The sequence below is a fragment of the Bacteroides propionicigenes genome (assembly GCF_018390535.1).
GTDB classification, from domain to species: Bacteria; Bacteroidota; Bacteroidia; order Bacteroidales; family Bacteroidaceae; genus Bacteroides; species Bacteroides propionicigenes.
Genome location: NZ_JAHBBW010000014.1, coordinates 57,672 through 114,675, shown reverse-complemented (window position 1 = coordinate 114,675; position 57,004 = coordinate 57,672). Strand labels below are relative to the sequence as shown.

The window sequence follows — 57,004 nt, the reverse complement described above, 5'->3', positions numbered from 1 at the left end:
TGATTATTTTTTTGCAACACTAAGTTAAGTGAATCCTCTGACATGGCAAAATCCTGAGCAACTTTTTGTTGCTCAGGTACTTAAAAAAAATATTTTATAATAGTGTTGCGGAATTAAGGATAATCAAAACACACGTAGTGCTTCACGTTGATAATTTAATATGATGATATACTTAAATATTAATCTTAGTTTATATTTGTTGTAATTCATTGTTCATATACAAAATGCATTTTGCTATAATATGAAAAACAAAGTTTTACTATTTTTGCATTTAATTATTTGTGACTAATATCTAAAAGTGTAAGTATTTTATTTAAAAATATAACATGAAAATTAAAATATTGTAGTCCTTTGCAATAAAATATATTTTTTATTAATTATCGAATTTGTTAAACTGTAAAAAAATGCCTATGGAAAAATATTAAACACACAAAAAAACATATAAGATTTACGTACTATAATCTATTAGACGTAGATTGTTTGATGATACTATTGAAAATATATTTTTATTAAAATTGTTAATGTTATACTTATGAAAAACAAAGTTTTACTATTTTTTGTATTGGTGGTACTGTGCTATTCTTCAGCATGGGCTCAGATCCAAATTAAAGGGACCGTCGTCTCGGAAAACGATTCCGAACCGATGATTGGAGTTGCGATTCTAGAGGTAGGAACTTCGAACGGAGTCATTACAGATTTGGATGGAAATTTCAATATTCAGGTAAAGAACGCCAACAGCCAACTGGAAGTGTCGTTTGTGGGATATAAAAAGCAAATTATCAAACTGCAGGGGCGCACTAACTTAAACGTGCGACTGGTTGAAGACACGAAGGTGTTGGATGAAGTGGTCGTTGTGGGTTATGGTGTCCAGAAGAAAAGCGATTTGACAGGGTCGGTGGCGTCTGTAAAGGCTGATGAACTGAAAGGTTTGTCAACTACCGATGCTGCTGCCGCTTTGCAAGGTAAGGCAGCAGGTGTACAGATTTTGAATGGTTCTGGTAAACCAGGTCAAGGCGCATCAATCCGCGTTCGTGGTTATTCTTCAAACTCCAACAACATCGGTCCTTTGTTGATTGTTGATGGTTTGCAAGTTAGCTCTATCCAATACCTCGACCCTTCTATGATTGAATCAATGGAAGTATTGAAGGATGCTGCTTCGGCGGCTATCTATGGTGCTGAAGCGGGTAATGGTGTTGTTCTTATCACTACTAAATCAGGTGCGAAAGGACGAGGTTCTATTACTTATAGTGGTAAGTGGACTAACCAATCACTCGGAAGCGTGCCCAATTTGCTTAACGGTGCTCAATTCAAGGACTGGATGACTATGCAGCTTGGTGCTGAATCTGTGAATGGTACTTTGGCTGATGCTCAGACTCAATACGGATGGGATCCTAATACCAATACAGACTGGTTGGATGCTTATTTCGAAGATACTTGGGCTCAACAGCACACCCTTACTCTCCAAGGTGGTAACGACCGCGGTTCATACTTCCTGAGTGTGAACTATGTGAACCAAGACGGTATCGTTAAGGGTAGCAAAGATAAGTACGAACGTCTTACCGCTCAACTCAATGCCGATTATATGATTAAAGATTGGTTGAAAGTAGGTACCAACACCTCTATTGAAAAATGGAGATCTCGCGGCATATCAGAACAAGGTTATGGCTCTTCATTCGAGATGCTTCTTTTGATTGACCCGTTAACTCCGCTCTATTGGACAAAACGAGAACAGATGTTGGGTGAATATCGTAACTATTACGACCAAATTCAAGCAGGTAACTCTAACTACACTCTCTTTGGTGATGAAAATGGTTACTATGCCACTTCCTACTTTAACCAACGTCTTTCCGGTGGTAACCCCTTCTCACAACGCGACCGTTCAGAATCGCGCAACAGTGGTGTGAACGTTAATGGTACTGCTTACATGAACGTTACTCCTGTCAAGCAAGTGACTTTCACTTCCCGTTTGGGTTATCGTATCTCCTTCAACAACGAATCTGACTGGCAATACCCCTACTACCTCAATGCTCAAACCAAAGGTGACAACTACACTATCTCAGGCGCCAGTAGAAACTCTACTTGGTATCAATGGGAAAACTTCGTCAACTATAACGATATCTTCGCCGGTAAACACGTTGTAGGTGCCATGGCCGGTATGTCATACCGCCAAAGCGATTCAAATTATGTCAGTGCCAATGCTTCGGGTCCGGATATCCTTAAAGCTTATTCAGCTAACTTCATCTACCTTAATAGCGTAAATGCTAATGATAAAACGGTGAAGAACATCGGCGGCATACCGGGTACTTCTCGCGCCCTCTCTTACTTCGGTCGTGTAACTTATAGCTACGACAACCGCTATAGCGTTCAGGCTAACTTTCGTGCCGATGCTTTCGACGCTTCTAAGCTTTCGAAAGACAACCGTTGGGGTCAGTTCTTCTCCGCATCTGCAGGCTGGACATTCTCAAACGAAAGCTTCTTCAAAGACAGAGTCAACCCAAGCATCATGTCATACGGTAAGATACGTGCATCTTGGGGACAGAATGGTAACGTGAATGTATTGAATAACTATGCATATACAGCTGGTATTAATACAAATGGACAATTCTATAACTATGGTTCAACAAATGCCGTTACTTTAGGTTCAATGCCTAATGGCATTGCCAACCCTAACTTGACTTGGGAAACTTCAGAACAAATCGACTTGGGTGCTGACTTCCGTTTCTTAAACGATAGATTGACCGTTGGTTTCGACTGGTACAAGAAAAAGACTAAGGACTTGCTTGTAAATGCTCCCACTATGCCTGAATCAGGTGTTTCTTCTATGACTGTAAACGCTGGTGAAATTGAAAACAGCGGTTTCGAAGTGGAACTTAGTTGGAAAGACCATATCGGTGATTTCAAATATGGAATATCTGCTAACATGGCAACACTTCACAATGAAGTGACTTACCTCGAGCCATCTATCGAACGTATCGCTGGCGCAACTGTTGAAGGTGCATCTCCTGAAGTTGTTCGTTGCTACTTCGAAGAAGGCGAACCCGTATGGTACATGCGCGGTTATAAGTATGCAGGCGTTGCTGCTGACGGTACTGCACAATATTACACCAAAGATGGTGAATTGACCAAGGACCCACAAACTGAGGACATGACTAACATAGGTTCTGGTCTTCCTACTTTGACTTATGGCATTACCTTGAATGCTGAATACAAGGGATTCGACTTCACTTTGTTTGGTACTGGTGCTGCTGGTAACGATATCTACTACGGTCTCTATCGTACAGGCTACAACAACATATCAGAAGATGTTTATAAAGAATTCAAGTCTGGCAAACTTCCTAACGCAGCTTCTGTAGCAGGTAGCGGTACATTCTGGCGTTCATCTGCCATGGTTTACAATGGCTCGTTCTTCAAGATCAAGCAAATTCAACTTGGTTACACATTGCCTAAGAAACTCACCAGTAAAGCATTCATCGAAAACGCACGTGTTTATGTATCATTGGACGACTTCTTCACATTCACCAAGTATCCGGGTCTCGACCCTGAAACTTGTACAAATGAATACAACTGTCCGGGTCTCGACAAGGGTGCATATCCTAACATGAGCAAGATGGTACTTGGCGTAAGTGTTACATTTTAATTTTAATTAATCGAAAGAGATATGAGAAAAATATTTTTATCAATCATTTTGCTTTCAAGTATGATGTTCACTGCGTGTGAAGACAGGCTTGATGTTGAACAGAAAGCAACCAGCAGTACAGATAACTTCTACAAAACAGATGCGGATGCCGAATCTGCGTTGACAGCCATGTACGCTACTTATATCAATGAAATCGGTGGTAATGAAGGAATTTGGAATGCATATATCATGGGTCTTAACTACTCTGCCGACGACGTGTTTGCAGCCGGTGGTGACATTAACGACCACGCAGATTTCCGTATCCTTAATGAGTTCCGTTATGATGCCAGCTCTCTCCCTATCAGTACGCTTTATAATCACATTTATAAGTCAATCTATTCTGCCAACTTGATAATTCACTATTTTGGTGAAACAGCCGATACTCCTATTAAGAAACGAGTTGTTGCCGAAGCTAAGGTTATGCGTGCATGGGCACACATGTTGGCTGCACAGGTTTATTATCAACCTCCTTTGATTGACCACCTCATCACCAATGAAAAACCGGTTAATGCTGAGTCACAAAAGGCTATCTTTGACTGGTGCGTGAAAGAATGTGAAGACGCTCTTCCTGACTTGCCCGATCGTAATGGTAAGAATGATAAAGAAGGTGCTTGGGTTGTAACTAAAGGTTTCGCTCAATTCGTAGCCGGCAAGTCAGCTCTTTTTGCAGGCGACAATGCTAAGGTGATTAGCGTAATGAAGCCCCTTGTAGAGTCTGAAAACTACGATCTCGTTCCGGGTGAACGTTTCCGCGACTTGTTCCACGTAGAAGGTGATGGTTGTGAAGAAAAGATCTTCGAATTCAACTATATTACTAATACAGCGGCTGCAGGTGGTGTAGATCCTTGGAGAGTTGGTAATAATCGTGGTCGTTGGATGGTAGCTAACGTACTCAACTGGCGTGGTGATGATATTAAAGGTGGTGGTAAGAGTCCATCCATTTGCTCAACTGCTGGTTGGGGTGGTGGCTCTATCAATCATGAGTTTGCTCATAAAATGTTAGCAAACGATGGTGACAGCTATCGTCGTAAAGCTACTTTCTTGACTTCTGACGAATTCTTCTACGATGAAGAACTCTGCGGTTGGAAAAGCGATGCTACTTGCACGACTCGCCAAGAAAAAGAAATGGACCCGGAACGTGGTATCACCAAGACTAATGGTTCTTTCGCTCGTAGTGACGTGATGGAAGTGAAGATGATGATGCATCCTAATGACGCTGACTTATCTGTAGGTGACAACTGTAACAATACGAACCTCTGTATTGCCCGTTTGGGTGAAGCTTATCTGATTTATGCAGAAGCTTGTATTGCATCAAATCAGCTTGATGAAGCTAAGAAGTATATCAACAAGATTCAAACTCGTGCAGGCTCAAATACTGTATCTGAAACTGTTGACCTCAAAGTGCTTCAAGACGAAAAGCAATATGAACTTTGGTTCGAAGGCTGCCGTTGGTTCGATATCGTTCGTTGGGGTATTGCTAAGCAGTGCTACGACAAGGTGCTTGATAATATCCCTTATCAAACTGACGAATTTTGGACTTCCCCTGAAAATGCCAGAAAACCTCACAAGCTTGTGTATACCGTACATCACCCATTTGCCGAGGCTGGTATTACACTTAAATTCGTTGAGGGTAAGAACGAATATTGGCCACTTCCACAAAATATAATCGAAATCAACGACCAAATACATCAAGTGCGCGGTTGGGCAAAATAGTAAAAACTATATTCATAATTTAATCAGAACGATGAAGAGGTTGTGTCATTGACACAGCCTCTTCTATTTTAAATATAGGTGGAATCAAGGTATCTTGCATTAGGGCGAATTTTTTTTACTTTTATTGAAGCCATCTATTTCTTCTTTACCGTTTTGGCAATGCTGTCCAGCCGTGCTGCCTCACGTTCCTTACGTTTGGCTTGTTCGCTGATAACTGCTTGTTTTCTGACCGTTTCCTCGTATTCCTCCACGTCCTCTTTCATCTGACGGATTCTCTTATCGTCCCGGTTTACCTCAAACATATCCTCCAGTTCATTGATACGGTTAGCATTTTCGCTGCCAAGCAAAATAGTGCATTGTTGTTCATTTCAAACGAGTTATGTTTTATTCTCTATCGGTTACTTATCGTTGCTGATGGTGTACATTGCCATTGGGCAGGCACAAACGTGCCATCGAGTAGGCACAATTGTGCCAATAGGCTGGCATAAATGGCACAGTTAAGCGGCTCTATTCCTCTTGCGCCAATAGCTTCACTTCGTTGCTTTCTTTCTCAAACCGATAGTTGCCGCCTTTTTCGCTCAGTTCGAACAGGGACAGTTTATCGGTGGCCTTGTCCACTATCATCAGCGCACTTTGCTCGGCAAACCGTTTTACTTCAAAGTTAAAAGGTTCTTTGTCAATGCGTTGGTCTATCAGGATGCTGTCGTTGAGAAGAATGGAGATGGAATCTCCGGTGAATCCTTTCACTAAAGTGATGTTGTAGGTTTCGGCGAAATACCGTTCGCCTTCCTTCTGGCGCTGCAAGCGCATACTCATATAGACAAAAATAACGACAACGAATATTACGGCAAAGGCAAGGATGCCGTTACCTATCATAAACTGTTTATTGGTATTCAGGTGATGTGCCATGATGATTAAGTTTAAAGAACCATGCAAATGTAGTGATTAATTTTGAATGAGGGATAATTTCCGGCAGGAGTGCTAAATATTCTTTTTTTCTCCTATTATTTTGTAGTCGAACAGATTATTTATATCTTTGCACCCGAAACGGATGAAAGGTGGAGGGGCGATTAAGCTCCTCTTTTTCGTTCTTAAAGGTTAATCTATGATAGAAAAGAAAACAGTTTGTCAGATTGTAGACGAGTGGCTGGAGGATAAGGATTACTTCCTCGTGGAAGTCATAATCAGCCCTGATGACAAGATTGTGGTGGAAATAGACCACAAAGAAGGTGTTTGGATTGAGGATTGTGTAGAGCTGAGCCGCTACATAGAGTCCCGACTGAATCGAGAGGATGAGGATTACGAGCTGGAAGTCGGTTCTGCCGGCATCGGACAACCGTTTAAAGTATTGCAGCAATACACCAACCACATTGGCAAGGAGGTGGAAGTGCTGGCAAAGGACGGTCGTAAGCATTGCGGAATATTGAAGGATGCCGATGAACGGCAATTCACCGTTACCGTCCGGAAGAAAGTGAAAGAGGAGGGAGCCAAGCGTCCTAAAATGGTGGATGAAGATATAACCTTTACATACGAAGAGATAAAATATACTAAATACTTAATTAGTTTTAAATAAGACTATGGCCAAGAAAGAAGAAACTATCAGCTTGATAGATACCTTTTCGGAATTTAAAGAACTGAAGAATATTGATAGAACCACCATGGTGAGCGTACTCGAAGAGTCGTTCCGCAGTGTGATTGCAAAGATGTTCGGTACTGATGAGAATTACGACGTGATTGTGAACCCGGATAAGGGTGACTTCGAAATATGGCGTAATCGTGAAGTTGTGGCAGATGAAGATCTTGAGAATCCGAACTTACAGATTTCTTTGAGCGAAGCCCAAAAGATTGACGCTTCGTATGAAGTGGGAGAGGAAGTGACGGATGAAGTGAACTTTGCGAAGTTTGGCCGCCGTGCTATCCTGAACTTGCGCCAGACATTGGCTTCCAAGATTTTGGAACTGGAAAAAGACAGTATTTACAATAAATACATTGATAAGGTAGGTACTATTATCAATGCAGAAGTTTATCAGATTTGGAAAAAGGAAATGTTGCTGCTCGATGACGAAGGCAATGAACTGCTGTTGCCCAAGACCGAACAGATTCCGAGTGACTTCTACCGCAAGGGTGAGACTGCCCGTGCCGTGGTGGCGCGCGTTGACAACAAGAACAATAATCCGAAGATTATCTTGAGCCGTACATCGCCCGTTTTCCTGCAACGTCTGTTTGAAATGGAAGTACCTGAAATCAATGACGGACTGATTACCATCAAGAAGATTGCCCGCATCCCCGGTGAGCGTGCCAAGATTGCCGTAGAGTCATACGATGACCGTATTGACCCGGTAGGCGCTTGCGTCGGTGTAAAAGGTAGCCGTATTCATGGCATTGTCCGCGAGCTTCGCAACGAGAATATCGACGTTATCAACTATACGTCGAATATCCAGTTGTTTATACAGCGTGCCCTTAGCCCTGCCAAAATATCTTCTATCCGTCTGAACGAAGAAGAGCACAAGGCAGAAGTCTTCCTGAAACCGGAAGAGGTATCGCTGGCTATCGGTAAAGGTGGTTTGAATATCAAACTGGCCAGTATGTTGACTGAGTACACCATTGACGTATTCCGCGAATTGGATGAAGCGGTAGAGGATGAAGATATCTACTTGGATGAATTCCGCGACGAGATTGACGGTTGGGTAATTGATGCCATCAAAGCTATCGGCATTGATACCGCCAAGGCTGTATTGAATGCCCCGCGCGAGATGTTGATTGAGAAGACAGATTTGGAAGAGGAAACGGTGGACGAAGTATTACGCATTTTGAAATCGGAGTTTGAGGAAGAGAATAATTGAGCACTAAATTCCGCTTCTTTCTCCATTATTCATTAAATTAAAGTATGACGATAAGGTTAAATAAAGTAACAAGAGATTTAAATGTAGGAATCACGACGGTAGTTGAGTTCTTGCAAAAGAAGGGGTATGCGATTGAAACAAACCCCAATACGAAGATTACCGACGAGCAGTATGACTTGCTCGTGAAAGAGTTTAGTACAGATAAGGATCTTAAATTGAAAACGGAACGTTTCATTCAGGAACGTCAGAGTAAGGACCGTAACAAGGCATCAGTGTCTATTGACGGTTATGACAAGGAAACACAAGAGAAACCCAAAGCTGAGGAGGTTGTAAAGACTGTGGTTCCCGAAGATGTACGTCCGAAGTTTAAGCCTGTCGGTAAAATTGATTTGGATAAACTGAATCGTAAACATACTGTGGAAAAAGAGAAAGAAGCAGAACCGGAAAAACCGGTAGTTGAAGAGGTGAAGGCAGAAGAGCTTGCACCTGTTGTTGAGGCTCCGAAACCGGAACCCGTTCCCGAACCTCAGCCCGAGCCGACACCGGAACCGGTTGTTGAGCCGGCTCCCGTTGTAGAGGAAGAACCTGTGCCTGTGGTGGCCGAACCTGTATCAGCACCTAAGGAAGAACCGGCTCCCGTTGTAACCGAAGAGATGGTTTCAGAAGATAAAGAAGAGATATTTAAAATACATCAGCCGGAGTTTGTATCGAAGATTAACGTCATCGGACAAATAGACCTTGCTGCGCTGAATCAGTCTACACGCCCGAAGAAGAAATCGAAAGAGGAAAAACGTAAGGAGCGCGAAGAAAAAGAGAAGCAGCGTCAGGATCAGAAGAAGCTGATGAAAGAAGCTATTATCAAGGAAATCCGTCGTGATGACAATAAGACGAAGGATTCGAAAGATAGCAACGATCCCAATGCCAAGAAGAAACGCGTCCGTATCAACAAGGAAAAAGTGGATATCAACAACGCGTCCAACTTCCAGCGTGGCGGAAACGATCGTCCGAAAGGTGGCAACCAACAAGGCGGCAATAACCAGCAGGCCGGTAAGAACAAGAACAAAGACCGCTTCAAGAAGCCTGTAATCAAGCAGGAAGTAAGTGAAGAGGATGTAGCAAAGCAGGTAAAGGAGACGTTGGCACGTCTGACCTCTAAAGGCAAGAATAAGGGCGCGAAATATCGTAAGGAAAAACGTGATATGGCATCCAACCGTATGCAGGAGTTGGAAGACCAGGAAATGGCGGAAAGCAAGGTATTGAAGCTGACCGAATTCGTGACTGCCAATGAGTTGGCAAGCATGATGGATGTTTCCGTTACGCAGGTTATCGCTACTTGTATGAGCATCGGCATGATGGTTTCCATTAACCAGCGTCTGGATGCCGAAACAATCAATCTGGTGGCGGAAGAATTCGGCTTCAAGACTGAATATGTAAGTGCGGAAGTAGCCCAGGCTATCGTTGAGGAAGAAGATGCCGAAGAAGATTTAGAGCATCGCGCTCCGATTGTAACGGTGATGGGTCACGTAGACCACGGTAAGACTTCATTGCTCGACTATATCCGTAAGGCGAATGTTATTGCCGGTGAGGCGGGTGGTATTACACAGCACATCGGCGCTTATCACGTGACGTTGGAAGACGGACGTAAGATTACGTTCCTCGATACTCCGGGTCATGAGGCGTTTACCGCTATGCGTGCCCGCGGTGCCAAGGCAACGGATATTGCCATCATCATCGTAGCTGCCGATGACAACGTGATGCCGCAGACCAAAGAAGCCATCAACCATGCTATGGCTGCCGGTGTGCCTATCGTGTTCGCCATCAACAAGATTGACAAGCCTACCGCCAATCCCGATAAGATTAAAGAAGAACTGGCTGCCATGAACTTCCTTGTAGAGGAATGGGGCGGCAAGTACCAGTCTCAAGATATTTCCGCCAAGAAAGGTCTTGGTGTAAGCGATTTGATGGAGAAAGTATTGCTGGAAGCTGAAATGCTGGATTTGAAGGCAAACCCGAACCGTCGTGCTACCGGTTCCATCATTGAGTCCTCATTGGATAAGGGTCGTGGCTATGTAGCTACGGTGCTGGTGTCCAACGGTACTTTGAAGATGGGCGACATTGTGCTCGCAGGTACAAGCTATGGTAAGGTGAAAGCCATGTTCAACGAGCGTAACCAGCGTCTGAAAGAGGCAGGTCCTTCGGAACCGGCTTTGATTCTGGGCTTGAACGGTGCGCCGGCTGCAGGTGATACATTCCACGTAATCGAAACAGAACAGGAAGCGCGTGAAATTGCCAACAAACGTGAACAGTTGCAACGTGAACAAGGCTTGCGTACACAGAAGATGTTGACATTGGATGAAGTAGGCCGCCGTTTGGCATTGGGAGACTTCCACGAACTGAACATCATCGTGAAGGGTGACGTAGACGGCTCTGTTGAAGCGTTGAGCGACTCGTTGATTAAACTGTCTACCGAACAGGTACAGGTGAACGTTATCCATAAGGGTGTCGGCGCTATCTCCGAATCGGATGTATCTTTGGCTGCCGCTTCGGATGCGATTATTGTCGGATTCCAAGTTCGTCCTTCGGGCGCTGCCGCTAAGCTGGCGGAACAGGAAGGTGTGGATATCCGCAAGTACTCTGTCATCTACGATGCCATTGAAGAGGTGAAGGCTGCCATGGAAGGTATGCTGGCGCCTACTTTGAAGGAACAGGTTACGGCAACTATCGAGGTTCGCGAAGTGTTCAACATTACCAAAGTGGGTCTCGTGGCAGGTGCTATGGTGAAGACCGGAAAGGTGAAACGCAGCGACAAGGCTCGTCTTATTCGCGACGGTATTGTTATCTTCACAGGAAACATCAATGCTTTGAAGCGCTTCAAGGATGATGTGAAAGAAGTAGGTACCAACTTTGAATGCGGTATCAGCCTGACAAACTGTAATGACATCAAGGTGGGAGATATTATAGAATCTTACGAAGAAGTGGAGGTAAAACAGACTTTGTAAGAAAAAAATAAATTTTTAGGCGCGGATTACACGAATTTCACGGATTGGTTAAAAGAAAAACCGTGCTTATCCGTGTAATCCGTGCCTTTTTAATATCATATATGGCTGTTATAGACATCGTAATATTGGTAATTGTCGGTGCGGGAGCGGTTGTCGGCTTCATGAAAGGATTTGTGAAGCAACTGGCCACTCTGCTGGGGCTGATTGTCGGCTTGCTGGCGGCAAAGACTTTGTATGCTTCCGTGGCCGAAAATGTATTTTCTAAGGTTACCGATTCGATGACGGTGGCGCAAGTGCTGGCATTCATCGCTATTTGGATAGCCGTGCCGCTGGCTTTTGCACTGGTAGCCGCACTGCTGACAAAAGCAATGGAAGCGGTTTCGCTTGGCTGGCTGAATCGTTGGCTGGGTTCCGGGCTGGGGGCGTTGAAGTCTTTGTTGCTGGTGAGCCTGCTGGTTGGTGTCATTGAGTTTATGGATGCAGACAATACGCTGCTCAGCCAAACAAAAAAGGAGGAATCGGTGTTATATTATCCTATGAAGTCGTTTGCCGGGATATTCTTTCCCGCGGCTAAACATGTTACAGAACAATATATATTGAATGAATAATGCAACAAGAAGAACCCAATAAATATGTAAAGGAACTCACTCAGGAGAAGTACAAGTACGGTTTTACGACCGACGTGCACACAGATATCATCGAGCGTGGCTTGAATGAGGATGTGGTGCGGTTGATTTCTGAGAAAAAAGAAGAACCCGAGTGGTTGCTGGAGTTCCGTCTGAAAGCGTACCGTCACTGGCTGACGCTGGAGATGCCTGCATGGGCGCATCTCCGTATTCCTGAGATAGATTATCAGGCCATTTCATACTATGCCGACCCTACCAAGAAGAAGGACGGGCCTAAAAGTATGGACGAGGTGGATCCTGAGTTGGTCAAGACCTTTAATAAGCTGGGTATTCCTTTAGAGGAACAAATGGCGCTGAGCGGTATGGCGGTGGATGCCGTAATGGACTCTGTGTCTGTAAAGACAACTTTCAAGGAGACGCTTATGGAAAAGGGGATTATTTTCTGTTCGTTCAGCGAGGCTGTACGCGAGCATCCCGATTTGGTGCAGAAATATCTGGGCTCGGTAGTGGGGTATCGTGATAATTTCTTTGCGGCGCTGAATTCTGCGGTGTTCTCCGACGGTTCTTTCGTCTATATACCGAAGGGGGTACGCTGCCCGATGGAATTGTCCACTTACTTCCGTATCAATGCCCGCAATACCGGGCAGTTTGAGAGAACGCTGATTGTAGCCGATGATGATTCGTACGTTTCTTATTTGGAAGGATGTACGGCGCCGATGCGTGATGAAAACCAATTGCACGCCGCTATTGTGGAGATTGTGGTACACGACCGTGCCGAAGTGAAATACAGTACCGTTCAAAACTGGTATCCGGGAGATGCCGAAGGCAAGGGTGGTGTCTATAACTTTGTAACGAAGCGCGGGCACTGCAAGGGCATAAACAGCAAACTGTCTTGGACACAGGTGGAGACCGGTTCGGCCATTACATGGAAATATCCCTCTTGCATCCTTTCAGGTGACAACTCTACGGCGGAATTTTACAGTGTAGCGGTCACCAATAACTATCAACAGGCAGATACCGGTACAAAGATGATTCATCTCGGAAAGAATACCCGCAGCACTATTGTCAGCAAAGGTATTTCTGCCGGACGGAGCGAGAATTCTTATCGCGGTCTGGTGCGTGTTGCCCAAAAGGCGGACAATGCCCGCAACTATAGCCAGTGCGACTCACTGCTGCTGGGTGATAAATGCGGTGCGCATACTTTCCCTTACATGGATATCCATAATGAGACGGCTATTGTAGAACACGAGGCAACCACCAGCAAGATTAGCGAGGACCAGATATTCTATTGCAATCAGCGAGGCATTTCCACGGAAGATGCGGTGGGGCTGATTGTAAACGGTTATGCAAAGGAAGTACTCAACAAGCTGCCTATGGAGTTTGCCGTAGAAGCTCAGAAATTGTTGGCTATTTCATTGGAAGGAAGCGTAGGATAAATGAGGAATTAAGAATGAAGAATGAAGAATTAAAATAGACAATGGAGAATTAAGGATGATGAAATGGACCACGCATTGTTATGCCGCATGGTCATTCTTCATTCTTAATTCTTCATTCTTAATTTAAAAGTATAATGTTAGAGATAAAAGACCTGCATGCCAGCATCAATGGCAAAGAAATATTGAAAGGTATCAACCTTACAATTCGTGACGGTGAAGTACACGCCCTGATGGGACAAAATGGAGCCGGAAAAAGTACCTTGAGTAATGTGCTGGTGGGACATCCTGCATACGAGGTTACACGCGGTACTGTAACTTTCAACGGTAAAGACCTTTTGGCTATGAGTCCCGAAGACCGTGCCCATGAAGGTATTTTCCTTTCATTCCAGATGCCGGTGGAGATACCGGGCGTTTCTATGGTGAATTTTATGCGTGCAGCTGTTAACGAACAGCGCAAATACCGTCATTTGCCCGCCTTGTCTGCCAGTGAATTTTTGAAACTGATGCGTGAGAAGCGTGCTATTGTCGAGTTGGATAACAAACTTGCCAACCGTAGTGTGAACGAAGGCTTCAGCGGTGGTGAGAAGAAGCGTAACGAAATCTTCCAAATGGCTATGCTGGAACCTACCTTCGCTATTCTCGACGAGACGGATTCCGGTCTTGATGTAGACGCTTTGCGTATTGTAGCCGATGGCTTCAATAAGCTGAAGACTCCCCGGACCAGTGCAATGGTTATTACTCACTATCAACGTCTGCTGGACTATCTGAAACCGGATACCGTCCATGTATTGCTTGGCGGGCGCATCGTAAAGACAGGCGGTCCTGAATTGGCGAAGGAGATTGAAGCACGTGGCTTCGATTGGATAAAGAAAGAAGCAAGTGAATTGTAAATTATGAATGATGAACTCATAATTAGATAACATGAGTGTAGAGCAACAATATATAGACCTTTTCTCCCAAACGGAAGCGATGATATGCCGCCACAGCACCGAGGTGCTGAACGCTCCGCGTGCTGCCGCGTTTGCCGACTTCGAGCGGCTGGGGTTTCCCACCCGTAAGACGGAGAAATATAAATATACCGATGTCAGCAAGTTCTTTGAACCCGACTACGGTTTGAACCTGAACCGTTTGGAGATTCCTGTCAATCCCTACGAAGTATTCAAGTGCGATGTGCCGAATATGAGCACTTCCCTTTACTTTGTTGTGAACGATGCTTTTTATAGCAAGGCTTTGCCCAAGTCGCATTTGCCCGAAGGTGTTATTTTCGGCAGTCTGAAGGATATGGCGGAACATCATCCGGAGTTGGTGAAGAAATACTACGGCAAGCTGGCGGATACTTCCAAAGATGGAGTGACGGCGTTTAATACAGTCTTTGCGCAAGACGGTGTATTGCTGTATGTTCCTAAGAATGTGGTAGTGGAAAAGCCTATTCAGTTAGTGAATATCCTGCGCGGTGATGTCAACTTTATGGTGAACCGCCGGGTGCTCATTATTTTGGAAGAAGGTGCACAAGCCCGTCTTCTGGCATGCGACCATGCAATGGACGGCGTAAATTTCCTTGCAACGCAAGTGGTAGAGGCGTTCATCGGTGAGAATGCCACTTTCGATTTCTATGAATTGGAAGAGACGCACACCAGTACGGTACGTATCAGCAGCTTATATGTCAGGCAAGAAGCTAACAGCAACGTTTTGCTGAATGGAATGACTTTGCACAACGGTACTACCCGTAATACAACCGAAGTTACGCTTGCCGGCGAGGGTGCTGAACTGAATCTTTGCGGCATGGCTATTGCGGATAAGAACCAGCATGTGGACAATAATACCACCATAGATCATGCAGTGCCCAACTGCACCAGCAATGAACTCTTTAAGTATGTGCTCGACGACCAGTCTGTCGGCGCTTTTGCCGGTCTGGTGCTGGTACGTCCCGATGCACAGCATACCAGTTCCCAGCAAACGAACCGTAATCTTTGCGCCACTCGTGAAGCGCATATGTACACTCAGCCGCAGCTGGAGATTTATGCCGATGATGTAAAGTGCAGTCATGGCGCTACGGTAGGCCAGCTTGATGAAAGCGCCCTGTTCTATATGCAGCAACGCGGCATCTCCATGCATGAAGCCCGTTTGTTGTTGATGTTTGCCTTCGTAAATGAGGTGATTGATACAATCCGTCTGGATGCCTTGAAAGACCGCCTGCATCTGCTGGTAGAGAAACGTTTCCGCGGTGAACTGAACAAGTGTCAGGGGTGCGCGATATGTAAATAATGAAGAATCCTCCATTCATCATTCATAATTTAAAAGATATGGACCTTCAAAAGATAAGAGCTGATTTTCCGATACTTTCCCGCGAGGTATATGGTAAGCCGTTGGTTTACTTTGATAACGGCGCGACTACACAGAAGCCCCGTCAGGTGGTGGATGCCATTACGGATGAGTACTATTCGGTCAACGCCAATGTGCATCGTGGTGTGCATTTTCTTTCGCAGCAAGCTACGGAGCTGCACGAAGCGTCTCGTGAGACGGTGCGGAAGTTCATCAATGCCGGCAGTACGAATGAAATCGTCTTTACCCGCGGTACAACGGAAAGCATCAATCTGTTTGTGTCCAGCTTCGGCGAAGAGTTTATGCAGGAGGGCGATGAGGTGATTCTCTCCGTTATGGAGCATCACAGCAATATCGTTCCCTGGCAGTTGCTGGCAGCCAAGAGGGGGATTGCCATTAAAGTTATTCCGATGAATGACAGAGGAGAACTTCTGTTGGACGAGTACAAACAGCTGTTTTCCGAGCGTACAAAGATTGTCAGCGTGGCGCATGTATCCAATGTGCTGGGTACTGTAAATCCTGTCAGGGAAATGGTAGGCTATGCCCACGAACAGGGCGTTCCCGTGCTTGTAGACGGCGCTCAGTCCATTCCGCATATGCCGGTGGATGTGCGGGACCTGGATGCGGATTTCTACGTTTTTTCCGGTCATAAGGTGTACGGCCCTACCGGTGTGGGCGTGCTTTACGGTAAAGAAGAATGGCTCGACAAGATGCCTCCTTATCAGGGTGGCGGAGAGATGATACAACACGTATCGTTTGAACGGACTACCTTCAACGAACTTCCTTTCAAGTTCGAGGCTGGGACACCCGATTATATCGGTACGACCGGGCTTGCCAAAGCATTGGATTACGTTTCTGCCATCGGTATGGAGAAAATCGCCGCCCATGAGCACGAACTGACTGCGTATGCTATGGCCCGCCTGAAAGAGATTCCCGGTATGCGCATCTTCGGTGAGGCCAAAGAGAAGGGCAGTGTTATCTCTTTCCTTGTAGGCGATATCCACCATTTCGATATGGGTACTTTGCTCGACCGTCTCGGCATTGCCGTACGTACGGGACATCACTGTGCACAGCCGCTGATGCAACGTCTTGGCATTGAAGGAACGGTACGCGCTTCGTTCGGCTTGTATAATACGAAAGAGGAGATAGATATATTGGTGGCGGGCATAGAGCGTGTCAGCAAAATGTTTTGATGTTTTGCAACTTTTCTGAGGTTTCGTGCGTCTAATGTATTAAGAACTTAAAATACAGAATTATGTTAGTAACAACAACTCACACTATTGAGGGTGGCCGTATCACCCGTTATTTTGGTATCGTCAGTGGTGAGACGATTATCGGAGCCAATGTTTTTCGTGATTTCTTTGCCAGTATCCGCGATGTGGTAGGCGGGCGCAGCGGTTCGTACGAGGAAGTACTTCGCGAGGCTAAAGACACGGCACTTCGCGAGATGCAGGAACAAGCCCGTCTGATGGGTGCTAACGCTGTGATTGGCGTTGACCTTGATTACGAAACAGTAGGCGGTAGCGGCAGTATGTTGATGGTAACTGCCTGCGGTACGGCGGTAACGATAGAATAAAGGGAGCATTTTGACATACTCCCGTGTTTTTTGTTCCTTAGCATAAATTCGGTTAATCGTTTGCTTATTTCATTTCAAATCAATATTTTTAGGCTTTCGTTCAACCTTTTAATACGATTTATGCTATGGACCAATTGCTTTTCTGGCTGGTTCCAGCCGCTTCCGTTCTGGCACTTTGCTTTGCCTGGTATTTCCACCGTCAGATGATGAAAGAGAGTGAGGGAACTCCTCAAATGGTTAAGATTGCCGCTGCGGTGCGCAAGGGAGCCATGTCCTATCTCCGCCAGCAATATAAGATTGTGGGCTGGGTGTTTTTGGGGCTGGTGATTCTTTTCTCGATTATGGCCTACGGCTTCGGAGTGCAGAACTCTTGGGTTCCGATAGCTTTCCTCACAGGCGGATTCTTCTCCGGTCTTTCCGGATTTCTCGGTATGAAGACGGCTACGTATGCCTCGGCACGTACGGCAAATGCTGCACGCAACTCATTGAATGCGGGTTTGCGTGTCGCTTTTCGCAGTGGTGCGGTAATGGGGCTGGTTGTAGTGGGGCTTGGCCTGCTCGATATTTCCTTCTGGTATCTGCTGCTCAACGCAGTTATCCCTGTGGATGTGATGACACCTACCCATAAACTTTGCATCATCACCACTACGATGCTGACGTTCGGTATGGGAGCTTCTACACAAGCCCTGTTTGCACGTGTGGGCGGCGGTATCTATACGAAAGCTGCCGACGTAGGCGCCGACCTTGTAGGTAAAGTGGAAGCCGGTATCCCCGAGGACGACCCGCGCAATCCCGCAACCATTGCCGACAATGTAGGCGATAATGTAGGCGATGTTGCCGGTATGGGCGCCGACCTTTACGAGAGCTATTGCGGTTCTATCCTTGCTACGGCCGCTCTTGGCGCTGCGGCTTTTATCCATTCGGGAGATACGCTGATGCAGTTTAAAGCCGTTATCGCTCCGATGCTGATTGCGGCTGTAGGAATTATCCTTTCTATCATAGGCATTTTCTCTGTACGCACTAAAGAGAATGCCAAGATGAAAGATTTGCTGAATTCCCTTGCTTTCGGTACGAACTTGAGCTCGGTATTGATAGTCGTTGCCACTTTCCTTATCCTTTGGCTGCTGAAGCTGGATAACTGGATGTGGATTTCCTGTTCGGTAGTTGTAGGTCTGGTGGTAGGTATCGTTATCGGACGTTCTACGGAATACTATACTTCCCAATCCTATCGTCCCACCCGGAAGTTGAGTGAGAGCGGCAAGACGGGACCGGCTACTGTCATTATCTCCGGCATCGGTTTAGGCATGCTTTCTACCGCTATTCCGGTGATTGCCGTAGTGGTGGGCATCATTGCTTCTTATCTTTTTGCTTCCGGATTCGACTTTGCCAATGTAGGCTTGGGACTTTACGGTATCGGTATCGCTGCCGTAGGTATGCTTTCCACTTTGGGCATTACATTGGCTACGGATGCTTACGGACCTATTGCCGACAATGCCGGTGGTAATGCGGAAATGTCCGGTCTGGGCGAGGAAGTGCGCAAGCGTACCGATGCGCTCGACTCTTTAGGAAATACAACAGCCGCCACGGGTAAAGGTTTCGCTATCGGTTCGGCTGCGTTGACAGGGCTTGCCTTGCTTGCATCTTATATTGAGGAAATTCGTATCGGACTGACCCGTTTGGGTACTACCGACATCTTTGTGGGTGGTGAAGCGGTGTCTGTGCACGATGCTACTTTCTTTGACTTCATGCACCATTACGATGTTACGTTGATGAATCCTAAAGTCCTTTCGGGTATGTTCCTCGGCAGTATGATGGCTTTCTTGTTCTGTGGATTGACGATGAATGCCGTAGGTCGTGCTGCCGCTCATATGGTAGACGAAGTGCGCCGTCAGTTCCGTGAGATAAAAGGTATTCTGACCGGTGAGGCGGAACCCGATTATGAACGTTGCGTGGCCATCTCTACGAAAGGTGCGCAGCGCGAAATGGTAGTTCCCTCACTGATAGCAATTGTAGCTCCTATTCTGACCGGACTTATTTTTGGTGTTCCCGGTGTGCTGGGACTGCTTATCGGCGGGCTTAGCAGCGGATTCGTACTTGCTATCTTTATGGCAAATGCCGGTGGCGCGTGGGACAATGCCAAGAAATATGTAGAAGAGGGCAACTTCGGCGGCAAAGGCAGCGAAGTGCATAAAGCCACGGTTGTGGGCGATACGGTAGGCGACCCGTTTAAAGATACCTCCGGTCCGAGCCTTAACATCCTTATCAAGCTGATGAGTATGGTAGCCATCGTGATGGCGGGGCTTACCGTGGCTTGGAGTTTGTTCTGATAGCCGCATAACTTCTGCTACTTTGAAGAAAAGAGTACCAAAGGGGGAAACTGTAAATACCAACGGTTGGTACAGGAAGTACCAACGTATGAAACCCGAAGTACCAACGGTTGGTATTTTCTATTCCAACGGTTGGTACTTCGGGTTTTATAGGAAGGAACAGAAATATCCTCCTATGTTAATATCGGAAAGTCAGTTACTTCAGTTTCTTCCCGTAGTCATCGTACATCATCAGCAGATGCGATGAACTCCAACTGAAGTGCGGGGCTTTCAGGCGTTCACCTGTGTGGGTTCCATAGTTTTCGTGTATTGGGGCTCCTTCCTTCAATCCGTTCAGACGCTCAAACACTTGCAACGTATATCGGTCGGCAAGTTCGTTATAACCGTAGTTACGCAATCCTCGAATGGCAAAATACGTCTGGTCCAACCAGATAGGTCCACGCCAATATCCGCGGGGATTGTATTTGGGATTATCTGCGGCAATCGTCGGGAAAGGGATATAAGTAGAGAACCTGGCGGTATCTTGCAGCATAGGCAGCATACTGTCTACTTGCTCCTGTGTAGCAACTTCCGTCCACAAAGGGGTGTAGGCTTCGCATCCCGGTTCGCGTACGAAAGAGCCGTCTTTCAGGCGACGGTCGAAGAAGAAGTTCATCTCCTTGTCGAAGAAGTAGTCGGCAACCTTGTCGCCATAGTCGGGGGCGTCAAAGGCGGTGTTCAGCAGTCCGGCGAATTTCTTCAGCAGCTTGCACTCCAATGCAAGATAGGCATTCAGGTCCACACTTTCCTGATCCATGCTCCAAGCATCGCTGGCACCTTTGTTTTTCAGCATTACGGCATCGTCAAAGCGGATGGCATTGTCCATGCCGCTTTCCCATGCGGCAGCTTCGAGCGTTCCGTCGGTAGAGCCGTATTCGCACATTCCGTTTTGGTTATGGTCGCGTTTCTTGTACCACCATTTGTAGTAAGAGAGCAACTGCGGATACATCTCCGCCACAAAAGCGGTATCACCGGTGTGCGTAAAGATTTCGTCCACCGCCCAGCACACCAAAGGAGGCTTGCTGTCGCGGGCATTGTTTTCGGACGGGTCGGTGTAGATGCAGTCTATTATCATGCCGTCAGGCTGCTGGTAGTCGAACATGGCGCGGATGTTGTTCTTGGCCAGTTCGGGATCGAACTTGGCGGTTCCCGCACTGAAGCGCCAGCTGTCCCATGCCCAAAAGCCTACAAAGTAACCTACGGCATGGCTGGGGATGATACCTTCGTGCAGCAGTCCGCCACGATGTGTCCGCCAGTTCGCGATAAGCGTTGTTACGGCTTTCACGGCGATGCGGTCGTATTCGGGTTTCATGTCAGTGCGTAAAATCTTCTTCAGGTAGCCTTCCCAGCGTTCGGAGTTGGCGCGTATGGCTTCTTCCGGGTTATTGAGTACCGTGATGGTGTTTTGTATGCCGGCGGTCAGTTCCTTTTCGGAGGTGAAGAAAGAAATGACTACATTAGTCTGTTCTTTCGGAGTGTGCAGTGTGGCGGTGTAGTTATTGTCAAGTTGCGCCAGAACTACATCGGACATGAATGTCAGGACCACGCTTTCACCGCTGGGGTGATGTGCTACGACTGAATTCTGTTCTACGCTTATCGTGACATCCTTGCCCCATTGGCTTCCTGTAAATACTAACCCTTCTTTACTGTCGGTGTTGATACGCAGCAAGGCGGTAGTGGCATCGATGAAGTTGAGGCGTTGGCTGATTGTGCCTTTGCCGGAATGCGCAGACATATACAGCTCGCCCGGATAGTAGCACGTAGAGTCGGGAACGAAACTTGTTTCGGGAGCTTTTGCAAACTTCACTGTTACGGCGGACCGGGCAATCCATTGGCGGCGGAACATATCAAGGCTGAAAGGACCGCAGAACCCGTTTACCCATTTGTCCTTTTCGGGCAGGGTGAATCCCATCCACGAACCGGCATCGGTGAACCAGCCGTAGCAATGGTGCAGTGTGTCGGGAGTGTAGGCTATGTCCAGAATATTGTTGAAGGTGTACCTCTTTTCGGTAACGGCCTTGCTGCCTGATTGGCAGGCTGTGATGCCTGCAATCAGCAGCGAGAGGCAGATGAAATATCTTACTTTATGTAGCATGGTTTTTGAGCTTTTTTAGAACAAACATTTATGTGCCTGTCGGGCGGCATCTTGTTGCGTGCCGAGCGGTTGCAGGGTGAAGCTGTACTTCCATTCATGCGGAGTGATGGTGTATTCGGGATGTACCTGCGCTCCCCAGGTGTTGTCACCGCCTACGCCCATTTGTTTGTAGTCGATGTTGAGCCACACCATGTCTTTCTTCAGGATGCTTCCTCCATGACGGCGTTCTACTTGTGACGGACGGTACTCGATGTCTTCCATCGGGAAGTTCCACGCACTGACGCTGAGCGGCTGCTCACCGGTGACTAACAGACCGTTTCCGGAGGCGTCACGCAGGGCTATCCAGCGCACATCGCAGTGGTTCCCTGTTTCTTGGGCGCGTACATAGGGGTGGAAGGTGTCCCACACCGTAGATTGGTATACTCCAATGAGTGCGCCTGTTTTGCGGTCGGCATAGTTTTCCTGTGGTCCGCGTCCCAGCCAAGACATCATTTCGTATTCGGCAGGCAGTATCATGCGCATACCCAGTCGCGGCATTTCGCTCAGTGGCTTTTTGCCGGGCGTGAAGTGCATGGTTACGCGGACAGCACCGTCGGGGCGTATATCGTATACGGTTTGCAGGCGGGAGTCTTGTGCTTCCATACGGTAAGTGGCAGTGAGAGTTGCCGATTGCTTGTTTTCTGTAACTTTCAAATCCGTCAGTCGGGCATCGCGTCCGGCCGTTTTCCAGGTGGCGCAGCGGTCAAGGTGTCCGGTGGGGATGTCATTATCGGTCAGCGGACGCCAGAAGTTGGGTTGCAGGCCTTGTTTCACCATCTCCTTTCCGTTGTAGGCAAGGCTCGTCATTTCACCATTGCGGGTGGAGAACCGCACTTGGAAGTTATTGCCTTTCAGCAGGACGGCGCTGTCGCTGCGTTCTACCGTAAGCATACCGTTGGCAGGCTCTGCGGTCTTTGCAATCTGTGCAGAAGGCAGTAACCATTGTTCGATAGCCGCTTCATGTCCTTTCGGCACTAATGGCGCTTCATGTTTGGTGAAGGCACGCAGGGTAAGGAAATATTCTCTGCCGTCAGCGGGCAATGCTTCCAGCGGGAGTTCTATTTCGGCAGATGCTCCCGGGGTGATGACGGGGAAGTCTGTTTCGCCGCTTTGTACCGCTTTGCCGTCACATTCTATCGCCCAGCGGAGTCGGTATCCTTCCAGTCCGATGAAGTCGTGCCGGTTAGTTACTTTTATTTTGTTGGCTGTGAAAGCTACGGGGGCGAAGTGGATATATTGCAATACCTTTTTCACTTCATAGATGTGCGGATGCGGGGTGCGGTTGGCAGCTACCAGTCCGTTGGCGCAGAAGTTGGAGTCGTTTACAACACCCACGAAGCCCATATCACCGCCAAATGCCCATATATCGCGGTTGTTCCGGTCTTTGATGGCGAAGGTCTGGTCCACCCAGTCCCAGATGAAGCCGCCTTGCAGTTGGTCGTATTTATAAATCAAATCCCAGTAATCTTGGAAGTTTCCCACGCTGTTGCCCATGGCATGAGCATATTCGCACATAATCATCGGACGCTTGTCGCGTTGGTTGATATGGCGGCGAAGCGACCATATACGTGCATACATGGGACAGTAGATGTCACTCTTTGCATCATAGCCGCCGCCTTCGTACTGCACGGGGCGTGTTGTGTCTGTCTTTTTTGTATAGTCATAGAGTGTCTCGAAGTGTTTGCCATAGCCCGATTCATTTCCCATAGACCATGTGACGATGGCGGTGCAGTTACGGTCGCGGGCTATCATGCGGCTCATGCGTTGCATGAACGGCAGTTCCCAATCGGGATAGTTGGCGAGGGTTTCGTCTTTGTGGAACATCATTCCATGGCTTTCGATGTTGGCTTCGTCCACCATATATAAGCCGAATTCGGTGCAGAGTTCGTACCAGGGGGCATTGTTGGGGTAGTGGCAGTTGCGTACACCGTTCAGATTGAACTGTTTCATCAGCTGAATGTCATGTATCATGGATGCTACGGTAATGGTACGTCCCTTGTGAGGGTCGTGTTCGTGGCGGTTCACTCCTTTGAAGAGTACTGCCTTGCCGTTAATCATCTGCATACCGTTCGTCATCTCTACGGTACGGAAGCCGAAGAGGTGAGTGAAAGACTCCAGTGGTTTGCCTTGTGCATCAAAGTGGTTCACTACCAATGTATAGGTGTTGGGTGTTTCGGCGTTCCATGCGCGGGCATTGGGGAAGAGTTGCCGTTGGCTGAACAACGTGTCAGTGGCGGTGGAAATAGTTTTCTTTTGTTTGTAAGCAACCTTTCCCTCATCCATGACTTTCACTTCTACCGTTTCGCCGGGTTGGGGGCAGTGGAGGATGACGTCTAATTGCAGTTCGCCGTCCTTGTAGCCGTTCACCAGTTCAGAGGTCATGCGGAAATCCTTTACACGGCTTTGCGGGCGTGCATAAAGATAGACATCACGTTCTATGCCGCTGTACTTCCAGTAATCCTGACCCTCCAAATAAGAGCCGTCACTGTAGCGGAACACTTTTACAGCAAGCTTGTTATTCCCTTTTTTCAGCAGCTTGGTGATGTTGAAGTGCGACGGCAGGCGGCTGTCTTCGGCATAACCGGCGAGTTCTCCGTTGACCCATACGTAGTAAGCGGATTCTACTCCTTCGAAATCAAGGAAGACGTCCATGCCTTTCCAATCGGCAGGCACGGTGAATTCACGGATGTATGCGCCTACAGGATTATAGTCGGTAGGTACGTAGGGTGGATTGGGTGGGAAAGGATAACGGGTATCTGTATAAATGGGAGCGTCGAAACCTTGTAGTTCCCAACTTCCGGGAACTTGTATCTTGCTCCATTTGCGTGTACTGTAGCCGGGTTTATGGAAGTCTGCAGGGCACAACTCGTTGTTTTTCGAGAAAAGGAACTTCCAAGTGCCGTTCAATGAGACACGTCGTTCGGCGGCGGGATTCAGGTCGAAGCGTTGGTCGGCGGGCAGTCCGCGTTGCTTCATTGCGCCGGCTTCATCTACAAAGGGGGTGAAGTGCGCATACATCGGTTCCCGGTTCATTTCGTTCACCTGCGGGTTTTGCCAAGGCTCGTTATCTGCCAAAGCGCTTGTACACAGTAGCGAAGAGAGTAAGAATGTATAAAGTTTGATTTTCATGGTTTTCTTAATTATAGGTTTATATCGAACAGAACAGAGTCACCAGAAACGGTACGCTGAAATCGACTACAAATCCGTGGAATATGGAAACTACTACAAATTGTTGTCCTGCCGTGCGGGTAATGATAGGAAGCGTAGTATCCATCGTTGTGGCGCCGCCGGCGGAGATAGGGGCCAGATTGCCGAACCAGCGTACCAATAACGGTGCTGCCAGTAGAGTGAGTATCTCACGGGTAATGTTTGCCAACAGAGCGATGGTTCCTAATTCAGCTCCTTTGTATTCGGTAATGAAGATACTGGAAAGCGAATAATACCCGAATCCCGAACCGACTGCCAGACAGTCCGTCACGGAACGGTGTGTCAGGAGCAGGCTGACTGCTGCAGAGCCTGCCAGCGTACCCAGTATGGTCATTATGGGCAGGAAGATTAACCGTGGATTGAGTGAACGGAAGTTTTTCAGCGTCTGCGGATCGTTACCCACACTCAGTCCTACACTGAACATCAATGCACAAAGAGCATAGAAACTGATTTGACTGTCCATGATGAGGTCAACAGGTATCAGGTGGAAAACTCCGCAAAGCGTACCCAGCACAAAGAAACCGACTATGATGAGACTTCCTTTCATGCTTCTTCTCCTTTCCTTTTATATAAAGCTCTCCACAATGCCCAAGCGGCAATGACGCTTCCCAAAGTTCCGCCCAGAGTCAATACAACAGCTTCCATTCCTATAGTGTGCAGCCCTTTGATAATTTGCTCGTTTCCGCCTACTTCAATGCCGAGAATGAAGAGAAGTACCCAGATTAGCACTGTGATAATGGTATGAATTTTACGTAAATTCCGTTTCCGTAAGAAGTAGCCCAGCAGCATTCCTGTGAGCATAAGTCCGATAATTGTAAACATATCTATTGTCGTTTAATTTTATTGGGCAAAGATAATGTAATTTGCGCAAAGGCAAGAATCAAACAAGGCAAGGCGGTATTACCCGAAGGCATATGCCGCCTTGTCTGGATTGCCGGATTAGGTTATTGAACCTGAGGGTTAGCGTTGACTTCCCACAATGGGATAGGGAAGAATTCATGTGTACCCTTCACAAAACCGCGGCTGCCTAATTGTTGTTCCAGTTTGCCCCAACGACGCAAATCATACCAGCGATAGCTTTCCAACGGAAACTCTATGATGCGTTCGTGTTCTATTTGGGCTTGAACTTCTGCCTGAGTAGTTCCGGACATGGCGGGCATATCACCGTGGGTTCTTCTGATGTCGTTGATGATAGGAATCGCCAGTTCGGGATGGCCTTGTTTGTTCAATACCTCGGCTTTCATCAGCAGTACGTTGGCATAACGCATTAAAGGAATGTTGAAGCCGCATCTTGTTTTAAGTTCTTTTTTTGTGGCAGGAGTGAAGCGGCGGAAGGCCGGGCGGTCAATCAACTTAGCGTCGGGTGCAGGTTCTTTTAACGCATCCCCATCTTCGTCTTTAATGTTGTTGCCTTCTTCATCCTTGGGATAAATGTACTTATCAGCGAACCAGTAACTGTATTTCTTTCCTATCACTGTCTCTTCTTCCTCTTCTGTGAAATATTCGTCGAGGAAATATACAGTATTGTACAAGCGTTGGTCGTAGCGTCCTGCAGTTCCACCGGGTCTGACTCTGCCTTCTTTCTTAAACTCGTTCATCAGGAAATCATTAGGCAGGATTTCGTCCCAGCCGCCCAATTGCTTGCTTGCTATGAATTGGTGAACGTAAGAATAGTATCTGGCACCGTTATCTGTGTTTGAACTATATTGCAGTTCAAAAACGGACTCTTTGCTGTTTTTGTTTCTGCCGTTGAACATATCGACCAAATCATTGCCGCTTACCAATTCATAGTTCTTAACTTCGTTCAGGGCATTCAGAGCGTCTTTCAAGAAAGTTGTTTCTTGCTCCGGTTCTTCGTATGCACGCGTTAAATAAGCGAAGCCTAAATAAGCGTTGGCTGCTCCGGATGTAGCGCGTCCGGCTTCTGTGCTGGGACGTTCAGATGGAAGAGCTGCTCCTAATTTAAGCTCATCGATGACAAAATTCCAGCAGGTTACACGGTCGGATAGAGGAAGGTTTAATTCATCCTGATTGTTGATATATTTGTCGCGTATGATAATCTTTTCCCAATTTAATATTAACATCATATGAAGGTAACCTCTCATAAAGTGGGCTTCAGCTATCAACTCATTCCGTTTGCTGGTAGTAATGCCGCTTTCGGGTATCAGGGGAACAAATTCCAATACCTGATTGGCAAAATTGATTCCGCGATAAAGGTCTTGGTAATAATAAGAGAATTGCGTATTACCGTTAGTATACGTGAATTTATAAATGTCTGTCCAAGTCTGATAGTTGATGGCATCATTTCCCATAGCGTATAAATCAGTACGGAAAGCTTCTACCGGCCATCTGACTTCACTGGTGGCATAGGCGTCACCATGATAAAGCTGTGCGTAGACTGAAGCCATGGTAGCTTCGGCGTCTTCTTGATTTCTCCAGAAGTTGTCGGTGGTCAACTCGTCGGGAGAAGATACGGTTAGAAAGTCGTCGCAGGAAGCGAAAGACATTGTGAGGCATAAGCTTGCCAAATATATAAATTTTTTCATATTCTTATGTATATATCTGTTTGTAATGTTAGAATGTAAGTTGTGCACCTACCGTATATGAGCGGGTAAACGGATAAATGTGTCTGTCAATACCTGAATTGACGGGACTGCTGGTAGAGAATTCCGGGTCAATGCCGTCATATCCTGTAATGGTAAATAAGTTATCGCCGCTGATATAGAAACGGAGTTTCTCAATGTGTGCTTTCTTCAACAAAGAAGTAGGTAAAGTATAGCCTATTTGTGCTTGACGCAGACGGACGAAGTTGCCGTTTTCAAGGAAACGTTCAGACTCGCGGGAGTTACCGTTGGGGTCGTTATAAACGGCACGCGGGATATCGGTACCTTTGTTATTCGGTGTCCAAGCATTGGCTACACTGCTCAACATATTGGTAGGAGCACTCATTGACTGGTAGAAGTATTTGTTACCATTGTAAATCTTATGCCCCCACGCGCTACCCAAGCTCAATGAAAGGTCGAAGCCTTTATAGGCAGCTGAAAAGTTTAGGTTGGCTTCTACTTTGGGAATACCTGTACCACAGTATTCTTTATCGTCTTCATCGATAGTACCGTCACCGTTTGAATCTACAAAACGGATATCACCGGCTTTGGCATTGGGTAGAAGACGTTCGCCGTCTTTGTTGACATATTCGGCAGCTTCTTGGTCACTCTGGAAAATACCGTTTGTGCGATACAGATAGAAACCGCTGATTGGCTTACCTTCTTTGGCATAAGCGGGGACGTGATCGGTGTCGTACAATAAACCTGTGGCGGGCAATGCTTGGCCTTTGTCTGCCAATTCCACCACTTCATTCTTGGTAGTGGCAAAGTTGAAGCCTATATTGTATTCAAAATCTTTTACTTTATCACTCCAGTTCAGTTCCAGTTCTACACCTGTATTGCGTATCTTTCCTACGTTCAAAATTGGATTCTCGTAACCTGCGGAAGGAGACAAGCGTTTGGTTATCAGAAGGTCTTCTGTTTGATTGATGTAGTAGTTGATGCTACCCGTCAGTTTATTGTTAAACATACCGAGATCGAAACCGATATTCTTTGTATCGGTAGTTTCCCATTTCAAGTCATTCCTCTCAATATTCCAAGATGCGGAGCCCGGCCATGCGTTTCCACCCTGTATGTATCCGCCTTCGTGACGGTTATAAGAGGTTATAAGTGCTTGGAAGTCATAGTATCCTAAAGCATTTTCGTTACCCAAGCGTCCCCAACTGGCACGGAACTTCAGGTTATTTATGAATATGTCTTTCGGGAAGAAATCTTCTTCACTGATTCTCCAACCCAAAGCTACAGACGGGAAACAACCCCAACGGTTGTTGGAACCGAATTTGGAAGAACCGTCATAGCGCATGGTAGCTTGGACAAGATAACGATTATTGTAGTTGTAGTTTATGCGGCCGAAGAAAGAGGCACGGTTGTATTTATAGTTGTAGCCGTCACCTGCAAAAGTACCGCCGATACCTGCATTGATAGTGCTGAAACTCGGATCGAGGAAACCGGCAGGTTCCTCGCGGTTTGCGAGATTACCATTTTGGTCTACATAGTATTTAGTGGTTTTACCGGTTACGTTTACACCGTTTTCAGTATATTTGGTGGAAGTGATAGAAGAGCCTGCCATCACATTCAAGCTGTGCTTGCCGAACTCTTTGTTGAAAGTCAGCACATTGTCTATAACCTGCTCTTCCCAATAGTAAGTATCTTCCTGTTGATAAGGGTAATTGTAGGGATTTTGTCCGTTGGATATATAGTCAGGGTAGTGCAAGGCATAACGATAGTGTACACCGCGATAGGCATAGCTGGTCTTGAAGTTAAGCCACGGAGCCAATTTTACGCCTAAAGAGACGTTGGCTGTGGTATAGAATTTTTTGGTAGCAGCGTTACGGAAAGTGTAGTCTGCCATAACGTTGTTGTTGGCAGGCAATTGATGAGTGGATGCCAAACCGAAACCGTACTTCTCTGTTTCATCATAAACGGGAAGCAACGGAGAGGAAGCATACATTTCTTTCAGGCTGTATTGCGGTTGCTTGCTTTTGGTATAGCGTAAGCCAAGATTGGCATCAATGTCAAAAATGTATTTGCTCATGTGCATTTTCATACGGGCGTTATCTTGACGATAGTCGTTACCCAAGAAGATACCTTTGTCATCCGCATGGTTGTAAGATACGGAATATTGCGCTGTCTCTCCACCACCGCGTACACTGAACATATAGTTCTGTGAAAGACCATTGCGCAACATCAAATCTTGCCAGTCAGTGTTTACACCCGTATTGGAAGTAACATATGCGGGAATTGTTTCCGCATCGTCGGGATACTGTGCATTGTAATTCTCGAACATTGTTTTGATAGTGTTCTTGTACTGCTCTGCATTGGTCATCTCCAACTTATTGGCAACCTGAGTTACGCTTAAATAAGTATTAAAGTCGATGTGTGTTTCACCTTTCTTTCCGTTTTTGGTAGTGATGATGATAACCCCGTTAGCGGCTACCGAACCATAGATTGCAGCTGCGGCTCCGTCTTTCAGAACTTCCATAGACTGAATATCTTGCGGATTGACATTGTCAATATCACCGGGGAAACCGTCGATGATGTAGAGAGGTTCGTTGCTTCCGAATGATTTCACACCACGGATTTTTACAGATACGCCGGCGCCGGCATTGCCACCGGCTTTCATAATGTTTACACCGGCAATCTTGCCTTGAAGGGCTTCTGCAGGATTGGTTGTGGCGCGTTTGGTTAATTCCTCCGTATCCACCGAAGAAATGGCTCCTGTCATGTCGCTCTTTTTCATGGTTCCGTAGCCGATGACAACTACTTCATCCAGCATTTCGTTGTCTTCCTTTAAAACAACGTTTAATGTTTTACGGCCGTTGAGAGGGATTTCCTGTGTTGTATAACCCACATAAGAGATTACGATTGTTGCGTTGGGTGATACGGTTAATGAGAAGTTACCGTCAATGTCTGTAATAAGACCGTTGGTGGTTCCTTTTTCCAGTACACTGGCACCGATGACTGTTTCGCCGGATGTATCGGTTACTGTACCTGTCAACTGGATGCTTTGTGCCCATGTACATACAGGTAACATAAAAGCAAAGAAAAGGAACAGTTGGATTGTTCTTTCTTTAAAAGCATTACTTTTACTCATTTGAATAAGTTTTTTAAGGTTAATATTTTTTTTGTTTTCCACAATGCCAAATTAAGATGATATTAATGGGCTTTACTAATAAAGGTTATCTACAAATAGCCTACAAATAGGACGTTTCTGCTCTTTTATAATCTACATGAATACTTGTAATCTATTGATATATAGTAGTATAATTGCTTAATCCTATCTACAGAATAGAATATTGCTTTATAGTATATATTAAAGTTCAATGAATTGAATGTGGTGAACAGGGACGGTAATGAAGATAGTTCGTCTCTTCGTTGTCTCAATGAAATAATCTCATATATTCTGTAGATAGTCTGTCAAGTCCTCTTCGGAAGATAAGTTTAAAGATTTACGTAAGCGATAACGGTTCATGTTGATGGTTTTAGGAGTAGTGCCCGTCAGCATAGCTACTTCTTTGGTGGAAAGGTTAACTCTTAACAGGGTAGCAAGATATTTTTCTCCTTGCGTTAATTTGGGGTGTAGGGTAATGAGCTTCTGCAAGAATTCATTATTCTTATCTTCGATATTAATTAATAAAGAAGTGTTGGTTTTATCGCCATTTTGATATTGTTTGATAAATGAATTGATTTTCTTAAGATGCGGAACAATGGCTTGAGAATCCATTTTATATCCTTCTTTTATCATTTCGCGTATCTTGTCCAGCAGTTCATTGCGGCTTTTCAGGAATACGGCAAAACTTGTAGCTTCCTGCCGGCTTGCCTGCAAGGCACTCTGTACATTTTGTAGTTCCAATTCTTGTTGGTGTAGTTTCAGTTCGGCAACTTCCCGTTCGGATAGTTGAAGTTGGTATCGGGCTTCTACCAATTGTAGGTTCTTTTTGCGCTTATACCATTTATATAGAAAAATGCAGGAAGCTATTCCAAGAATGAATATGCAACTCAGAAGCCATAGATTTCGTTTTAGGAGTTCTATCTTGTAGATTTGTTCCTGTATCTCGGTAGCATATTTTTGGTCTTGATACCTTTTGTAAGAGATTTCCTGTTCAATATTGCGCAGTTTATTGCTGCTTTGGAGTTTTTTACTTAGAGCGGACATTTGGCTTAAGCATTTGAAAGCTTGGTTATAGTTACCAATGGCGGCATATACCCAAGATGAGTATTCATAGTTGTCACAAATCAGTTCACGTGCACCGATGCTATGAGCATATTCATAGGCTTTTTCTAAAGCTTCCAATGCTTTGGAATATTGCTCTCCAAAGTAATATTGTTTACCCATATTATTATAGTTTTCGCCTAAGGACCATTGGGAATCTAAATTTTTGTTGATGGTAATGGCTTCATGTATGAGTTTCAGCTTTTCGTCGGTATTACCTTGATACAGACAAAGATTACTTAGATTTGTAGCAATACCTTTTAGATTGCGTTGGGCACGGTTGATTATTAAAGCGCGCTGAAAGAATCTTTCGGCAATCAAAAATTCATTAAGGAGATAATGCATGACACCCCGTTCATTATAACATTCGGCTATGGAGATTGAATCTCCCAATACTTTGAAAATAGAAGTGGCTTTGTCGTTTAATTCAATCGCTTTGTTGTAATCACCCAATTTGCTGTATACTCGGCCCATGAGTGAGTAGAGTTGTGCATTTTGTAGTTTGTTCGAGGGTGTGATGTATTTTTCTGCATCATATAGATTTTTGATACTCATATCAAAGTTTCCTAACAGCTGTTCTGCTTGACTTTGAAGCAACATGGCTTGTGCGCGTATCTCATTAGGCTCATTTTCCGGGAATAAGTTTACTGCCTGCCCTGCATAGTATGAGGCTTGTTTTGGAGTACTGAATAGGTCCTTCTGTGCTTGTTCGATAAATTCCAGTGCTTTCTCTAAGTCTTGGGCCTGTAGAAGTATGTTGGGTAAAAGGTAGATAAAGAAAAAGATATAGTATTTTTTCATAAGGGTTTCTTCTTTCTGCAAATTTAATTATTTTTGTTTAAAAGCCTCGTTTGCTTATGAAAAGATTTATCTTTGTGCGCTCTAATATAGTGATATATGCTATTACCTTACTTAAATAAAGATATGATAGAAGCCGGCTGTGATGAGGCCGGACGTGGCTGTCTTGCAGGTGCTGTTTATGCTGCCGCCGTTATTCTGCCTACGGATTTTAAGAATGACTTGCTGAATGATTCTAAGCAACTGACTGAAAAACAACGGTACGCTTTGCGTGAAGTCATTGAGAAAGAGGCATTGGCTTGGGCAGTGGGAGTTGTTTCGCCTGAAGAAATAGACAAGATAAATATCCTGAACGCTTCTTTTCTTGCAATGCATCGCGCTGCAGACCGGTTAAAATTATGTCCGCAACATTTGCTTATAGACGGTAACCGCTTCAAGAAATACCGGGATATTCCACACACTACTGTAGTGAAAGGTGATGGCAAATATCTTTCTATTGCGGCAGCTTCCATTCTTGCCAAGACTTATCGTGATGATTATATGAATCGTCTACATGAAGAATTTCCTTATTACGATTGGGAGCATAATAAGGGATATCCCACAAAAAAACATCGTGCAGCTATTGCCGAACGGGGGGCTACTCCATATCATCGTATGACCTTTAATCTGCTGGGTGATGGACAGTTGGAACTGGACTTCAAATAGTCGTCATTTTCTTTGCTCCAACTGTTCAATTCTTTTGCATAGTAAATCAATCGTCCTGCAATTAGCCTTGACCAGTTCATAAAGGGTATTGTAACTTTCAGGATCATTATTATTTAGAACATTATTGGCAGAATTATTTTTCTTATAATAAGAATCGGTATCTGTGTACTTATCAATGCGTGCCAATAAATCCATAAAAGATATGTCTAATGCTTGTGCTATTTTATATAATCGTGTAAGCGTTAAATCAGTCTCTCCATATTCAATTTTGCAATAAGCACTTGTAGACAGATTTAGTTTCTCGCCCATCTGCTCTTGGGTTAAGTTCCTTTCCAGACGCAATAGCTGTAGTTGTTGACCTGCAATTTTCTTCAGTTTTTTTTCCATACTGATAATGTTTTGGGGAGTGTTGCTTGTTTATCGGGTAAATATAATAAAATCTGTGGATATAATCAATGTTAAAACCTACTTATCTTTGTGAACAATGAAAAACATTTATGTCAAACCGGTTAATGTGATGCGATATCACTGTTGAGTAAGTTAATAATGTTTTAACTGGAGAGAGATTTACACATTTATTATAAACCCGAAACAGAGATATTACCTCTGCTTCACATTAACGATTACAGGTTATGAAAAAGTATTTATTTATTCTATTGGGTATTTTTGTCTTAAGTACTACTGTTTATGCTCAGGAACTGACAGAAAAGGAAAAAGCAAGACAAGAAAAAGAGGCGGCCAAACAAGAAAAAGAGAATGCCAAGAAAGAAGCTAAACTTAAAAAGGCAGCAAAGAAGCAGGCTAAAGATGCTGAACGCCGTGCTGATTATGAAGCATTCTTGAAAGAATGGGAGCCTATTGAAGCTAATGTCGGTATTGCAGAAGTAGACACTTTCTTTGTACATTCTAACGAACTGTTTGCCTTGTTGGTTTCCATTGAGCAGAATATCGGTTTTATTGAAATGGTTCCTGAACCCTATTTTGATGAGGAAATGGGTGTGAATGATACCATTTGGAATGCCAAGAATAAGTTGACTAATGAGCCTATTGCCAAGAATGATGCCCTGAAAGTATACAGCTTAGCTTTATTGGATGCAACGACAGCTACTGCCAGTACCGTTTCTCTGACAGCCGAGGGTGTCAGTGCTATTGCCGCTTTGACGGGTGACCCTTTGAAAGCTTTGACTTTGGGCAAGCAAGTGAAGAAAGTAGGAAAATACATTAAAATCGCAGGAGATATTCTTCCCTTAACCATACGGAATATTAAAAGTAATACAGAGAAGTTGAAGTATAAGAAAGCTAATGAGGGGCAAGAAGTTGCAACCGAATAATAGCGAAGCGGATAAAGATAGATTATGAAAAAGATATATTTATTGTTTGTAATGGTTGCCCTTGCTCTGAACGGTTTTGCTCAGAGTAAGGGCAAAAACGCAATGACATTGCGTTTGGTTGATATAAAAGTAACCGATGGGACTTTAGTTAATATTGCTAAAGAACAGGAAGCCAAAGGTAATACCAAGCCTATGGATTTGATTCGTATTTATGAAGGAAATGTACGCGCCAAGTTGGATGAAGTTGCGAAAGCCTGCGGACGTTTTGAAATATCGGATGAGAAGGCGCTGCAAGCCCTTACACGGGATGCAGAAGAGAAATTGTTTATGAAGATGTCTAAAGCAGAAAGAATAGAATACGTTTCTGCCCAGCAGAATGACTACACTCTTTCCTGTGACATCAATAGTTGCCAGTTTACGCGCAGGGCGGGTGGAGCAGGTTATTCTTGTGTGCTTCGCTTGAAAGTGAGCATAGGAGATGCACGCGATTCTACTGCCGCCGCTTTAATTTCTCGTGAGTTCATCAGCGATATAAAGAAAACGGCAATCCGTCCCAATAGAGACGCTGCGTGTCAGGAAGCTTTGGCTACATTGACGGAGCCTCTTACTGATTTTTTTCTGAATAACATCCCTATATACGGGCTTCTTGACTACGAAGGAGATGAATATATAGTTACTTGCGGTGAAAATCTGAATATCAGAAAAGGTGATCAATTTCAAGTCTCCTTGGTAAAGTATAATGGAGGGGAGCGAGAAAGTGAGGTTGTTGGTGTGGTAAAAGTGCAAGATTTGCGTGCTTCAACATCCGCCATCTCTTTCTCCGAAGGTAAAGACCGTATTATAGAGGCGATACCCACTTTGGATGCTAATAGTTTTCTGCAATGCAGATTGTTACTTTTAAAATCTCGTTAACTTATGAAAAAGGTATTAATTTTTTCTTTGTTCTGTTTGCTGTTCTTTACAGGGGCTTTTGCTCAAAAGGTAAAACCTGTGAATTATGGCGGCTCGGTAAATTTAATGGAAGTGAAAGGACGTGCAGGAGATGCCACACTGGTGCTTCGTACGTTGGGTTATGGTAAAAATGATGCTTTGGCACAGGAAGATGCGGAAGTACGCGTAATACGTGCACTGTTGTATTCCGGCTTTTCCAAAGATTATCCGGCTGTTATTTCAATGACCGAATCGGAAGCGGAATCGAAGAGTCAGGGTAAACTGCTCGCTTTCTTTGAGAATAAAGAGTATAAGGATTGCATAAGTTCGGTAAAGCCGTTGGGTAAGCTGGATAAAGTGAAAGGAGAAAAGGTCAAGAAGAAACCGTTTGATATAACGGTCAACTATTTTGTCCTGAAGAATAGAATTGCGAGTATGAATTTTGATTCATTTGGTTTTTGAATCATTAATATAAGATGATGATTATGAAAAGATTAATTTTCTTTTTGAGTATGTTTTTGCCTCTTTATCTTTTTGCACAAGGCAATTCGGCAAGAAATCCGAGTGTGATAGTTGTACCTTTTGTAGAACCGGGTGATGGAGAGAATGATCGTATTAAAGAGGCAGTTCTGAATGATGAGGCTGTGCCACTGGCTCTTTCTAAAATAAAAGAGCAGTTCAATCTGCGCAGTTTTAATACGATTGATTTTATGACCGAATTTCAGAGAGTACAGAATCGCTCTTATGCAGCTTCTGCCTTGAATGCCAAGTCTACCGGTCTGCAAGCCTATGTGGATGGTGCAAGAGCGGACATATACGTAACCGTAAAGATTAGCAAAGAAGATTTTGACGGGGGAGCCTCAAATGTCACCCTTCTGCTGGAAGCCAAAGAGAGAGAAACGGGATTCTCATTGGCTAATGCCAGTGTTGTGAGCGATCGTTTTCGGGCATCGAAGAAAGAGTTGACGGAGTATGCTTTGGAAGGAATTACAGAAAATTTCTTCAATCAGCTGAAACTTGCTTTTCGCGATATGGTGAATAACGGACGTGAAGTGAATGTAACGCTCAATGTAGACGAAAACTGCGAGTTTGACATGGAGAACGATGTGGTAGGTACGCAAGACATGACTTTGAGCGAGGAACTTGATGAATGGGTGCTCAACAATGCTTTTAAAGGTAATGGAGAAGTGCGTTGGGGTGGTAATAGCCTGAACGTCTTTATGCGTGTACCTGTGTATGACCCTGAAACCGGAAGACCGCGTTCCATAAGTTCGGAAGTCGGTAAAATGAGAAGATTCATTTCCGGCTTGTTGAAAAGCAAAGGTTATACAGCAAGTTCAAAAGCAGCTTCCGGACAGTATATCCAGCTTTTGATTCAGAATTCAAGAGAATAACCTAAGGCGGATATTCGGTGCGTGTTGGTCTGAGTAAATACACAGCTGGGTATCGGTCTTTTAATAATAATAGACATGAGGAAATTTTTATTTCTATTGGCGACAGCTTTCTGCACTGTTCAGCTTTGGGGCCAGACAATTAATTTTTCTGTTCAGCCTTTGGCGGAAGCGGGCGATTTGTCCGATGCATCGCAGGAGCTGCTGCAAAATAAATTGAAGCAAATCATTACCCGTAATAGTGCAGGTGCATCAAATGATTATAATGTCTTTGTAATAGAACCTACAATAGATATTGTGGACAAACAATCTACTACGGGGCTGATGCGCAATGCCACTCTTGTGAAAGGAGAACTGACCTTAGTGGCTAAAAACAAAGTAGACGGCAGCTTGTATCACAGTGCTGTCGTGCAGGTTTCCGGACAGGCGGCGGAAGGAGCCGACCCTTATAAAACAATGATTACCGGTATCCGTTCTACCGATCCGGTTTATACCCGCTTCATCCGTATAGCTCGTCAGAAGATACAGGATTATTATGCGGCTAATTGTGCAACTATACTTCAGAAAGCCCAAAGTCTTTACGGCTTGAAAAAATATGCGGAGGCCTTAAGCTATCTCTCTGCGATTTCGGAGAGTGTGCCTTGCTATGAGCAGGCGGCTGTACTCCAGACAGAACTCGCACAGTATGTTCCCGATGCACAACCCGATACGGTGATTATACAAAAAGTTATTGAAAAACCTGTTGAGGTGGAAAAGATTGTGGAAGTTGAAAAGATAGTGGAGAAGCCGGTAGTCGTTGAGAAGGTAGTAGAAAAACCGGTTGTTGTAGAAAAAGTAGTTGAGAAACCTGTGGTTGTTGAGAAACCGGTTGTAAGGGAAACGCCGAAGGCAGACTGCGAAATAACCTTTTCCACCAACAGACTGCAACTTAATGTACTGAAGTGCTACGGTAACGCTGCTCAACAACGTATTACAATCTTGGTTGAGATGACCAATTTGGATACTAATCGCAATACGGAGGAGTATCTGCGAATAAATTCGGCTGTGACCGATAGCGGCGCGGAGTGCAAGAATTTTGAGATTCAGAATGGAAATTGGATGAAGATGCCTCCTCGCGTAAAGCTTCGTCGTGAGTTTTATATAACGAAAGTTTTTGATAGATTTTCCAGTTTCTCTTATGTGGAACTGAAGATTGCAGATACTCAGGTATACATCCGTAATCTGCCTATCCAATGGCAATAAAAAACAAGATGCTTATGAAACGATTGATGTGGGTGGTTTGTGCCTTGTTACTGGCAGTTGGGATAAATGCCCAGACTAAAGTAATAGAGAAAAGTGCCAAGAAAGTTCCGGGGTGGATGAATACGGCTGTGGATGATTATCTGATAGTTTCTGTTACAGCAAGTTCTTTGGCAGACGGGCAGTCGAAAGTCTTGCAGGAAATTACGGAGCGTATCATTCAGGCTGTTGCGAGTAACGTTTCTGTCTCTAAAGAGAATATCCTTTCGGAGGTGAATACGAATGGAGAGATTGAGTCTTCGGATGCTTTTAAACAAATATCCAAGATTAAATCGGCGAACCTTCCTTTTTTGAAAGGCATTTCTCTTTCTAATGTGGAAGAAATCTATTGGGAGAAAGTACAGGATAAGTCTACGAAAAAGGAACACTATAACTATTCGGTGAAGTATCCGTTCTCGCAGGCGGAGCAGCGTAAGTTGGTGGCGGAGTTTGAAGCGTTGGATGCTGAGAAAGTAGCTCAATACAAGGCTTTGGAACAGAAATTGCATTCGATAGAGTCAGTAGACGAAATCAATCAGGCTGTTTTAGCATTGAATACTTTGTCCGAGTACTTTTTTGATGAGGTGCGTTTGAGTCAAGTAAAAGGCCTAATCAGCCAGTATAATGAATTGTATAAAGCGATTTCCGTTACCGGCACTTTTCTTGATAACGGGAAATACCAATGCCAAGTATTGCTTGAAGGCAATCCGGTAAAGGTGTCTGCCACCCCGAAAGTAACTTCTAACTGTGCCGGCCAGCTCAGTGCCCGTCCTGATGACGGTAGATTTGTTATTTCTTATAATGCGGAAGACTGTCTGCCTGAGGAGGAGAATGTATTGAACATTACATTCGTCATCAATGGAAAGCGCATACAGCACCAAGCTTTCTTGAATGAATCGGGAGCAAGCGGCGTATCCTTTTCGGTAGTGCCCGAAGGAAAACTTATTCTCACTGCCGATTCCGTAGTGTCTGCCAACAGGAAATTGTTCAATATCAATATCCGCCTCACGCTCAACAACCGTGGCGGTACCCCTTTCGGACTGAAATCACTGGAACTCCATATTCCGGAAATTTCCACTCCTATCATTTTTGATGATATTGACGGAGTGTACAAGACCAAGGGAATCGTTCAGATAAAGGCATTGGCTGAGGGTGAATTTACCGCAAAAGAGAAGAAAAACTCAGCTTTCTCCTTTGCTAAGGGTTCCATTACATTTGTCAATCCGTTGACAGGCGCTGTAGAACGCAGTCAGCTCTCTTTGCCTTATATAACGAATTGGGAATAAAGAAGTAAAGTCATAGTATTAACTGTTAAATTAGAATGATTATGAAAAGAAGTTTTGCATTTTTTGCGCTTGTCTGCGCTATACTTTTCGGATGCGTGGCAACTGTCGATGCACAATCCAAAGCTCTGAAGAAAGATGTCAAGAAGAGAGTGAAAGAGCTGAAGAAGGAAGGATGGAAGCCTTTGGCAAGTTCTTCTACATTGGAATATGCTTTCTCTAAATATCGTACTTATCTGGAAGAAGACCCCGAAAACCGTATTGAGATGGTGGGTATTGCAATTGGTAAGAATGTGAAGATTGGCAGAGAGAACGCCATAATGAACGGTATTACCAGCTATGCTTCTCGCGCTAAGGCACAGGTAGTGGGTAAAATGAAGAGTCTGCTTTCCTCCTCCGCAACCGATGCTCCGGAAGAAGAGATTGATAAGTTTGGAGCTGCCTATCAGGCTGCGGTGAATACAAAGATTGCCGGGCTGGTGAAGCAACACCTTGTTTTGGTGAAAGAGAATAAAGACGGAAGCAAAGAATTTAACGTTTATATGTCCATTGATGAGGCTCAGGCAAAGAAGGCCAGAGAAGCGGCTGCATTGGAAGCCAAGAAAAATGCTGCTTTGGGAGACTTGTCACAGAAGGTGGAAGAATTTATTGGCGAACCGGTAGAGGAATACTAATCCGGATAAATCTATAAAGGTTGTCCTTGTGCCGAACGGCTCCGGGTACAACCTTTTTTAAATTATTTAAAAGTATGCGACCATGAAGAAAACAGGAGTTTTTATTGCGGGGCTTTTCCTCTCTTTGGCAGGAATGGCTCAAGAAAACAAGGGAGGCATATCTGACTTTATGAAAGAGGAGATAGCGGATTTCGATAAGTTTATGAGCGATGCCGATAAAGAATTCATAGACTTCATGCGTAATCCCTGGAAAGAGTTTGAGGCAAAGAAGCCTGTGGTGAAGCGGGTGAAGCCCGAACCTGTGAAACCGGTCGTCTATGATGAAAAGGTTACGCCCAAGGATGCAGCGCCGGTATGTCTTACGATTGAGGAGATACTGGACATGACCACTTCCGAAGGCAAGCAAAAGCCGGTGATACAGCTGGATGACGTAGATAAAATCACTTTTGACAAACCTGAAGTAATTGTCAAGAAGAAGAAAGACCCTAAGGTCATTATTATCGAAGAGAAGTTGCCTGATAAACCGTCAGTACAGCCCGAGAAGAAACCGGTGGTTGAGGTCGTTGAGCCGGAACCGGTTGTTCCTTCTCCTGTCATTCCGCAGCCCGCAGTAAAACCGGAGACACCTGTCGCCACACCGCCTAAGACTTCTCCGTTGTACACCGCCCAAACAGGACGTAGCAAGATAACTTATGCCGGTGAATCTTTCTATCTGAGCAACGCACTGAGTGGCAAGTGCCGCTTGAGCGGACTGAATGAGAACGCCATTGCTGACGCTTACGAAGCATTATGCAGCTCCAATTACCAACCGTTGGTGGCTGACTGTGCGCAGATAAAGAAGGATTTACGGCTGAATGACTGGGGGATGTTCACGCTGATACGGCAGATATCCGATGCTTATTGCAGTACAACTGATGAAAGTATCGTCATGCAGCAGTTTCTGCTGAATGAGATGGGATATAAGGCTCGTATGGCGCGAAAGGCCACGGGAAACAAGATGATGCTCTTTGTGGCTACGGATTGTAACATCTATGCGCATCCTTATATCACATTGGAGGGGCGCAATTATTACAATATGAGTGGTGATAATACGCAGTGCCAATTCTATATGTGCCCGAAGGATTCTCCGAAAGCTAAGAATCTTGTGGGTATGCGTCTGAATGCAGCTCCTAACTTTTCGGGTACAGTGGCCACTGCCACTCGTCAGGCACGGGGAAGCGCCGCCAAAGTTACGGTGGAGGTTCCCAAAGCCCTTGCCGATTTTTATAAAAGCTATCCTCAGTGTGATTACAGTGTTTATTTCAATGCTACGGTCAACAGTGCTGTCGAGAGCCGGCTCATTTCTTCTTTATCTCCTTTGATACAGGGCAAGAGTGAAGCTGATGCGGCAAATATCCTTATAAACTTTGTGCAGACCGCGTTTCAGTATCAGACGGACGACGAGCAGTTTGGGTATGAAAAGCCGTTCTTTGTCGAAGAGCTTTTCTATTACCCTTATTCCGATTGCGAAGACCGTTCCATGTTGTTTTCTTACCTGGTAAGGAAGTTGCTGGGACTTGATGTGGTGTTGCTGGACTATCCCAACCATATAGCCACGGCCGTTCGTTTCAAAGGAAACGTCAGTGGAGATTATGTCATGGTAAACGGGCAGAAGTATACGGTATGTGACCCTACTTATATCGGAGCCTCCATCGGCATGACAATGCCGAAGTTTAAGACCGTAGCGGCAAAGGTCTTGAGATACTAAGTCTTGAAGATATTAAAGTGGTTCTTTTCAGAACCACTTTATTTTTCTGAACCAGATGAAAGTTATAGCCGACAGTATTGCGGACAACAAGATGATGAGCACAAACGCATGTGGGAAACTTTCCAGATGTATGTCCACATTCATGCCATAGAAACTGGCTATCAAGGTGGGTATCATCAGTGTGATAGACAGACTCGTCATACGTTTCATGATAGCGTTCACGTTGTTGGATATGATGGAAGCAAAGGCATCCATTGTTCCCGTAAGGATGTCGCTGTAGATGTTTACCGTATTATAGGCCTGCTTCAGTTCTATCACGACGTCTTCCAGCAGCTCCATGTCAAGGTAGTCTGTATCTTGGAAGATATTCTTCAGCCGTCCTATCATAACCTCGTTTCCTCGGATGGAAGTGTTGAAGTATACGAGCGTTTTTTGCAACTTCATCAATTGAAGGAGGTCCTCGTTACGGATACTCTTCTCCAGTTCCTTTTCGGCGGTGGCCACATCGTTATTGATTTGTTTCAGGTATTTCAGGAACCATACGGCTGAGGAATAGATAATACGTAAAATCAGAGTCAGCTTATTGTTGACAACAATGCCTTTGCGACGGGTGTGCTGTATGAAGTCCGGTATCAGTTCGGTGTGGTGATAGCATACGGAAACAATGATGTCGTTATTGGTGATGATTCCGATGGGTACTGTGATAAACGGAATACCATGTTGGCTGCTCTGCATGGGAATACGCAGAATGGTGAGCAACCAGTTGCCTTCCGTTTCCGTACGAGGGCGCTCGTCCGTATCGGCAATGTCTTCAAGGAATGATTCGGGAACTTTCAGTTCTTGGGTAAGGAATTGGAAATCGCTGTCGTCCGGGCATTCTACATTTACCCAGCAGTTAGGTTTCCACTCGGCCTTTTCTACGAAGCCGTTTTCGCTGTAGAGATACTTTCTCATTGTTTTGCCTCCTTTCTTTAGTCCGAACAGAGGCATTGCGACCAACGTCTCCGCTCGCTTTAATTGTAAACACTATTGCACGTTCGTGGGTTTGAATCGTCCATAATTTTAATTGATTATGATGGAAAGTTTTGCAAAAGTATGAAAATCAAACCTTACTTCATGTCTTTGTACTGCTTTTTTAGTATTTCTTGTTATTTAGCCTTCGTGGTAAATGCTGTTTTCCCTTGTGTGAAATGCCCCGGTGCCTTGTATGAAATGCTGTGATGCTCCATGTATTTCTTCGTCCCGCAGTTGGCAACCGCAGAGCCCGCAGCTGGCAACCGTACGGCCCGCAACTGGCAACCGTACAGCCCGCAGCTGGAAAACGGGATAATGCACGAAGTGTTGTAGGCTTTTGCATGAAGGAGCACGGCTTTTGGCAGTATGTATAAGCATCTTTTATACAGGGGCGGGAGGGAGCCGCCCTGGGGAGTGTGCCGGGTTTGCCCTCTATAAATGTTATTTTTACTTTTTGAAGTAACATAGTTTGGTTGCTATTTCGTACCTTTGTGCGCGGAAAAACAAATGGTACCTCCGCAGTGTTTTCTATGTGAGAAAGAGATTGTACAATTAAAACAATAATAATTATGAGTAAGAAAGCCCTTTTAATGATTCTTGATGGCTGGGGTGTCGGCGATCAAGGCAAAGATGATGTGATTTTCAACACGCCTACTCCCTATTGGGATAGTCTGTTGGCTACTTATCCGCACTCTGAGTTGCAGGCAAGCGGTGAGAATGTCGGATTGCCCGACGGACAGATGGGTAACTCGGAAGTAGGCCACCTCAATATCGGTGCAGGACGTATCGTATATCAGGACTTGGTAAAGATTAACCGCGCTTGCGCCGACGGCAGTATCTTGAAGAACAAGGAAATAGTTTCTGCTTTCTCTTACGCTAAAGAACACGGAAAGAGTGTCCACTTTATGGGACTGACCAGTAACGGTGGTGTGCACAGTTCTTTCGACCACTTGTTCAAACTCTGCGATATTTCAAAGGAATATGGCATCGAAAATACATTTATCCATTGCTTCATGGACGGCCGTGATACCGACCCGAAGAGCGGTAAAGGTTTCATCGAACAACTGACAGCGCATTGCGAGAAGTCGGCAGGCAAGATTGCCTCTATCGTGGGCCGTTTCTACGCTATGGACCGTGACAAACGTTGGGAGCGTGTGAAAGTGGCTTATGACCTGTTGGTAAACGGTGAAGGCAAGGTTGCTTCCGATATGGTGCAGGCTATGCAAGAGTCTTATGACGAAGGTGTAACCGATGAATTCATCAAACCGATTGTGAATGCCAACTGCGACGGCACTATCAAGGAGGGTGATGTTGTAATCTTCTTCAACTACCGTAACGACCGTGCCAAGGAGTTGACTATCGTTCTGACCCAACAAGATATGCCGGAACAGGGAATGCATACCATCCCTAACTTGCAGTATTACTGCATGACTCCGTATGATGCTTCTTTCAAGGGTGTTCATGTTCTCTTTGATAAGGAAAATGTACAGAATACATTAGGCGAATACCTCGCTGCCAATGGCAAGACCCAGCTTCACATTGCCGAAACGGAGAAGTATGCTCACGTTACATTCTTCTTCAACGGCGGTCGCGAAACTCCGTACGATGCCGAAGAACGTATCCTTGTTCCGTCTCCCAAGGTTGCTACCTATGACCTGAAGCCGGAAATGAGCGCTTACGAAGTAAAAGACAAATTGGTTGAGGCTATCAATACGAAGAAGTTCGATTTCATCGTAGTGAATTATGCAAATGGTGACATGGTTGGTCATACCGGCATCTACGAAGCCATTGAGAAAGCCGTAAAAGCTATCGACGAATGTGTGAAAGATACGGTAGAAGCTGCCAAAGCCAACGATTATGAGGTAATCATCATTGCCGACCACGGTAATGCCGACCATGCTCTGAACGAGGATGGCACTCCGAATACGGCTCACTCTTTGAATCCTGTTCCGTTTGTTTATGTAACGGCAAACAAGGACGCTAAGGTGGAAAACGGTGTGTTGGCGGATGTGGCTCCTTCTATCCTGCATATTCTGGGTATGAAGCAACCGGCTGAAATGACGGGTAAAGACTTGATAAAGTAATTAAGAGGCCGGATTAGATAATTTAGGCGCAGATTACACGGGTTACACGGTGCTTACTCCGTATATGTTCCCGTGTACTCTGCGCCTTATTTCGTTTGTAATATGGCTTTGGGCCTTTAATTTTTTAATTTAAAACAATGTTACAGATTGGTGATATAGTAGTCAGCTTCGATGTGTTGCGTGAGAAATTCCTTTGCAACCTTGAAGCTTGTAAGGGTGAATGTTGTATTGAAGGGGATGCCGGTGCTCCGGTGGAATTGGAAGAAGTGGAGAAACTTGAAGAAGTGCTTCCCGCGATTTGGAATGAACTTTCTTCGGAAGCACGGGCTGTGATAGATGCGCAGGGTGTGGTGTACACGGATGAAGAGGGCGATTTGGTAACCTCTATCGTTAATAATAAGGATTGTGTATTTACTTGCTATGATGAGAAAGGCTGTTGCTATTGCGCCATAGAGAAAGCGTACAGAGAAGGCAAAACGGACTTCTACAAACCTGTTTCCTGCCATCTTTATCCTATTCGTATAGGCGATTACGGCCCTTATAAAGCGGTGAACTACCATCGCTGGGATGTCTGCAAGGCAGCGGTGTTATTAGGACAGAAAGAGGATGTCCCTGTATATAAGTTTCTGAAAGAGCCTCTGATACGCAAATTCGGTGAAGACTGGTATGCCGAACTGGAAGTGGCGGCTGAGGAAATGAAAAAGCAAGGAATGATATAAGAAAAGCTCCGGTCAACAGGTATTTCCTGCCCGTCCGGAGCTTCTTCGTTGTAAGATGTGAGGTTGGTAAATAAAAACGTTATTCGGTGATTAATGACTAAATGCTAATCATTAATCACTGTCCTTTTATGCATCGATATTTGCATACGTTGCATTCTTTTCAATGAAATCGCGGCGCGGACCTACGTCTTCACCCATCAGCATGGAGAACGTGTAGTCGGCTTCGGCGGCATTTTCAAGATGTACTTGTTTCAGCATACGGTTTTCCGGATTCATGGTTGTTTCCCACAGCTGTTCCGGGTTCATTTCACCCAAACCTTTGTAGCGTTGGGTATGGATTGCATTTTCCGAACCGCCGCCATAAGTGTCGATAAACTTCTGGCGTTGCTGGTCTGTCCAGCAATACTCTTTTACTTTGCCCTTGGTGCAAAGGTAGAGCGGGGGAGTGGCAATATACAAGTAACCTTGCTGTATTACCTGCGGGAAATAGCGGAAGAAGAGCGTCATAATCAGTGTGTCGATGTGAGAACCATCGACATCGGCATCGGTCATGATGATTACTTTCTTATAACGCAGCTTGTCTATGTTGGCTTCTTTGCTGTCTTCGCTGTCTACACCGAAGCGGATACCCAAGGCTTGGATGATGTTGTTTACTTCGTCGCTTTCGAATGCTTTGTGCCACATGGCTTTCTCCACATTCAAAATCTTACCGCGAAGCGGCAGGATAGCTTGGAAAGCGCGGTTACGTCCTTGTTTGGCAGAACCGCCTGCAGAGTCACCCTCGACGAGGAACAATTCGCATTCTTCCGGGTCTTTGCTGGAACAGTCGGCTAGTTTGCCCGGCATACCGCCGCCTGACATCGGCGACTTGCGCTGTACGGATTCACGTGCCTTGCGTGCTGCCACACGTGCTTGTGCTGCCAATATCACCTTGTCTACAATTACCTTGGACTCTTTGGGGTGCTCTTCCAGATAGTAGGAGAGCGCTTCGCCCACGGCTTGGTCTACGGCTCCCATAACCTCGTTGTTGCCGAGCTTGGTTTTGGTCTGCCCTTCAAACTGCGGTTCGGCCACTTTGATAGAAATAACGGCGGTCAGACCTTCGCGGAAGTCATCACCGGATATCTCTACTTTTGCCTTTTCCAGCATCTTGTTGTCCTCGGCATATTTCTTTAATGTACGGGTCAGCGCACGGCGGAAACCTGCCAAGTGAGTACCACCTTCAATGGTATTGATATTGTTTACATAAGAATGGATGTTCTCGTTGTAGGAAGTGTTGTACATGATGGCTACTTCCACCGGTGTACCTTGCTTTTCGGTGTTGATGTAGATGACATCGTTCACCAGATGCTCGCGGGAAGAATCGATGTAGCGTACAAACTCCTTCAAGCCCTCTACGGAATAGAAAATTTCTTGTTTGTAACTTCCGTCTTCTTCTTTTACGCGAAGGTCGGTCAGCGTGATTTTGATTCCGGCATTCAGATAAGCCAACTCGCGCATACGAGTTGCCAGAATATCGTAATTGTAGACCGTTTCGGTAAAGATTGTATCATCCGGCCAGAATTGTTGGCGTGTACCTGTAATCTCGGTAGTGCCGACTTCCTTTACCGAATAAAGCGGATGTCCGCATTCGTATTCTTGCTGATAGACTTTTCCGTTACGGAAAACTTGGGTAGTCATGTGCGTGGACAATGCGTTCACACAAGATACGCCGACACCGTGCAGACCACCGGATACTTTATAAGAGCCCTTGTCGAACTTACCACCGGCGTGCAGCACAGTCATAACAACTTCGAGAGCTGATTTCTGTTCTTTTTCGTGAAAGTCTACCGGAATACCGCGTCCGTTATCTTGTACGGTGATAGAGTTGTCTTCGTTAATGGTAACCTCGATGTGGTCGCAATAACCGGCGAGCGCTTCGTCAATAGAGTTGTCTACAACCTCGTAAACCAAGTGATGAAGTCCCTTGATACTAATGTCGCCGATATACATGGCGGGACGTTTACGTACGGCCTCCAAACCTTCCAAAACTTGGATGTTACTGGCCGAGTAATTGTTTTCGCCGTTTATCTTTTCTTCTTCAGTCATAATCTAATTTCTCTTATTGTAATAACAAAGCAAAAATAGTGAAAATCCTTGATATATCATGCCTGTGCTCTGATAAATTTGGGTCGTTTACAGCTTTTTAGCATCGTGAGGACTTGCTTTGAGAATGTGGTGCAGGAATGATGTGAATGCAGAAAAGGCCGGACTAAAAAGTCCAGCCTCTCATATCTTTTTTACTTATCAGCTTAACCGAGCTTGTTGATGTAAACCGCCAACTTAGACTTCAAGTTGTTCGCTTTGTTCTTGTGGATTATGTTAGTCTTAGCCAACTTATCCAACATCTTGGTGATACCAGGATACATAGCTGTTGCTTCAGCTTTATCTGTAGTAGCGCGAAGCTTGCGAACAGCGTTTCTCATGGTCTTACCATAATATCTGTTGTGAAGTCTTCTTGTCTCTTCTTGTCTGATTCTCTTCAGTGATGATTTGTGATTTGCCATCTCGACTAATCTTTTTTTAATTCGTTTATTCTTTTAATTGTAGCCCGTGGGGGAATCGAACCCCCCTTTCAAGAATGAAAATCTTGCGTCCTAACCGATAGACGAACGGGCCATCCTTTGGTGAGCGTTTCCGCTCTTGCATCCGCTTTTCCTTTCGTTTGCGGTTGCAAAGGTAGAAACTATTTTTGAATTGGCAAACATTTCTGATGAAAATTTTATAGCATTTCTCAGGTAATTCCTTTATTCTTGGATTTTATCTACTGATAATCAGGTGTATATATGTATTGTATTTTTTATTCTTTTACCTCGTTTTTTTATTCCTCTTCTTTAAATTCTGTGGTTTCATGCTTTTTTTGTAGCTTTGTTTGCAGGATTGAAACTTGACAAAGGACGGAAATGTTACAGAAAACACAGGGAATCGTATTGCATTCTTTAAAGTATAAGGATACTTCTATTATAGTGGACATCTATACAGAGGTATCCGGACGGGCTTCTTTTTTGGTTCCGGTATCCCGTTCGCGCAAGGCGGCGGTGAAGTCGGTATTGTTCCAACCTTTGTCCTTGGTGGAGCTGGAAGCGGATTTTCGGCCGAATACTGCTATATATAAAGTAAAAGAAGCGAAATCGCTTTATCCTTTTACTTCCATTCCTTATGACCCTTATAAGTCTGCTATCGCTTTGTTTTTGTCCGAGTTCCTATATCGTGCTTTGCGTGAAGAAGCGGAAAACCGTCCTCTGTTCGCTTATTTGCAGCATTCCATTATTTGGTTGGATGAGTGCGGCAGCGGTTTTGCCAATTTTCATTTGGTCTTTTTGATGCGTTTGTCCCGTTTCCTCGGATTATATCCTAATTTGGAAGATTACCGCAGCGGTGATTTCTTTGATTTGCAGAATGCTTGTTTTACCCCGTTGCGCCCGCAACTACACTCTGGCTACATAGGCCCGGAGGAGGCATCTCGCCTGACGGGGTTGATGCGCATGAATTACGAAACGATGCATCTCTTTGCCATGAGCCGCACCGAACGTGCCCGCTGTCTGACAATAATGAATGAGTATTACCGTTTGCATCTGCCCGATTTTCCCGTATTGAAGTCTTTGGAGGTTCTGAAAGAGTTGTTTGATTGAGTTTCGCCCGCAATCATTTGTTTATGGTGTAGAAAAACTATAAACAAATGATTGCGGGCGAGTGATATGGCTCTACTTATATTGGGAACGGAGGAACTCTTATCCCAACAGTTCTTTTACTTTGGCTGAAATGGCACGTCCTTCGGCAAGTCCGGCAAGTTTCTTGCTGGCTACGCCCATTACCTTGCCCATGTCTTTGCCACCGGTAGCGCCTACTTCGGCAATGATTGTTTTCAGGGCAGCTTCCAGTTCTTCGGGAGACATCTGTTTGGGCAGATATGCTTCCATGACTTTCACTTGTGCCAGTTCTGCATCGGCAAGGTCCTGACGTCCTTGTTGTACATAAATTTCGGCAGCATCTTTGCCTTGTTTGGTCAGTTTCTGAATGATTTTCAGGGCGTCGGTATCGGTCAGGGTATCATTGGCTCCCGGAGCAGTCTTTGCTTCAAGGAATACTTTCTTTACGTTTCTCAAAGTTTCCAGGGCTACTTTATCTTTAGCCTTCATTGCGGTTTTAATGTCTTCGCTGACTTTTTCAAATAAATCCATCTTATTATATTTATAGTTTTATTATTTGCAATTTGCTATCTCCGGTCGAAGTTTTCGAACCGTCGCGTCGGCAGTTTAGAAAGTAATTACGTTGCCATTACCGTTTTCGGTTTCTTGGGCTTCTTCGGTAGCGAGCATTCCGGCTTCCTCCGCCTTGATTTTAATTGTAGCCAGTGTACTTTTATCGCGCAGGTAGGTGGGAGAGTTCTCTACCATGCTGATGATGTCAGTATTGTCCATATCTTCGGGGTTGAAAATATAAATATGCCGGCGGCGCAGACGTTGGTACTTGGCATTGGCATCCTTTCCGTAGTATGTTTCGCGGCGTGAGCGTCTCTGTTCTTCTTCCTCTTCCAGTTCGGCAAGGCGTTTTTGCTCTTCTGCAGTACGCTGAGTGATGCGTTCATCCATTTCTTTCATATGAATATCCTGAATGCCGAAGCCGGTGGCAAGTAAGGTAATCTTGACGCTTTGTCCCAGTTCCGGATCTTCGGCCATACCGAATTTGGTTTCGAAGTCACGGTTGAAACGGTTCATAAATTCCTTTACTTCATCCATTTCGCTCATCATCAGTTCATGGTCGGGACTGTAGGAAATATTGAGCAATACTTTCTTGGAGTTGAAGATGTCATTGTTATTGAGTAGCGGAGAGTGCTGTGCATTTTTGATGGCTTCGCTGACGCGGCTTTCGCCTTCGCCGTAACCGGTACTCATGATAGCTACCCCGCCGTCCTTCATAACTGTTTTTACATCGTTGAAGTCGAGATTAATGATGCCTCGCATAGTGATGATTTCGGCAATGCTCTTGGCGGCAATCAGCAATGTGTCATTTGCTTTGGCAAATGCACTGGTAACGGAGAGGTCCGGATAAATCTCGCCCAGCTTCTCGTTGTTGATGACAAGCAGCGCATCTACATGTTTGCTGATTTCTTCTACACCGTCCAGTGCCTGATCTATCTTTTTATCCCCCTCCCAGCGGAAAGGAATAGTGACGATGCCGACGGTCAGTATATCCATATCTTTGGCAATCCGGGCAATGGTAGGGGCTGCGCCGGTACCAGTGCCGCCACCCATGCCGGCGGTGATGAATACCATTTTCGTACCGTCATTCAGCATACCTTGCACTTCGTTAATGCTTTCTTCAGTTGCTTCTTTCGCTTTCTTGGGGCGGTTTCCGGCTCCCAATCCTTCGTGCCCCAGTTGCAGTTTGACCGGAACCGGAGATTCTTCCAATGCTTTGCGGTCGGTATTGCAAACGACGAAAGCAACATCATGTATGCCTTCCCGATACATATGGTTTACGGCATTACCGCCACCACCACCTACACCGATAACTTTAATAATCTTTGGTGAATCGGTCGGAAAATCGAATTGTGCTATATCATCCATGATTATATAGTTTTTTTGAATTATTTCATATCGTCATCTGAGAATATCTCGTTGGAGAGTTTGTTGAAGGTTTTTTCAAACCAGCTGGGACCTTTCTTCTTCTCTTTATCTTTCTTCTCCCGGTCTCTACGTTCTTTCTCTCTGCGCTCCTTTTCCTCTTTCTCGCGTTGAGCTTTGGCGGCACGGGCTGCGGCTTCCTGTTCTTTCAGGGCTTCGTCATTGCCGAACATATCTACCGGTTTGGGCGTGGGATTACCGGCAGGTTGTGCAGGCTTTACCTCTTGCCGGCAGCAATTTTCATTGCCTGCGGCAAGAAGGCCGAGCAATGTATTCTGCATACCGTCTTTGGTCAGCACGTCACTGAAGCCGTGAATCGTATTATGGACAAAGCGCATTGTTTTTATCTTCTCTATTTTGCTGTGCTTGCGGAAAGCTTCTTCAATGTTCTTCAGGTTTGCGCCGCCACCGGTGAATACTACTCCGGAGAACAGCTTGTCTTCATAGCCGGAGAGTTGTAACTGGTTCCATACGTTGGCAAGGATTTCTTCGGCACGGGCTTCGATGATGTTATTCAGTGTGGCCTGTTCGATAGTGCGTCCGTCGTCCAGCGTACATACGGCGGGAGTTTCGCTATCTTCCTCTTCTTCGTAAAGGGCGTTGCCGTATTGCAATTTCAGTTTTTCGGCATCTTGTTCCTCCATTTGCAATGAGGTGATGTCACGGGTGATGGTGTTTCCGCCCAAAGGCAATACACTCAGGTAGCGGAGAATGTTGTTCTTATAAACTGAAATAGTAGTTGTATCGGCGCCAAAATCCACCAACGCACAGCCCGAGCGCATTTCATTTTCCGTTAAAACGGCATTTGCCAACGCTATCGGGGCGATGAGAAGGTCGGCTATCTCTACCTTTGCCTGCTCAAAACTGTGTTCCAGATTCTTCTTGAGTGAAGCGCGGGCTACGATATTGAGGAATTGTCCTGTGATATGCTGCCCTGCCACTCCTACCGGGTCGGCTTGGAGGTTATTGTCTATCTTATATTCTTGAGGGGCAACATCCAGTACACTCATGTCTGCCAACGGCACTTCAAGGTTCTCGTCGCAGATAGAGTCTACCAGCTCTTGTGAGATGATGCCTTCCTCTTCCAGTGTACGACTTACCGCATTTTTTACTGTGCGCAATGATTGTCCGCCGATGCCTACATATACTTTGGCAATGGAGTTGTTAAGCTGGCTTTCCAGTTTGTTGGTGATGGAAGTCAATGCCTGCGCTGTCTTATCTATGTTGTAGATGACACCCTTGTGAATGAACGAGGAGGCGTCTTCACGTGCATAAGCCAACACCTGAATACTTCCGTCACTGTTCTTCTTTCCTGTGATACCGGAAATCTTGGAAGAACTCAACTCAATAGCGGCGATGAAATCTGTTGTTGCCATAACTATTTTATTTACTATTTTACTATTTACTGTCTACTATTTGCTACACGGAAACTATTCTCTTTTCGTGCAGATAATCTGGTTACCGAATTCAACACTGATGCGGGAATATTTGTTCCAGCCTACTTTGTTTAAGCCTTTTTCGTAGAATGTCTTTACTCGTTTCAGTTTTTGTTCGAAACCATCTAATTTGCCGAGGTAGATGATATGGTCGCCTACACGCGGTACTAACTCTATGTTTTTGCCCGGTAATACATGGATCTGTTCGATTTGTGCATCCCAGAACGAATTCTTTTGCAAAAATACACCAAACTTATATAAATCCCTCATGGCAAACGACTTTTCTACGTTTCCGGTTACAATGGCGAGGTGTGCAACGCACTTTGCATCAGGCGGCATCACTGTGCCTTTGTTGTCCAGATAGTAGTTATCGCCATTGGCACTCATTATCCGCAGGATTGGAATGCGTTGGCTTACTTCGATACAGAGTTTGCCGCTTGGTGTCTTGTAACATTCCACTTCGTCGATAAGCGGATGCTTGGAGAGTACCTGTTCTAAAGTCTTGGTGCGGATACGATCCAAGTTTTTGCCTATGGGGCTGATGCCTTTCTTCTCCAGCATGGCGGCTACTTCCTTTTTCGTGATGAAACCGGCGTATACCGTATCCTTGATGACCAACTCTACATCGCGGCACACCTGACCGACCGGCTTTCGGTTGAAAGCGGTAACGGCTACTACCAGATAGGCGAGGACAAGCAGCAGGACGATGGAGAGTAAAATCCGTTTAATCATAGGCTTATTTACTGTTTCACGATTTATTATTAACTGTTTGCTCTCTGTTCAAGCAATTGGGTTATGGAAGGCACATAGTTATCCAAGTCGCCGGCTCCCAACACTATCAGCACTTCGATAGGTTTCTCCGAAAGCAGGTTCAGAATATCTTCTTTCTTACAAATGCACTTTTCGATACCTGGGCGCAGGTTGTCATAAATGAGCCGGCTGCTGACACCGGGAATGGGTTGCTCGCGGGCAGGATAGATTTCTGTCAGAATCACCTCGTCCAATAGAGAAAGACTGTCTGCAAACTCTTTGTAGAAATCCTTGGTGCGGGTATAAAGGTGCGGCTGGAAGATAGCGGTTATCTTCTTGTCCTTGTAGAGTTCGCGAATGGACGTTACGCTTTGTGCGATTTCGGCAGGATGATGGGCGTAGTCGCTGAGGAATACGAGCTTGTCTGTTTTAATCTTGAAGTCAAAGCGGCGGTCTACTCCGCGGAAACTTGCCATTCCTTGTTTGATTTCCTCATCGGTGACCCCGTTCAGGTGGGCAAGCGCCATGGCAGCCACGCCGTTTTCTATGTTGATGCCGATGGGCACACCGAGCCGGATGTCATTGATGCGGGTGTCCGGCGCAACGAAGTCTATGAAGATTTCACCATTGCCGATGCGGATATTCTCTGCATGGAAGTCTCCTTCGTTGCGAGAGTAGGTGTATATCTTTACTCCCGGTTGTACCTCCGGCTGCAAGGCAAGGCCTTTACGGATAATCAATGCGCCTCCCGGTTGGATAAGGGTGGTGTAGTGGCGGAAACTTTCAAGGTAAGCTTCGCGTGTACCGTATATATCCAAATGGTCGGGGTCTGTGGCGGTGATGACGCTCATATAGGGAGAGAGCCAGTGAAAGGAACGGTCGAATTCGTCCGCTTCAATTACAGTGTACGGGCTGGTTTGCGACAAAAGCAGGTTTGTTCCGTAGTTTTTGGAAATACCGCCGAGAAAAGCGGTACAGCCTATATGCGACTGGTGGAATAGGTGTGCGGCCATTGTACTCGTAGTGGTCTTTCCATGAGTGCCGGCAACGCACAGTCCCTTGCTGCTGCGGGTGATTGTACCCAGTACTTGGGAACGTTTATGTATCTCAAAGCCGTTTTCATGGAAGTATGTCAACTCAGCATGTTCTTGAGGAATGGCAGGGGTGTACACAACCAGAGTGCTTTCTTTCTCCTTACAATTCTCCGGAATGAGGGCGACGTTTTCCTCATAATGTATTTGTGCACCTTCTGCAATCAGATGTCCGGTCAGCGCGCTTGGTGTGCGGTCATACCCTGCTACGAATTTGCCTTTGGAAAGGAAATAGCGTATCAGTGCGCTCATGCCAATGCCGCCGGCGCCGACGAAATAAACGGATTTTATAGTTTCTATATTCATGTCCTTGTCATTTTATAAGTTTCAGTACCTCTTTGGCAATGATTGTTGCCGAGCCGGGTAGTGCCAATTTGGCGATATTGTTACTCAATTCTTTCAGCTTACTACTGTCTTTTACGGTTGCCAGTGCTACGGGCAGAAGTTTTTCTTGGGCTTCCGCATCCTTTACATAGATAGCGGCGTCTTTATCGACGAGCGCCAGCGCATTCATGGTCTGGTGGTCTTCCGCCACATTGGGCGATGGAACAAGGATTACAGGCTTGCGCAGCAGGCAGAATTCAGAGATGGAACCTGCACCGGCGCGGGAGATTACCAAATCGGCTGCCGCATAGGCATTCGCCATGTCTTTGATGAAATCTGTTACATACAGATTAGGAATGGCGTTGATATGAGGATGATGCACGGCTTCACCGGTTGCTGTGGTGATGGCGGCTCTTACTTGGTCGATGTATATTTTACCGGTTTGCCAAATGAACTGTATGTCGGGGTTCTGCCGAATGATGTCAAGCCCTGCGGTTAAAGTCCGGTTAATGGTTCGCGCCCCAAGACTACCGCCCAATATCAGAATAGTCTTTTTGGACGGGTCCAAACTGAAATAGCGTACGGCTTCTTCGTGCGAAATGGAATGTCCGAACAGATTTTGACGGACCGGGTTGCCGGTCATGATAATTTTCTCTGCAGGAAAGAACTTTTCCATACCTTCGTAGGCAACGCATATCTTACAGGCTTTCTTGGCAAGTAGCTTGTTGGTGACACCTGCATAAGAGTTTTGCTCTTGTATTAAGGTTGGAACTCCCATCATTCCTGCCGTTTTCAGGGTAGGACCACTGGCATAACCGCCTACGCCTACTGCCACTTGCGGACGGAATTGTTTGATGATTCTGCGCGCCTTCCATTGGCTGCGCGCCAGTTTTACCAATACGGCAAAGTTCTTCCACAAATGCTTGCGATCAAATCCCGCTACAGGCAGACCGATAATCTTGTAGCCGGCATCGGGTACACGCTGCATTTCCATACGCCCTTCTGCGCCTACAAACAGGATTTCCGCATCGGGGCACAACTCCTTAATTGCGTTGGCGATGGATACAGCCGGGAAAATATGTCCGCCTGTGCCGCCACCGCTGATAATAATGCGCGGCTTGTTATTCTTTGTTTCCATATCTAAGTTTATCTACTTGCTACTACTGATGATTAATCTTATTCAAATTCGGCATCGCTGTTCAGCATTTTGGCTGTCGGCTCTGCGGCGCTTTGCGCCTCACTGTAAATACTCTCGTCTCCGTTGCCGGCTTCTACTTGCATGGTGATTTGCGCATCGTGTTCTCTCTGTTCTTCCAGCTTGGCTGTATATCGGCTGACGCTTAATATCATGCCGATATAAGCGCAGTTTATCAACGTAGAAGTACCTCCCTTGCTGATAAGCGGTAGCGGCTGTCCGGTAACGGGAGCCAACCCCACGGCTACCATCATGTTGAAGACGGCCTGTGACACCAGTAACAGGGCGATGCCGATGATGAGAAAGGCGGGGAAAGTACGGTCGCATTTCTTGGCAATACGCCCTACACGTATCAATAGGCAGATGTAGAGGAATACAACTACGACTCCTCCTACCAGTCCGAGTTCTTCGATGATAATGGCAAAGATAAAGTCGGAGAATGCCTGGCTCAAGAAGTCCCGCTGCACGGAATTACCCGGACCTTTGCCCACAACATTGCTGGTGGCAACGGCGATACGTGCGTGGGCTATCTGTGCATCTTTGTCTATGTCAAACTTGGCGGCGGGTACTTCCTTGTCACTCGTGAATTTCTCAATACGGGCGCGCCATGTATCAAACCGGTGCAGGAAAGGTATGTCGCTGTTCTTTGTCATCAGCAGGAAAGTTACGGCAATAATACCTACCGATGCCAAACCGCCAATCAGTATCAATAGTTTTTTTGCGGAGACACGTCCTATGAACATCATCAAAAAGACCACCCCGAACAACAATGCCGCTGTGGACAGGTTCTCCGGAGCAATGAGCAGGCAGATAACTCCGGTTATTATCATAATCCGCTTGAAAGCCTTCGGATTGGCGCCGTCCTCGTCCTGCC

The 57,004-nt window shown here is 45.5% G+C and carries 45 protein-coding genes and 1 tRNA gene (1 of these 46 running past the window's edge); 25 read left to right on the top strand and 21 right to left on the bottom strand.

All coding sequences use genetic code 11. The features are described from left to right. The first annotated feature begins 532 nt into the window (after nt 1–532). Complete coding sequence (locus tag KG118_RS15110; protein WP_117713303.1) at nt 533–3,637, top strand: SusC/RagA family TonB-linked outer membrane protein; 3,105 nt, start codon at nt 533–535, stop codon at nt 3,635–3,637. A 21-nt stretch (nt 3,638–3,658) separates the two neighbouring features. Then, nucleotides 3,659–5,389, top strand: a complete 1,731-nt coding sequence (locus tag KG118_RS15105) for a RagB/SusD family nutrient uptake outer membrane protein (protein WP_117713302.1) — start codon at nt 3,659–3,661, stop codon at nt 5,387–5,389. A gap of 134 nt (nt 5,390–5,523) precedes the next feature. Here KG118_RS15105 and KG118_RS15100 read toward each other — a convergent pair whose 3' ends face one another. Both KG118_RS15100 and KG118_RS15095 read right to left on the bottom strand, forming a co-directional pair. Beyond that, complete coding sequence (locus KG118_RS15100; protein WP_117713301.1) at nt 5,524–5,736, bottom strand: hypothetical protein; 213 nt, start codon at nt 5,734–5,736, stop codon at nt 5,524–5,526. Nucleotides 5,737–5,896: 160 nt separating this feature from the next. Then, nucleotides 5,897–6,298, bottom strand: a complete 402-nt coding sequence (locus tag KG118_RS15095; RefSeq protein WP_117713300.1) for a hypothetical protein — start codon at nt 6,296–6,298, stop codon at nt 5,897–5,899. 196 nt (nt 6,299–6,494) lie between these two features. Between KG118_RS15095 and rimP the strand changes: the two genes are divergently transcribed. The 10 genes from rimP to KG118_RS15045 all read left to right on the top strand — a co-directional run bounded on the left by rimP (nt 6,495) and on the right by KG118_RS15045 (nt 19,518). Next, nucleotides 6,495–6,962, top strand: a complete 468-nt coding sequence (gene rimP, locus KG118_RS15090) for a ribosome assembly cofactor RimP (RefSeq protein ID WP_117713299.1) — start codon at nt 6,495–6,497, stop codon at nt 6,960–6,962. Between the two features lie 4 nt (nt 6,963–6,966). Further along, nucleotides 6,967–8,232, top strand: a complete 1,266-nt coding sequence (nusA, locus tag KG118_RS15085; RefSeq protein WP_117713298.1) for a transcription termination factor NusA — start codon at nt 6,967–6,969, stop codon at nt 8,230–8,232. A 44-nt stretch (nt 8,233–8,276) separates the two neighbouring features. Beyond that, the gene (gene infB, locus KG118_RS15080) at nt 8,277–11,231 is read left to right on the top strand and encodes a translation initiation factor IF-2 (RefSeq protein WP_117713297.1); all 2,955 of its coding nucleotides are present in this window, start codon (nt 8,277–8,279) and stop codon (nt 11,229–11,231) included. Nucleotides 11,232–11,332: 101 nt separating this feature from the next. Then, nucleotides 11,333–11,839, top strand: coding sequence for a CvpA family protein (locus tag KG118_RS15075; protein ID WP_117713296.1), 507 nt, complete (start codon nt 11,333–11,335; stop codon nt 11,837–11,839). Beyond that, entirely contained in the window at nt 11,839–13,293 is a 1,455-nt protein-coding gene (gene sufB / locus KG118_RS15070; protein ID WP_117713295.1) for a Fe-S cluster assembly protein SufB, read from the top strand. Before KG118_RS15075 ends, sufB begins: the two co-directional genes overlap by 1 nt. A gap of 134 nt (nt 13,294–13,427) precedes the next feature. Continuing rightward, nucleotides 13,428–14,183, top strand: coding sequence for a Fe-S cluster assembly ATPase SufC (sufC, locus tag KG118_RS15065; RefSeq protein ID WP_009120284.1), 756 nt, complete (start codon nt 13,428–13,430; stop codon nt 14,181–14,183). Nucleotides 14,184–14,214: 31 nt separating this feature from the next. Then, a complete protein-coding gene (gene sufD, locus KG118_RS15060) occupies nt 14,215–15,558 on the top strand; it encodes a Fe-S cluster assembly protein SufD (protein WP_117713294.1) in 1,344 nt (447 codons plus the stop codon). 38 nt (nt 15,559–15,596) lie between these two features. After that, nucleotides 15,597–16,808, top strand: a complete 1,212-nt coding sequence (locus KG118_RS15055) for an aminotransferase class V-fold PLP-dependent enzyme (RefSeq protein ID WP_117713305.1) — start codon at nt 15,597–15,599, stop codon at nt 16,806–16,808. 62 nt (nt 16,809–16,870) lie between these two features. Then, on the top strand, nt 16,871–17,191 hold the full coding sequence (locus KG118_RS15050; RefSeq protein ID WP_117713293.1) for a heavy metal-binding domain-containing protein: 321 nt from the start codon (nt 16,871–16,873) through the stop codon (nt 17,189–17,191). A 125-nt stretch (nt 17,192–17,316) separates the two neighbouring features. Beyond that, nucleotides 17,317–19,518 (top strand): sodium-translocating pyrophosphatase, encoded by a 2,202-nt coding sequence (locus tag KG118_RS15045; protein WP_117713292.1) that lies wholly within the window; start codon nt 17,317–17,319, stop codon nt 19,516–19,518. Nucleotides 19,519–19,714: 196 nt separating this feature from the next. On the opposite strand, the gene KG118_RS15040 is transcribed toward KG118_RS15045, so the two are convergent. The 7 genes from KG118_RS15040 to KG118_RS15010 all read right to left on the bottom strand — a co-directional run bounded on the left by KG118_RS15040 (nt 19,715) and on the right by KG118_RS15010 (nt 32,515). Continuing rightward, nucleotides 19,715–21,652, bottom strand: coding sequence for an MGH1-like glycoside hydrolase domain-containing protein (locus tag KG118_RS15040; RefSeq protein WP_117713291.1), 1,938 nt, complete (start codon nt 21,650–21,652; stop codon nt 19,715–19,717). A gap of 15 nt (nt 21,653–21,667) precedes the next feature. Continuing rightward, a complete protein-coding gene (locus KG118_RS15035) occupies nt 21,668–24,820 on the bottom strand; it encodes a glycoside hydrolase family 2 TIM barrel-domain containing protein (protein ID WP_117713290.1) in 3,153 nt (1,050 codons plus the stop codon). 19 nt (nt 24,821–24,839) lie between these two features. Further along, complete coding sequence (locus tag KG118_RS15030; protein WP_117713289.1) at nt 24,840–25,445, bottom strand: lysine exporter LysO family protein; 606 nt, start codon at nt 25,443–25,445, stop codon at nt 24,840–24,842. Then, nucleotides 25,442–25,720 carry a LysO family transporter gene (locus KG118_RS15025; protein ID WP_117713288.1) on the bottom strand — a complete coding sequence of 93 codons (279 nt, stop codon included), beginning with the start codon at nt 25,718–25,720 and terminating at the stop codon, nt 25,442–25,444. The genes KG118_RS15030 and KG118_RS15025 overlap by 4 nt, the downstream gene beginning before the upstream one ends. A 122-nt stretch (nt 25,721–25,842) precedes the next feature. Continuing rightward, nucleotides 25,843–27,444 (bottom strand): RagB/SusD family nutrient uptake outer membrane protein, encoded by a 1,602-nt coding sequence (locus KG118_RS15020; protein ID WP_117713287.1) that lies wholly within the window; start codon nt 27,442–27,444, stop codon nt 25,843–25,845. Between the two features lie 28 nt (nt 27,445–27,472). Then, nucleotides 27,473–30,595 carry a SusC/RagA family TonB-linked outer membrane protein gene (locus KG118_RS15015; RefSeq protein ID WP_117713304.1) on the bottom strand — a complete coding sequence of 1,041 codons (3,123 nt, stop codon included), beginning with the start codon at nt 30,593–30,595 and terminating at the stop codon, nt 27,473–27,475. Nucleotides 30,596–30,895: 300 nt separating this feature from the next. Beyond that, nucleotides 30,896–32,515: a tetratricopeptide repeat protein gene (locus KG118_RS15010; protein WP_117713286.1), complete on the bottom strand. Its 1,620-nt coding sequence runs from the start codon at nt 32,513–32,515 to the stop codon at nt 30,896–30,898. 96 nt (nt 32,516–32,611) lie between these two features. Between KG118_RS15010 and KG118_RS15005 the strand changes: the two genes are divergently transcribed. Further along, the gene (locus tag KG118_RS15005; protein ID WP_117713285.1) at nt 32,612–33,217 is read left to right on the top strand and encodes a ribonuclease HII; all 606 of its coding nucleotides are present in this window, start codon (nt 32,612–32,614) and stop codon (nt 33,215–33,217) included. A gap of 3 nt (nt 33,218–33,220) precedes the next feature. On the opposite strand, the gene KG118_RS15000 is transcribed toward KG118_RS15005, so the two are convergent. Beyond that, the gene (locus tag KG118_RS15000; protein WP_117713284.1) at nt 33,221–33,604 is read right to left on the bottom strand and encodes a helix-turn-helix domain-containing protein; all 384 of its coding nucleotides are present in this window, start codon (nt 33,602–33,604) and stop codon (nt 33,221–33,223) included. A gap of 245 nt (nt 33,605–33,849) precedes the next feature. On the opposite strand from KG118_RS15000, the gene KG118_RS14995 reads away from it, so the two are divergent. The 8 genes from KG118_RS14995 (at nt 33,850) to KG118_RS14960 (ending at nt 41,851) form a co-directional block, all read left to right on the top strand. After that, complete coding sequence (locus KG118_RS14995) at nt 33,850–34,548, top strand: hypothetical protein (protein ID WP_117711690.1); 699 nt, start codon at nt 33,850–33,852, stop codon at nt 34,546–34,548. Between the two features lie 24 nt (nt 34,549–34,572). Further along, nucleotides 34,573–35,460 carry a hypothetical protein gene (locus tag KG118_RS14990; protein ID WP_117711689.1) on the top strand — a complete coding sequence of 296 codons (888 nt, stop codon included), beginning with the start codon at nt 34,573–34,575 and terminating at the stop codon, nt 35,458–35,460. 3 nt (nt 35,461–35,463) lie between these two features. Next, entirely contained in the window at nt 35,464–35,940 is a 477-nt protein-coding gene (locus tag KG118_RS14985; protein ID WP_118323683.1) for a hypothetical protein, read from the top strand. A 23-nt stretch (nt 35,941–35,963) separates the two neighbouring features. Continuing rightward, nucleotides 35,964–36,872, top strand: coding sequence for a DUF6175 family protein (locus tag KG118_RS14980; protein ID WP_233514891.1), 909 nt, complete (start codon nt 35,964–35,966; stop codon nt 36,870–36,872). A 75-nt stretch (nt 36,873–36,947) separates the two neighbouring features. Continuing rightward, the gene (locus KG118_RS14975; RefSeq protein WP_117711687.1) at nt 36,948–38,111 is read left to right on the top strand and encodes a hypothetical protein; all 1,164 of its coding nucleotides are present in this window, start codon (nt 36,948–36,950) and stop codon (nt 38,109–38,111) included. Between the two features lie 14 nt (nt 38,112–38,125). Then, the gene (locus KG118_RS14970; RefSeq protein ID WP_117711713.1) at nt 38,126–39,433 is read left to right on the top strand and encodes a plethodontid receptivity factor PRF; all 1,308 of its coding nucleotides are present in this window, start codon (nt 38,126–38,128) and stop codon (nt 39,431–39,433) included. Between the two features lie 41 nt (nt 39,434–39,474). After that, entirely contained in the window at nt 39,475–40,104 is a 630-nt protein-coding gene (locus KG118_RS14965) for a hypothetical protein (protein ID WP_117711712.1), read from the top strand. An 82-nt stretch (nt 40,105–40,186) separates the two neighbouring features. Continuing rightward, nucleotides 40,187–41,851, top strand: a complete 1,665-nt coding sequence (locus KG118_RS14960) for a hypothetical protein (RefSeq protein WP_117711686.1) — start codon at nt 40,187–40,189, stop codon at nt 41,849–41,851. Nucleotides 41,852–41,878: 27 nt separating this feature from the next. Here the strand turns inward: KG118_RS14960 and KG118_RS14955 are convergent, their stop codons facing one another. Further along, on the bottom strand, nt 41,879–42,805 hold the full coding sequence (locus KG118_RS14955) for a magnesium transporter CorA family protein (RefSeq protein WP_117711711.1): 927 nt from the start codon (nt 42,803–42,805) through the stop codon (nt 41,879–41,881). Nucleotides 42,806–43,071: 266 nt separating this feature from the next. Here KG118_RS14955 and KG118_RS14950 point away from each other — a divergent pair, with 266 nt between their 5' ends. From KG118_RS14950 to KG118_RS14940, 3 genes are all read left to right on the top strand, one after another. Continuing rightward, a complete protein-coding gene (locus tag KG118_RS14950) occupies nt 43,072–43,239 on the top strand; it encodes a hypothetical protein (RefSeq protein WP_158560996.1) in 168 nt (55 codons plus the stop codon). 195 nt (nt 43,240–43,434) lie between these two features. Then, on the top strand, nt 43,435–44,949 hold the full coding sequence (gene gpmI, locus KG118_RS14945) for a 2,3-bisphosphoglycerate-independent phosphoglycerate mutase (protein WP_117711685.1): 1,515 nt from the start codon (nt 43,435–43,437) through the stop codon (nt 44,947–44,949). A 137-nt stretch (nt 44,950–45,086) separates the two neighbouring features. After that, on the top strand, nt 45,087–45,668 hold the full coding sequence (locus KG118_RS14940) for a DUF3109 family protein (protein WP_117711684.1): 582 nt from the start codon (nt 45,087–45,089) through the stop codon (nt 45,666–45,668). Nucleotides 45,669–45,794: 126 nt separating this feature from the next. Here KG118_RS14940 and gyrB read toward each other — a convergent pair whose 3' ends face one another. From gyrB to KG118_RS14925, 3 genes are all read right to left on the bottom strand, one after another. Next, nucleotides 45,795–47,756 carry a DNA topoisomerase (ATP-hydrolyzing) subunit B gene (gyrB, locus tag KG118_RS14935; RefSeq protein WP_117711683.1) on the bottom strand — a complete coding sequence of 654 codons (1,962 nt, stop codon included), beginning with the start codon at nt 47,754–47,756 and terminating at the stop codon, nt 45,795–45,797. 203 nt (nt 47,757–47,959) lie between these two features. Continuing rightward, nucleotides 47,960–48,214 (bottom strand): 30S ribosomal protein S20, encoded by a 255-nt coding sequence (gene rpsT / locus KG118_RS14930; protein WP_117711682.1) that lies wholly within the window; start codon nt 48,212–48,214, stop codon nt 47,960–47,962. Nucleotides 48,215–48,254: 40 nt separating this feature from the next. Next, nucleotides 48,255–48,326: transfer RNA gene (locus KG118_RS14925), tRNA-Glu, on the bottom strand. A 284-nt stretch (nt 48,327–48,610) separates the two neighbouring features. On the opposite strand from KG118_RS14925, the gene recO reads away from it, so the two are divergent. Next, a complete protein-coding gene (recO, locus tag KG118_RS14920; protein WP_117711681.1) occupies nt 48,611–49,339 on the top strand; it encodes a DNA repair protein RecO in 729 nt (242 codons plus the stop codon). Between the two features lie 99 nt (nt 49,340–49,438). Here the strand turns inward: recO and KG118_RS14915 are convergent, their stop codons facing one another. The 7 genes from KG118_RS14915 to KG118_RS14885 all read right to left on the bottom strand — a co-directional run. Continuing rightward, nucleotides 49,439–49,888, bottom strand: coding sequence for a GatB/YqeY domain-containing protein (locus KG118_RS14915; protein WP_117711680.1), 450 nt, complete (start codon nt 49,886–49,888; stop codon nt 49,439–49,441). Between the two features lie 75 nt (nt 49,889–49,963). After that, a complete protein-coding gene (gene ftsZ, locus KG118_RS14910; RefSeq protein WP_117711679.1) occupies nt 49,964–51,277 on the bottom strand; it encodes a cell division protein FtsZ in 1,314 nt (437 codons plus the stop codon). A 20-nt stretch (nt 51,278–51,297) separates the two neighbouring features. Then, complete coding sequence (ftsA, locus tag KG118_RS14905; RefSeq protein ID WP_117711678.1) at nt 51,298–52,710, bottom strand: cell division protein FtsA; 1,413 nt, start codon at nt 52,708–52,710, stop codon at nt 51,298–51,300. Between the two features lie 54 nt (nt 52,711–52,764). After that, nucleotides 52,765–53,502, bottom strand: coding sequence for a cell division protein FtsQ/DivIB (locus tag KG118_RS14900; RefSeq protein WP_117711677.1), 738 nt, complete (start codon nt 53,500–53,502; stop codon nt 52,765–52,767). Nucleotides 53,503–53,531: 29 nt separating this feature from the next. Then, nucleotides 53,532–54,917, bottom strand: coding sequence for a UDP-N-acetylmuramate--L-alanine ligase (locus KG118_RS14895; RefSeq protein WP_117711676.1), 1,386 nt, complete (start codon nt 54,915–54,917; stop codon nt 53,532–53,534). A 7-nt stretch (nt 54,918–54,924) separates the two neighbouring features. Continuing rightward, on the bottom strand, nt 54,925–56,073 hold the full coding sequence (gene murG / locus KG118_RS14890; RefSeq protein ID WP_117711675.1) for an undecaprenyldiphospho-muramoylpentapeptide beta-N-acetylglucosaminyltransferase: 1,149 nt from the start codon (nt 56,071–56,073) through the stop codon (nt 54,925–54,927). A 38-nt stretch (nt 56,074–56,111) separates the two neighbouring features. Beyond that, on the bottom strand, nt 56,112–57,004 hold the 3' portion of the coding sequence (locus tag KG118_RS14885; protein WP_117711674.1) for an FtsW/RodA/SpoVE family cell cycle protein. The gene runs 391 nt beyond the window's last position; only the last 893 of its 1,284 coding nucleotides appear in the window; the start codon falls outside the window, past its right edge — the gene reads right to left on this strand; its stop codon occupies nt 56,112–56,114.

Coding starts and splice junctions, on each gene's coding strand:
- KG118_RS15005 (WP_117713285.1), top strand. CDS start 32,612: ATGCTATTACCTTACTTAAATAAAGATATGATAGAAGCCGGCTGTGAT.
- KG118_RS15000 (WP_117713284.1), bottom strand. CDS start 33,604: ATGGAAAAAAAACTGAAGAAAATTGCAGGTCAACAACTACAGCTATTG.
- KG118_RS15035 (WP_117713290.1), bottom strand. CDS start 24,820: ATGAAAATCAAACTTTATACATTCTTACTCTCTTCGCTACTGTGTACA.
- KG118_RS14940 (WP_117711684.1), top strand. CDS start 45,087: ATGTTACAGATTGGTGATATAGTAGTCAGCTTCGATGTGTTGCGTGAG.
- nusA (WP_117713298.1), top strand. CDS start 6,967: ATGGCCAAGAAAGAAGAAACTATCAGCTTGATAGATACCTTTTCGGAA.
- KG118_RS15025 (WP_117713288.1), bottom strand. CDS start 25,720: ATGTTTACAATTATCGGACTTATGCTCACAGGAATGCTGCTGGGCTAC.
- KG118_RS15075 (WP_117713296.1), top strand. CDS start 11,333: ATGGCTGTTATAGACATCGTAATATTGGTAATTGTCGGTGCGGGAGCG.
- KG118_RS15050 (WP_117713293.1), top strand. CDS start 16,871: ATGTTAGTAACAACAACTCACACTATTGAGGGTGGCCGTATCACCCGT.
- infB (WP_117713297.1), top strand. CDS start 8,277: ATGACGATAAGGTTAAATAAAGTAACAAGAGATTTAAATGTAGGAATC.
- KG118_RS14980 (WP_233514891.1), top strand. CDS start 35,964: ATGAAAAGATTAATTTTCTTTTTGAGTATGTTTTTGCCTCTTTATCTT.
- KG118_RS14965 (WP_117711712.1), top strand. CDS start 39,475: ATGAAAAGAAGTTTTGCATTTTTTGCGCTTGTCTGCGCTATACTTTTC.
- KG118_RS14960 (WP_117711686.1), top strand. CDS start 40,187: ATGAAGAAAACAGGAGTTTTTATTGCGGGGCTTTTCCTCTCTTTGGCA.
- KG118_RS15045 (WP_117713292.1), top strand. CDS start 17,317: ATGGACCAATTGCTTTTCTGGCTGGTTCCAGCCGCTTCCGTTCTGGCA.
- ftsA (WP_117711678.1), bottom strand. CDS start 52,710: ATGGCAACAACAGATTTCATCGCCGCTATTGAGTTGAGTTCTTCCAAG.
- rimP (WP_117713299.1), top strand. CDS start 6,495: ATGATAGAAAAGAAAACAGTTTGTCAGATTGTAGACGAGTGGCTGGAG.
- KG118_RS15020 (WP_117713287.1), bottom strand. CDS start 27,444: ATGAAAAAATTTATATATTTGGCAAGCTTATGCCTCACAATGTCTTTC.
- KG118_RS14955 (WP_117711711.1), bottom strand. CDS start 42,805: ATGAGAAAGTATCTCTACAGCGAAAACGGCTTCGTAGAAAAGGCCGAG.
- recO (WP_117711681.1), top strand. CDS start 48,611: ATGTTACAGAAAACACAGGGAATCGTATTGCATTCTTTAAAGTATAAG.
- rpsT (WP_117711682.1), bottom strand. CDS start 48,214: ATGGCAAATCACAAATCATCACTGAAGAGAATCAGACAAGAAGAGACA.
- ftsZ (WP_117711679.1), bottom strand. CDS start 51,277: ATGGATGATATAGCACAATTCGATTTTCCGACCGATTCACCAAAGATT.
- KG118_RS14975 (WP_117711687.1), top strand. CDS start 36,948: ATGAGGAAATTTTTATTTCTATTGGCGACAGCTTTCTGCACTGTTCAG.
- KG118_RS15015 (WP_117713304.1), bottom strand. CDS start 30,595: ATGAGTAAAAGTAATGCTTTTAAAGAAAGAACAATCCAACTGTTCCTT.
- KG118_RS14915 (WP_117711680.1), bottom strand. CDS start 49,888: ATGGATTTATTTGAAAAAGTCAGCGAAGACATTAAAACCGCAATGAAG.
- KG118_RS15095 (WP_117713300.1), bottom strand. CDS start 6,298: ATGGCACATCACCTGAATACCAATAAACAGTTTATGATAGGTAACGGC.
- KG118_RS15105 (WP_117713302.1), top strand. CDS start 3,659: ATGAGAAAAATATTTTTATCAATCATTTTGCTTTCAAGTATGATGTTC.
- KG118_RS14970 (WP_117711713.1), top strand. CDS start 38,126: ATGAAACGATTGATGTGGGTGGTTTGTGCCTTGTTACTGGCAGTTGGG.
- sufC (WP_009120284.1), top strand. CDS start 13,428: ATGTTAGAGATAAAAGACCTGCATGCCAGCATCAATGGCAAAGAAATA.
- gyrB (WP_117711683.1), bottom strand. CDS start 47,756: ATGACTGAAGAAGAAAAGATAAACGGCGAAAACAATTACTCGGCCAGT.
- KG118_RS14900 (WP_117711677.1), bottom strand. CDS start 53,502: ATGATTAAACGGATTTTACTCTCCATCGTCCTGCTGCTTGTCCTCGCC.
- KG118_RS15040 (WP_117713291.1), bottom strand. CDS start 21,652: ATGCTACATAAAGTAAGATATTTCATCTGCCTCTCGCTGCTGATTGCA.
- KG118_RS14895 (WP_117711676.1), bottom strand. CDS start 54,917: ATGAATATAGAAACTATAAAATCCGTTTATTTCGTCGGCGCCGGCGGC.
- KG118_RS15055 (WP_117713305.1), top strand. CDS start 15,597: ATGGACCTTCAAAAGATAAGAGCTGATTTTCCGATACTTTCCCGCGAG.
- KG118_RS14985 (WP_118323683.1), top strand. CDS start 35,464: ATGAAAAAGGTATTAATTTTTTCTTTGTTCTGTTTGCTGTTCTTTACA.
- sufB (WP_117713295.1), top strand. CDS start 11,839: ATGCAACAAGAAGAACCCAATAAATATGTAAAGGAACTCACTCAGGAG.
- KG118_RS14995 (WP_117711690.1), top strand. CDS start 33,850: ATGAAAAAGTATTTATTTATTCTATTGGGTATTTTTGTCTTAAGTACT.
- KG118_RS15110 (WP_117713303.1), top strand. CDS start 533: ATGAAAAACAAAGTTTTACTATTTTTTGTATTGGTGGTACTGTGCTAT.
- KG118_RS15010 (WP_117713286.1), bottom strand. CDS start 32,515: ATGAAAAAATACTATATCTTTTTCTTTATCTACCTTTTACCCAACATA.
- KG118_RS15030 (WP_117713289.1), bottom strand. CDS start 25,445: ATGAAAGGAAGTCTCATCATAGTCGGTTTCTTTGTGCTGGGTACGCTT.
- murG (WP_117711675.1), bottom strand. CDS start 56,073: ATGGAAACAAAGAATAACAAGCCGCGCATTATTATCAGCGGTGGCGGC.
- gpmI (WP_117711685.1), top strand. CDS start 43,435: ATGAGTAAGAAAGCCCTTTTAATGATTCTTGATGGCTGGGGTGTCGGC.
- KG118_RS14950 (WP_158560996.1), top strand. CDS start 43,072: ATGCTCCATGTATTTCTTCGTCCCGCAGTTGGCAACCGCAGAGCCCGC.
- KG118_RS14990 (WP_117711689.1), top strand. CDS start 34,573: ATGAAAAAGATATATTTATTGTTTGTAATGGTTGCCCTTGCTCTGAAC.
- sufD (WP_117713294.1), top strand. CDS start 14,215: ATGAGTGTAGAGCAACAATATATAGACCTTTTCTCCCAAACGGAAGCG.